This window comes from Vibrio sp. T20 (genome assembly GCF_007858795.1).
GTDB classification, from domain to species: Bacteria; Pseudomonadota; Gammaproteobacteria; order Enterobacterales; family Vibrionaceae; genus Vibrio; species Vibrio satsumensis.
Map to the genome: position 1 here is coordinate 1 of NZ_VFEB01000057.1, position 48,675 is coordinate 48,675.

A 48,675-nucleotide genomic window follows, 5' to 3' on the forward strand; every position below is an offset into this window, starting at 1 on the left:
CAACTATTGGGGGTCAGTTCACTCATGTGTTGGCTCTTTTTTTGCTCTTGCTCTTGCTCTTGCTCTTGCTCTTAGCTCTTCGATACTCGCTTACCCGCATCTCGATACTGCTCTCAATACACTTAAAACCATTCAACTAGGTTGATAATAAACACAATTTGTGGATAATGTTTACGGATTAAAATGACCGGATGCAAACATCGTTTTTGCTGCGTTTTGGGATACAAAACTCCTAACTGAATTTGGTTATTCAATAAAGGGGGATATTAACTTACGCAGTGTGGTGTCGCGGACTATCAAGGGGCGGTAGCGTCCTAATTTTTCGATGATAAATGAGAGTTAGATCTTATTATTTTTCCACGTCAGCGTTATTTAAAGCCGCTTAGCTGATAAAATTACGCGCTTAACTTCCTTTGGGTGTCCTTTTGGGTATCACAACACATTCCATTTCTATTACTTGGTTAACATGAAGATCAATAAAACTCGTCTCCTTTTCGCGCTTATACCTGCATTGCTTGTAGGATGTACGACTCCAGGTACTCACCTGTCTACAGGTGGTAAGAATGTGATTCAGCCTTCTGAGGAACAGCAAGAGTCTGATATTTCTGAAGTGGTGAATGTGTATCCGCTGACGGCGCAGCTAGTATCGACTTACCAAATGGGTACATTGTCGGTGTCACAAGCTAACCCAGAACTGGATGTAGACATCGCAAAGTATGAATACAAAGTTGGCGTCGGTGATATCTTAAATATCACAATCTGGGATCACCCTGAACTGACGATTCCTGCGGGCTCTTACCGTAGTAGCACCGAAGCGGGTAACTGGGTTCATGCAGACGGCACCATCTTCTACCCTTACATTGGTACCGTAGAAGTCGCAGGAAAAACCGTTCGTGAAATTCGTTCTGATATAGCAGCACGTTTGGCGAAATACATCGAAAGCCCTCAAGTCGATGTGAACGTAGCGGCTTTCCGTTCTAAGAAAACCTACATTACTGGCGAAGTGTCTAACCCTGGCCAACAGCCAATCACCAATATCCCATTAACATTACTGGATGCTGTGAACCGCTCTGGCGGTTTGTCTGAAGATGCCGATTGGCGTAATGTTTCATTAACCCGCAATGGCGTGGAAGAAAACCTTTCGCTTTATGGTTTGATGCAGCGTGGTGACCTAACCCAAAACCGCTTACTGCAAGCGGGTGATATTGTTCACGTACCTCGTAACGACAATCAGAAAGTGTTCGTGATGGGTGAGGTGAACGATCCTCAACTACTCAAGATTGATCGCGTTGGGATGAGCATAACCGAAGCACTCAGCAACGTAGGTGGTATTAACCAGCTGACTGCAGATGCAACGGGTGTGTTTGTGATCCGAACTTCTGATGATAAATCAGAACGGATGGCAGACATCTACCAACTGAATATGGAAGATGCATCAGCTTTAGTGATTGGTACCGAATTTGATCTAAAGCCTTACGACATTGTTTACGTTACGGCAGCACCAATCAGCCGTTGGAACCGTGTAATTGGTCAGCTTGTACCAACCATTTCAGGCTTCAACGACCTAACCGAAGGTATGTTGCGCGTTCGTAATTGGTAATAAATGAATATTAATCATCAGGTTGCATTTGGCGTGTAACCTGATTTTTTATGCTTATGAGCCCAATACAATTAGAGAGCATTATGTTTAATAAAATTTTAGTCGTATGCGTGGGCAATATTTGTCGTTCCCCGACTGGAGAGCGAGTTTTACAAAACTTGCTGCCCAACAAAGAAGTGGCCTCTGCCGGTATTGCGGCCGAGAAAAGCCGTTTAATTGGTATGCCTGCAGACGATACTGCAATTTTAATTGCCGCTGAAAATGGGGTCGATGTTAAAAATCATCAGTCTCAGCAAGTCACGCCACAGCTTTGTGCGCAGTATGACTTGATATTGGTGATGGAGAAGGGCCATATGGAGGCACTCACTCAAATATCACCTGAAGCGCGTGGTAAAACCATGTTGTTTGGTCAGTGGATTGGCCAAAAAGATATTCCCGATCCGCACCGTCAAAGCCGTGAAGCGTTTGAATATGCTTATAAGTTGATTGACGAAGCAGCGCAAGCTTGGGCGAAAAAGCTGTAGTTAATCTATAGAAAAATATTCAGTTAAGCTATGACACATAGCGATTAACAGAATCATACAACCGTATTTAACTTCTCTTCAAAATACTAGTTTAGGAAGTAGCAATCTGATGACAACTCAACCATCTCAAGCCTCACAATCTGATAACCCCGATGTGATAGATTTAGGAAAATTGCTCGGTATATTATTAGATTCAAAATGGTTGATTATAATGACCACATTCGCTTTTACTGTGTTTGGTATTGCGTTTGCTCTGCTTTCAACACCAATATACAAAGCCGATGCGCTGATTCAAATTGAAGAGAAGAGTTCTGGCGGTATCTCATCAATGGTTGGTGACATGGGGGATATGTTCTCTCAAGAATCTTCTGCGACGACAGAAGTGGAGATCATCAAATCACGTATGATCTTGGGTGAAACGGTCGATAAGTTTAACCTCACTACTGTGACATCACCAAACTATACGCCAATCGTAGGTAAGGGCTTTGCTCGTTTAACCGGTGACATCAACCACATTGTGGTGAGCCGTTTTACCTTGCCAAGCTATGCGAGCGAATATGCTCACACGATTCAGATCGTTGATGCCGAACAAGGCACTTACCAACTGGTTCGTGACGATGAGCGCGTTATCCTGCAAGGCAAAGTGGGTGAGCTAGCAACTTCTGATGACTACAGCATGTTTGTGGCCGGTTTTGAATCGCATAACGGTTTTGAATTCTCGATTGGTCAACGTAGCCGATTACAAGCGATCGAATGGTTGAAATCTTCTTTGTCTCTTTCTGAGCAAGGCAAGCAAACCGGTATTTTGAAGCTGAGCTTTGAAGGTGAAAACAAGCAGCAGATTTCTGAGCTTCTTAACCACATTAGTCAAATTTACTTCTTACAAAACGTGAAGCGTAACTCAGCAGAAGCAGAAAAGAGCCTAGAGTTTTTAGAGAGCCACCTTCCGGGCATCAAATCTGAGCTAACTGGCTATGAAGACGTACTAAACAATTACCGTCAAAAGAACGAATCGATCGATTTGGGTTTAGAAGCGCAATCAACCTTGAAGGTAATGGTAGAGCTTGAAGCGCAATTGAATGAACTAACATTTAAAGAGAGTGAAATCAGCCAGCGCTTCACTAAAGATCACCCAGCATACAAAGCACTGCTTGATAAACGTAAGACATTACTAGGCGAGAAAGAACGCCTAAATAAGCAAGTACAAAAGCTACCTAAAACACAACGTGAAGTACTGCGTATGACACGTGATGTTGAAGTAAACCAACAAATCTACATTCAGCTATTAAACAAGGTTCAAGAGCTGAGCATCATCAAAGCCGGTACTGTCGGTAATGTTCGTATCTTAGATGACGCTCAAGCCTATGCTCGCGCTGTAAAACCTAAGAAGCCGCTGATTGTTGTATTAGCAACGCTACTGGGTGGCATGCTAAGTGTCGCATTTGTATTAGCGAAAGCGGCATTCCACCGTGGTGTGGAAAGCCCAGATCAAATTGAACAAATCGGCCTTCCGGTTTACGCAGCGGTACCAAAGTCTGATTTACAAATTGAGCTAACCAACCGCTTTAAATCGAAGAAAGCACAAACAAAAGGCGTTCAAGCACTGCTTGCTGAATCGAACCCTGCGGACCTTTCGGTTGAAGCACTGCGTGGCCTTCGCACCAGCTTGCACTTTGCAATGCTAGAAGCGAAAAACAATATCTTGATGATTTCTGGCCCTGCGCCAGGCATTGGTAAGTCATTCATCTCGACCAACTTTGCTGCAGTAGCCGCAAAAACAGGCCAAAAGGTGCTATTGATTGATGCGGATATGCGTAAAGGCTACCTACAACAAAGCTTCGGTGTGAAATGGGACAACGGCCTTTCTGATGTATTAAGCAGTAAGCAAGAGTTTGCTCAATCCATTAAAACTACCCCAGTAGAAAACCTACATATTATTACTCGCGGTCAAGTACCACCCAACCCATCTGAGTTGCTGATGCACCCGCGCTTTGCAGAGCTAATGGAGTGGGTATCAAAAGAGTATGACCTAGTGATTGTCGATACCCCACCCGTACTGGCAGTAACCGACCCAAGCATTGTCGGCGCCTTCGCAGGCACCACATTAATGGTCGCGCGTTACGGTCAAAACACCATTAAAGAGATAGATGTTGCTCGTAACCGTTTCGAACAATCAGGCATCGAAGTGAAAGGCGTTATCTTCAACGCCATCGAGAAGAAAGCATCAAGCTCGTATGGCTACGGCTATTACAACTATGCTTATTCGAGTGACAAAAAATAAAGCATGTACGGGATCCGAGTTAACAAGTTGCTAGAAGATTAAAGAGTTAGTGAGTCACTCGTAACAAATATCGATTATTCTAGATTGCATAATCACTCTGCAATATTGTTGGCTGAATGCGGAAAGTAGAGAGCCATACTTACAAAGTAAAGTTTTCGTGTGGTAAATGAGTGGTCAGAGCTTCATTAGATGGGGCATATTTCAAACTGGTTACTGTACACCTACTTTGCTAGAATACACCGATACTTTGAACTGTATTAAGCCTATTGCCTTTAGGAGTGAAACCTAAGGGCGGTAGCGTGCATTGAGGCCGATGAGTACTGGTCCTCAAAGTTATATTAGGCCAATTTTGCGACTCGTTAGGATGATTTGTACAAAGTAAGTAGAGTTATATTTTATAAGGAATAACCCCAAAAATATGTATTGATTTTAATCAAAAATGCCTCAATCCTTTCTTCATGCTTGAAGCTCTAGAACAGAGAAATTTAATACATTTTCACGCTCGTGAATTTGGTCGAAAATAAGACAAGAGAAAACTATGAAAATCCTCGTCACTGGCGGTGCTGGCTTTATAGGCTCAGCAGTCATTCGTCACATTATCAATAATACTTCTGACAGCGTTGTTAACGTTGATAAACTTACTTATGCTGGTAACTTGGAATCGCTAGTTGAAGTTGATTCAAGCGAACGTTATTCATTTGAAAGAGTGGATATATGTAATCGCTCTGAGCTTGGTCGTGTATTTTTTCAGCACAAACCTGATGCAATTATGCATTTAGCGGCGGAATCACATGTTGATCGTTCTATCACAGGACCTGCAGCATTCATTGAGACTAATATTATCGGTACCTATACCTTGTTGGAGGCAGCCCGTGAATACTGGAATTCTTTAGATGATAATACGAAAGAAGTATTTCGTTTCCATCATATTTCTACGGATGAAGTTTACGGTGATCTACCACATCCTGATGATGCAGGGGGGGGGGTGGAGCTTTCAGACAAGGAAAAGTTGCCAATGTTTTTAGAGACAACATCGTATGAGCCATCAAGCCCATACTCAGCGTCAAAAGCATCGAGTGATCACCTTGTCCGAGCATGGTTACGCACTTATGGCCTTCCCACTATCGTAACCAACTGTTCGAACAACTATGGGCCTTATCACTTTCCTGAAAAGCTAATCCCATTAGTAATCTTAAATGCACTGGAAGGTAAAGATCTTCCTATCTACGGTAAAGGTGACCAGATTCGTGACTGGTTGTTTGTTGAAGATCATGCGAGAGCGCTCTACAAAGTCGTGACGGAAGGTAAAGTAGGCGAGACCTATAATATCGGAGGCCACAACGAGAAAAAAAACCTCGAAGTCGTGAACATGATTTGTGACATCCTAGATGCGTTAGTACCGAAAGAATCAGCATATGCAGAACAGATTTCGTATGTTCTAGACCGCCCTGGTCATGACCGCCGCTACGCCATTGACTCAACAAAAATGCAGCGTGAGCTGGATTGGGTTCCTAAGGAAACGTTTGAAACCGGGCTGCGTAAGACGGTACAGTGGTATTTAGACAACTTGGTATGGTGTCAAAATGTACAAGATGGTAGCTATCAGCGAGAGCGTTTAGGTGTAGAAAAAATTGAGACAAAGGGAGGTAGTATATAATGAAAGGGATTGTATTAGCGGGTGGTTCAGGTACACGCCTGTACCCATTAACTCGCGGGGTATCCAAACAATTGTTACCTTTATACGATAAACCTATGGTTTATTATCCAATATCGACCCTAATGTTAGCGGGAATTAAAGAAATATTAATCATCACAACCCCTGAAGACCAGCAAGGCTTTAAGCGAATTTTAGGTGATGGCTCTGATTTTGGTATCAAACTTGAATATGCAATTCAACCGAGCCCAGATGGTTTAGCACAAGCCTTTCTGATTGGGGAGGAGTTTATTGGTGATAGCTCAGTTTGCCTCGTGCTTGGTGATAATATTTTTTATGGTCAGGGCTTTCCTGAAATCCTAGCGAACGCCAATAACCGTGAAAGTGGCGCAACAGTATTTGGTTATCATGTCAAAGATCCTGAGCGCTTTGGTGTTGTCGAGTTTGATAAACAACAAAGAGCGATAACAATTGAAGAAAAACCAGAGAGCCCAAAATCCAATTTCGCTGTCACGGGTCTTTATTTTTATGATAATACGGTGGTTGAAAAAGCCAAAAATGTTAGACCTTCACATCGTGGAGAGCTAGAGATCACCAGTATTAACCAGATGTATCTAGATGAAGGAAGCTTACACGTAGAGCTACTGGGGCGAGGTTTCGCTTGGTTAGATACAGGAACTCACGAAAGTTTGCATGAAGCCTCAAATTTTGTACAAACAGTACAGCATATACAAGGCTTGAAAATAGCCTGTCTAGAAGAGATTGCATGGCGTAATAAATGGCTAACCAGCAATGAAATCTTAGCTATTGCTAAACCAATGCTGAAGAATGAATATGGTAAATATTTAAGCCAATTAATTAGTATGAAGAACTGATGCACGACAAAAAGAAAATAAAAAGTGGTTTTATTTGGAGTGCATTTGATAGTTTAGGTACGCAAGCCATAGGTTTAGTTATTAACTTAACCTTGGGCAATATTCTTGGACCAAGTGTTTTCGGTCTGGTGGCTATGTTAACGATATTTACTGCTATTGCTAATGTGTTTGTAAACGGTGGATTTAGTCAGGCTTTAATTCGAAAACTAGATAGAAGTGAAACAGATTATGCCACTACTTTTTATTTTAGTTTAGCTGTTTCGATAGTCTGTTATTTTATTCTGTATTTCTTAGCTACATATATTGCTGAGTTTTATCAGCAGCCACAATTAGAACTATTAACTAAAGTTATTGCATTGGTAATTGTTATCAATACTTTTTCGATAATCTCAAGAGTAAAATTAAGTGTTAACTTAGATTTTAAGACGCAAGCTAAATGCAACTTATTTTCTCTTGTGATAAGTGGATCGTTAGCGTTATGGCTAGCGTTTAATGGTTATGGCGTATGGGCATTAGTAGTACATCAATTAACCTTAGCACTCGTTAACGTTTTAATGCTTAATTTATCTGTTCCATGGTGGCCAAAGAATACGTTTTCAAAGGCTTCTTTTCAGGAATTGTTTGGATTTGGTTCTAAACTACTTTTGTCTGGACTACTGGATACGATATACAAAAATATTTACGGCTTAATTATCGGTAAGCAATTTAGTGCGACACAACTAGGGCTATTCAACCAAGCTGATAAACTATCAAGCCTCCCTGCAATGACACTGACTGGAATCATTCAAAAAGTCACTTATCCGCTATTAAGTAATATGCAGAATGATACAAAGAGGCTAGATAAATCTTATCTCGTAACATTACAGTTTGCAGCATTTATTATTTTTCCGGTCATGCTTGGAATTAGCATCATTGCAGTTCCATTAATAGATGTCCTTTTAGGGCAAGAGTGGAAAGGAAGTGCTGAGTACATTAGCATTATTAGTATTGCATTTGCGCTGTACCCTATCCATGCAATCAATCTAAATATGTTGCAAGTGAAAGGACGATCAGATCTTTTTTTAAAATTAGAGATAATTAAAAAAATCAATCTAACTATCATGTTGTTTATCACTGTACCTATCAGTATCAAGGCAATGTGTATTGGAATGGTAATTACTTCATTTCTGGCATTGCTAATTAATACTTATTATACAGGTAAATTATCTAGTTTAACGGTAGCTAAACAGTTAATCGCACTACTTCCTATTGGTACAATTGCTGCAGTCTCTGCTACCGTGGGGTATTTTTTAGGGATTAATATTAATAATAATATATTCCAGATCATCAGCATGCTTGCTGTAGCATTAACTAGCTATCTAGCATTGATGTTGCTGTTACAACGTCCGTTAGTAGTCATGTTGAAAAATACATTAAGAGCTTAAGGCTTAAAATTTTTATTGGAGTCATAGTTTATGATCGCTTTAAATAGCCCTGTTAAACCTAACTTGAAAAAGCTCTATAAATTATTAGAACAAGTAAATAATAGTGGTTGGTTTACCAATTTTGGGCCGATGCATAAAGAGTTAACTGAAAGATTAGAAGACTATTTAGGTGTGCAAAACCTTCTGTTAATGAATAATGGTACATCTGCACTACAAGTAGCCGGTAGGGCAATTGGCAGTAAGTCCATCATTGCTACACCTTTTAGCTTTGTTGCAACTGTAAGTGCATTTAAGTGGCAACAAGATGAAGTAGCCTTTGTTGATATCGATTCACAGAGCCTAAACCTTAGCCCAGGCGCAGTGGAATCTGCTTATCGTAAAGGCTGTAAAGCAGACACCTTGCTTGCAACCCACGTTTATGGAAATCCATGTGATGTAGACGCTATAGATGAATTAAGTGAGAAGAATAATTTTCAAATTATCTATGATGCAGCGCATGCATTTGGTGTTAATGTCAATGGTCAATCGGTATTGAACTACGGCGATGCTAGCACTTTAAGTTTTCATGCAACTAAAATTTTTCATACTGTAGAAGGTGGTGCAATCGTATTTAAAGATCGTGCCAATTATGAAAAAGCTGAAGAGATCATAAACTTTGGTATTCGAACAGGAGAAGGAATACGGAATATTGGCATCAACGCTAAAATGAATGAATATCAAGCAGCAGTAGGTTTAGTTAATTTAGATGAAATTGACAACATACTCGACCACCGTGCAGAGTTGTTCCACGCTTACCGACAAGGCCTAAAAAACATAGTGGAACTTCCTACATGGCACCCCGCATCAAATGCTAATGGTGCCTACATGCCTATTTTGCTAAAAAATAGACAGCATTTAGACATTGTCACAAAAAAACTCAATGATGATAATATTCAAAGTAGACACTATTTTACACCGTCTTTAGACAGGGTTTTTGTTGATTGTCATAGCTTTGGGACTCAAATTAGTCTTAATAAGTCTGAGTGTATATTGTGCTTACCTATGCATGCTCATCTTAGTTTAAATGATGTAAAACAAGTGACAGCAAGTATCCAAAAGGCTATTTTATGAAATTATTTTTAATCGGTGCTGGCGGATTTGCAAGAGAAGTATATAGTTATTTAGAATCCACAGATCTTAAATATGGTGGATATGAGTTTGCTGGCTTTTTGACTGACTTTGATGGTGATTTGAACGATTTTAATTATAGTCAAGGTATTGTAGGGCCGTTATTAAATGAAAACTTACCTTATGATTCGAAGCTAATTATGGCTGTAAGTGACCCTTGTTTAAAAGATATTATTTATAGTTTTTATGAAAAAAAAGGCATCGAATTTCTTAGCTACATCCACCCAACAGCGACAGTAGGAACAAGAGTAACTTTAGGCCAAGGTACTGTTATTTGTCCTAATGCTACGTTAACTACTGATATTATCATTGGTAAATGTGTAACTATTAATGCACATTCGTCAATTGGTCATGATGCTTCTATTGGTGATTTTAGTACTCTAAGTGGTCACTGTGATGTAACTGGTTTTGTTTCGTTAGGTAAAAAAGCTTTTATGGGGTCACATGCTTTAGTTATTCCAAATACTAAAGTTGGTGATAGTGCTATAATAGGTGCTGGTAGTGTTGTTATCAGTAAAGTAAAGCAAGGTGTTACTGTATTTGGTAACCCGGCAAAAAAAATAAAATAGAGGTATATAGTATGAGTAAAGAAAAAAAAATATTAGAAATAATTGCAGAAATTATTGAAGTGGAGTTAGATGAGTTATCATTATCAATGGAGCTTGATGAAGATAATTGGGATTCTTTAGCTGTAGTATCATTTATTTCGGAAATCGATTCTGAATTTGAACAAGTATTATCACCATCAGAAGTTAATTCAGTTAAAAGCGTTTCTGATTTAATCCAATTAATTAAGTAATACTAGGTTTTTTCATGCTCACCATTAATGATGTATCAATTGCTGGGGTGGCTGCTACAGTACCACCTAAGAAAATAAACAATAGCGATCTTTCAGCCATTTATGGTGAGAAAGAAACAAGTAAGCTTATTTCAAGTGTTGGTGTTAAGCAAAGGTATATTGCAGATGATGGTATAACTAGTTCAGATTTATGTCTAGATGCTGCAATTAACCTCTTAGGTAATACGGGCCTATCTGTAAATAATATTCAAGCATTGATTTTTGTATCTCAAACATCTGATTATCAACTACCTGCAACTGCTTGTATTTTACAGCATAAACTCGGATTACCAAATAATACTATATCATTTGATATTAATTTAGGTTGTTCTGGTTATGTTTATGGCTTACAAGTTGCCTCTAGCTTGATTAACTCTGGTATCAATAATGTACTTTTGTTGGTCGGTGACACTATTAGTAAAATTGTACAATCAGGAGATCGAAGTACGGAACTGTTATTTGGTGATGCAGGGACCGCGACACTTTTACAGAAAAAAATCGGTGAGCAATTACATTTTGATTTGGGTAGTGATGGGTCAGGATTTCAACATATTATTGCTAAAACACCGATCGAATCTGATAGTAATGACATGAGAGGAAAACATTACTCGCATTTAGAAATGGACGGTGGTGAGGTGTTTGCATTCACCTTAAAAAGAGTGCCTAAATTAGTGAATAACTTTTTAAAAGAATTATCTGTAAAACCTGAAGATGTTGATATTTGTGTTTATCATCAAGCAAATCATTTTATGCTTAAGCATCTATCAAAAAAATCAAAATTCACAGCGGAACAGATGCCTATCAGCATTGACCAATATGGTAATACGAGTAGTGCTTCAATACCCGTTACTCTTTGTTCTACATCGAGTGAATCATATGTAAAAACCTTATTTGTTGGGTTTGGCGTTGGTTTATCATGGGGTGCTGTTTTCTGCGATTTATCTCAAACTTTAATTTTACCAATTAGAGAGCTAGTTAATGGCGAATAATATATTAAAAAACAAAACGGTACTCATCACTGGTGCTTCTTCGGGTATTGGTAGGACTATTGCTCAAGTGTTTAGTATACAAGGTGCTCGTATTATTGCTGTAGGTAGAAATACAAGCCGATTAGCTCAAACTATTGATACACTTCTTGGGGATAATAATCTTGCGATAGAGTGTGATATTGCCGAACCTTCTGCGGTAGAAAACTTGTTTAAAGAAACTTGTGGGATTGTTGGTGAGATCGATGCTGTTGTGCATTGTGCAGGTATACAAAAAACATTACCACTACAAGCGATTAAGGAAACTGATTTTGATGAAGTTTTTAACACAAATGTAAAGTCAGCACAGTTTATAGCAAAATCTTATCGGAAAAAATCGAGATTTAACAAAAATGGCAGTTCACTAATTTACTTAAGTTCTGTAGCGGCAGTTTGTGGTGAGCCAGCGATCTCAACTTACTCTGCCTCTAAGGCAGCACTACAAGGCTTAAGTAATTCAGTTGCTGCAGAATTAGCGAGAAATAATATCCGAGTTAATTGTATTGCACCAGGGCATGTAGAAACAGAAATGGCGATTGAATTCTCTAAGACACTGACTGAAGACCAAAAAAAGCGTATTGATGATAAACACCCCTTAGGCCTAGGGACACCCGAAGATGTTGCCAATGCTGCATTATTTCTTGCTAGCGATCTAGCTAGGTGGGTAACAGGCACAACATTGTATGTTGATGGAGGCTATAGTGCACAATAGAGCTAAAATTGTAGGTGTTGCTTCTTATATCCCAGAGAATAAATTAACAAATGAAGATCTTGCTTTAGAGTTTCCTGAGTGGAGTGTTGATAAGATTTTCGAAAAAACAGGTATTAAGAATAGACCAATAGCTGATGATAGTGAAACCTGCTCTGGAATGGCAGTGAAAGCTGCCAATGCACTATTTAATAGGCTAAATATTGTAGCTGAAGAAATAGATTATATACTTTTATGTACTCAAAGCCCTGATTACCAATTACCTACTACAGCATGCATTATACAACATGAGTTAGGCATTCCAGTTACAGCCGGTGCATTAGACTTTAACCTTGGTTGCTCTGGTTATGTTTATGGATTAAGCCTTGCCAAAGGGCTCATTGAAAGCGGGCAATCTAATAAAGTTTTGCTTTTAACCTCTGAAATATATTCTCGCTACATCAACAAGAAAGATAAAAGTGTAAGAACTCTTTTTGGAGATGCTGCTACAGCAACACTCATTGAAGGCAATTATAGTACGTCTGAGAATATTGGTTCATTTGTTTTTGGTTCTGACGGTAGCGGTGCTTCTAATTTAATAGTCCCACACGGTGGATCTAAAACACCAATTACAGAGCTTTCATATTTAGAGTCTATTGATACTAGTGCTAATCACCGAGCTCCTTGCAACCTCTATATGAATGGTGCTGAAATTCTTATATTTACACTAAAGTCAATACCTCAAGTGATAAATGAAATTTTAACTAAGGCCAATCTCGAACGAGAAAATATTGATAAAGTCATTTTCCATCAAGCAAATAAATTTATGCTTGATAAGCTAAGAAGAAAGTCTAAGTTCACGACAGAGCAGTTTCTTTTATCATATGAAGATTATGGAAACACTGTTTCTTCAACAATTCCACTTGGTTTAGAAAAAGCCGCTGATGAAGGTTTGTTACATAAGGGGGAAAAAGTACTTTTATGTGGTTTCGGAGTTGGGTATTCATGGGCTGGTGCCATTATTAATTGGTGACCTCTGATACGAGTACTTCAGGTTAATCATTGATTGTTTTCTCAGGCTATATTTATATTGTTCAATAAGAATTAGTGGAATTTGTTAACTATTAAAGGTTTATCTTTCTCCGAAAATTATTTTCGCTACAAAAAATATAATCTCACAGAGTTTCTATCACGATATGTGAGAGACTCTGTTTATCAGAGTAATTTACACAAACATTAATACAGAATGATTTCTATACGTTAAATTATTGGTTTCATCTTGATTAAGGTGTATTGATAGTCAAGTAATAATATTTATATTGAGGAAAAGAGTGATATTACATATTGCACCAGATGAGAAATTTATTGACATTGCTTTCAGGCTTTTTGAGGAAGTTAATCCAGGGGGTAATAAATTAGTAGTTATAACAAAATCAGAGGAATTGCGTTATATAAAGAAATCTGAATTCATCAGATTAAGTCCAGAAGAGTTAGAACGTAAAGATTTTAATATATACTTTAAGGGTGTCATAGCTGTTGTATTTCATTCATTAGCCCACCACAATGTTAAGGTACCTGCAGGTATAAAAACGCTATGGATTGGTTTTGGTTATGACTATTATGACTTGATTTATTCTGATTCAGATGAATTACTTCTTAATCAAACACGGAAGCTTAAATGGTCATTAAACAAAATTGGTTTTTTAAAGAATAAGTTGAAAAAAGTACCTTTATTGAAAGTGACTAATAATATATTTAAAGGTGTTACTTCAAAAATTAATACGGTTAATAAAATGGATTATTTTTCCCCCGTATTAAATTCAGAGTATCAACTAGTTAAGCAATCTGTCTCTAAATTTGCACCAGGTTTTATAGATTGGAATTATGGAACATTAGAAGACGATCTTCTGAGAGGTTTTAAAGATCGGAAAGTGTTTGGTAATAACATATTGATTGGAAACAGTGCATCATTTACTAATAATCATTTAGAAGCCTTTGACTTGTTAACTACACTAGATATAAAAAACAGAGATCTGGTATGTCCATTAAGTTATGGTGATTTACATTATAGAAATTCGATTAGTGCAATTGGTGAAAAGCTATTCACTGATAGATTTAACTCTCTAACGGATTTTATGCCTATTGAAGATTATATAAATATTTTAGCGTCTTGCTCGGTTGTAATAATGAATCATACACGGCAACAGGCGTTAGGCAATATTATTATTATGTTGTATTTAGGGGCCAAAGTGTTTCTGAGGAAAAAAAATCCGGTTTATGATTTTTTTAAAGATGAAGGGGCTGTAATATTTAGTATCGAAGACTTAGAACTAAACCCTAATTTACTACACTATGAAATAACTGATAAAGATCTAGCAGTTAACCGGCAGGTGCTTCGTAAACATTGGTCTAGAGAAAATATAAAATTTAAAACTAAAGAGTTAATACGTATAATTACAACAAAGTAAGGCTTAGAACTAAGAATCTCTACCAATTTAGACATAAATTACTTCATAAAACTGATCTGTAAATCTAAGTATCTCCATCTGGTGTTTTATTAAAAATGAGGCGTTTTGACGTTTTTTTTAGATTTGGGCTAAAATATCTAATGTAGAACTTGAATGCTCAGAGAGAAACGATGGGTATCGCTGTTTCTTTACTATAAAAAGAAGAGTTCGCGAAAGAGTCAGGATTTACGGTTAGATAGTATATAAGCTCAGAGAAATTAACTGCTAAAGAAATGTTAGATTCTGTTTGCTTGAACAGATGCACTGCTTGTTAGATACGATTTTTAGTGAAGATACCAGCCAAAAACGAGTAGAGGGGTTTACAGAAAACTTTAAAAGGGCCAGGCAGACGTGATCAAACATGCTGTAAGAGTGAAATGACACTTAAAGCGGGTATTAAGGATGTGTGCGATGAATTTTTAGTATTTTTTTAAAGTTTAGAACAGGTAACTGAAATATTAAGTTTGAATAATTTGGTTAGTAAGTAGTAAAGGAATTTATTAGCAATGATTGGTTACAGTGTAGTTATACCATGTTTTCAAAGTACAGGACATATTAAAAGAACTCTAGATTCGATATTGAGTCAGAGTGTATTACCCTCAGAGATAATTATAGTTGATGATAAATCAGATGATCTTGATGATCTGATTTTTATTAGTGATCGTTACTCTGAGATTCTCCACATTGAAGTTATAAGTAAAGAGATAAAGTCCAATGCCGCAGATTCAAGAAATATCGGTTGGTCGCGTGCTAAATCTGATATCATTTTTTTTATAGACTCCGATGATCAATGGCTACCCAAACATGCAGAAGTGATATTAAAGACATACGAATCGGATGAACACATCGATGCTATATACACGGCATTTAATACAATAGATTCCAATAGTAGCTCCATTCGAGGTGGTATTAATATAAACTTCAGCCAAACAGTTAGCTCTTTTTTGTTTAACGAACACGGTGATTTTAGAACAAGCACGGTGTCTGTTAAAAGTAAGGTTTTAGAAACCGTTAGCTTTGATAGTATATTATCCAAGCATCAAGATTGGGACTTGTTATTCAGTTTAAATGACAAAAAAATCAGAATAGAACATATAGCTATTCCAAATGTTAACATTTATATAGATCTAGATAATAGGATGAGTGCTAAAAATAACTTGTCCGCGACAAAATATTTTTTGAATAAATGGAGTCAAGAATTTGATAATGCAGCGATGTTTAATTTCTTCAAAATGGTATTAAAGAAGGATCTGTTATCTAAAGGCGGTCAAGTCGATGAGATTTTTGATTTATTCTGGAAGCATCTAAAAGGGTTAAATAAATTCAGATTGTTGTCAGTTTTTAAATATATACCCCCATATTTTTTGTATAAATCAGTAGAATTTTTAAAATGACAATATATTTTTTCATTATAATTCTAGCAATAATATTCGGTATTATTTATGAACGATCTGTAGAATATCGAAAATTTCTTATTATATCATTCTCTGTTTTTTTCGTCGCAGTTTTCGGTTTCCGTTACAGAGTGGGTGTTGATTGGTCAAATTATTTTAAAGTTTATGAACGCTTGACGGAATTCCCTTTTCGTATTGATACGATTGAAATCGGTTATAAGTACATTAATGTTCTAGCGTACCAATCTGATATTGGCATGCCACTTGTCATTTTTCTTTGTACTGTTTTATTTATTTACTTCACCATAAACGCTCCGTCACTTATAGGAGTTAACCCATTTTATTTCTTTGCTATTGTTGCGCCCTATCACTTGGTTATGTCTGGAGTTAATTACACTAGACAAGGAGTAGCACTAAGTATTTTTATTTATGCTTTTTCCTATTTATTGAACGGAAATAAAAATAAGTTTGTTTTTTTTATTCTTTTGGCTAGTAGTTTTCATTATTCTAGTTTGCTTTTTTTAGTTCTTTATTTCTCGGAGATTCGAAAGGTTTTCCTTATTCCCCTGTCTGTGACTTTCATTGTTGGGTTAGCACTTGCAACCTTTGTTGAGTTTCAACAATATCTTTCTACTGATATGGATAATGCTGGAATATACTTACGAGTTGGTTATATTTTAGTACCATGCTTCTTTCTTCTTGTGCATAATTTATTGATGCCAAGATTATATAATTATAAACGAATGAATATTTTTATATATATATCAGTTCCAGCGATGATAATCATATCTTTAGTTTCTACTACAATGGCTGATAGGATAAGTTATTTTATCATCCTAGCTAGCACATTATACTGGATGTGGATTAAGAAAAATAATTATAATATTAATTACAAGGCTTTACACACATATGGTGATTTAGTCTGTTTTTCTGCATCATTTACTGCCTTTACTATATGGTGTTTATATTCTAGTTATATTCCATATTATCGTTTCGACTCTTTAATATATTACTGGTTTGATTGATGAAAGTTTTACACATTATAAATAGGATGGAAGTTGGGGGCGTAGAAGTCGGCGCAATTAATTTGTTACAGAATGTAAATGGCTTTGAATATACACTGTTGGCTGTAAGAGGAGGAGAACAACAGTTAGTTGATAGTATTGAAAATGCATCAAATGGAAAATTGGTTGTATGCAATGGTTTTTTTGATTCATACAAAGCCATAAAGAGAGAATCACCGGATATCATCGTTTCATCACTTTGGCGGTCGCATATAGTCTCTATTTTTTACAAGATATTAAATTGGAGTGTTGAAAGAATTCACTTCGTCCATAATACTAGATTTGCACACAGTGTAGATAAAATCGTAACTAAACTGTCCGTTAGATTCGCAAATGATTTGTTTTGTGATTCTGATATTTCTCTTTGTTGGGCTAAGGAGAACTTGACTATTCGTAAAGGGGTGAGAGGAAACGTGCTTCCGATGTGTATCTCATTTTCTAAGGGGAAAAGAGAGTTTAGCGCTAACGAATTTACTTTTGTTTATGTAGGTAGGTATTGTACGCAAAAAAATCTGAAATTGGCATTGGAATTTATTTCTAAGTTAAGAGAACGGGGTGTTTTAGCCACATTTGATTTGTTCGGTCGAGATGACGGCGAACTAGAAAACTTGATTGATGAAGCGCGTTATCTAGGAATTGAGCAATATGTTAGTTTTTATGAGTCTGTTAATCCTTTTGAAGTCGAAGACACCTTAAGGAAATATAATTACTATTTACAAACTAGTACTTATGAGGGTATGGCCATTTCTGTTTATCAGTCTATTATAAATGGCTTACTCCCAGTAATCACACCTGTTGGAGAAACAAAAAATTATACTAAAGATAGGCATAATTCATTTCACTTGGATAAAAACTTACTTGATGATTGTAATGAATTCATTTACTTTATTAGTAATGACGTGGAACGTGAAAAAATCGGGAAATTGATTAATAGTGATAAGTACGAACTATTTTCTTGCTCTTTTAATTCCTATTTTATCGATAAAATAAAAAGTGAAAAAAATAGGAGTTGATGTTATGTGTCTCTAGTTTTATTCTCTAATATACTTTTCTATCTCATGATGGTATATGAAGAGGAACTTTTTTGGGTTAAACAGCTATATCTATAAATAGCCAAGATGTCATGTTGGAAGATAAACTTATACTTCTTCTGCCCAGTATTATTTTAAATTGATTATTTCAATTAACCTAGAGACTGAAGAATTGTGAAAAAGATAATTATTACATCAAATACTAGCTGGTATTTGTATAATTTCCGGAAAAATACAATGTTGGCGCTGATTGATGCTGGCTATCGAGTGGTCGCTATCGCTCCAGAAGATGACTATTCGGCGAAACTTCAAGATCTTGGCGTTGAGTATCACCATATAGAAATTGATCAAGGTGGTACAAATCCTATTAAAGACATGGGCACTTTTTTTAGCTTTGTGAAATTGTATCGAGAAACTCGACCAACTGCTGTTTTAAACTTCACTCCCAAGAATAATATATACAGTACATTAGCGGCCAGCCTATTTGGTGCTAAGTCTATCAATAATATTGCCGGGCTTGGTATGGTGTTTATCAATGAAAACCTAACGGCAAAGTTAGCTCGTTTTCTTTATAAAATCAGCCAACCCAAAGCGCATACCATCTTTTTTCAAAACGAAGATGATAGAGCACTGTTTGCGAAGCATAGACTTGCGCCTCTAGATATTACCGGCCGAGTGCCCGGTTCTGGTGCTGATTTATCCCGCTTTTCAGTTTCACCAAGTAAAGACGATGGGGTCGTGCGCTTTCTGTTGATAGCTCGAATGCTTTACGATAAAGGTATCGGTCACTATGTTGAAGCAGCTCGTGATCTAAAAGCAAAGTATGGTGATGCGGTTGAGTTTCGCCTTCTCGGTTTCCTTGATGTCAATAACCCGTCTGCAGTGTCGAAAAAAGATATGCAATCTTGGGTCGACGAAGGTATTGTCAATTACTTGGGAACGTCTGATTCGGTTGAGAAAGAAATCGCTAAAGTAGATTGCATGGTATTACCTTCGTTTTATCGAGAAGGCGTGCCAAAATCTTTACTCGAAGCGTGTGCAATGGGTAAGCCTATAGTGACTACCGATAACGTAGGTTGTCGAGAGACAGTTGATGACGGCATTAATGGTTATTTGTGCGAACCTCGCAGTACATCAAGCCTTATTGATAAACTTGAATTGATGATTAACCAATCTCATGAACAGCGTCTACAGATGGGCTTAGAAAGCCGAACTAAAGTCGAGAAGGAATTTGATGAAAGGATTGTCATCAATAAGTATCTAGAAGCAGTTAAATCCGCGCTGAATTAATTTCTGATAATAATTATGTACTGAGGTGTCAGCCTTGGGTATTAAAAACAACAAGTTGGTTAAAATGAAAATTGCAATTGCCGGTACAGGCTACGTAGGCTTATCAAATGCGATGCTGTTGTCACAGCATCATGACGTTATCGCGGTCGATATTATCGAAGAGAAAGTAAAATTACTGAACGATAAATTATCTCCAATTGTTGATGCTGAAATTGAAGATTTCTTGGCAAACAAGTCATTAAATTTCACCGCGACACTCGATAAAGAATTGGCTTATTCCAATACCGATTATGTGGTTATTGCTACCCCTACTGATTATGACGTAGAAACAAACTACTTTAATACCTCTTCCGTTGAAGCGGTGATTAAAGACGTGATGGCGATTAACCCCAATGCAGTGATGGTGATCAAATCTACCGTGCCTGTAGGTTACACCGCGCGCATCAAAGAGGAACTTGAATGTGAAAACCTGATGTTTTCTCCTGAGTTTTTACGTGAAGGTAAAGCTTTATACGACAACTTGCATCCATCACGTATTGTGGTGGGTGAACGCTCTGAGCGCGCGACAGTATTTGCGAACTTGTTGTTAGAAGGCGCGGTTAAAAAAGACGTTGAAATCCTCTATACCGATTCAACCGAAGCCGAAGCGGTAAAGCTGTTCTCTAACACTTACTTGGCGCTTCGTGTTGCTTACTTTAATGAGCTAGACACCTATGCTGAGTCGCACGGGTTAGATACGCGTCAAATTATCGATGGGGTAAGTTTAGACCCTCGCATTGGCTCGCACTACAACAACCCTTCATTCGGTTACGGTGGTTACTGCTTACCAAAAGATACCAAGCAACTGCGTGCTAACTACTCGGATGTGCCAAATAATATTATCGGTGCCATTGTCGACTCGAACACCACACGTAAAGATTTTATTGCCGACTCGATTATTAAAAGAAACCCAAGACGCGTCGGTATTTACCGATTAGTGATGAAGTCTGGCTCAGACAATTTCCGTGCTTCGAGTATTCAAGGCATTATGAAACGCCTTAAAGCTAAAGGCATTGAAGTGGTGGTGTTTGAACCAGAGCTGAAAGAGAAAGAGTTCTTCCACTCATTAGTATTAACGGATTTCGAACAATTTAAGTCAGGCTGTGATGTGATTGTCTCAAACCGCATGGCTCAAGAGTTGGCGGATGTAAAAGACAAAGTGTACACGCGCGATCTATTCGGTTCAGATTAAGGGATTAAAGAATGAAGTATTTGGTAACGGGGGCGGCGGGTTTCATCGGCAGCGCGGTAGTGGAACAGCTAACCACGAAAGGCCATCATGTTGTCGGTGTCGATAACTTAAATGATTACTACGATGTCGCTTTGAAAGAAGCACGCTTGAATCGCATCCAGCATGACGACTTCAAATTGGTTCATTTGGATATCGCCGATCGTGATGGCGTAGCTAGCTTGTTTGAAGCTGAGCAATTTGATCAAGTGATTCACTTGGCCGCACAAGCGGGTGTTCGCTATTCCATTGAAAACCCACATGCCTACGCTGATTCCAACCTTGTTGGTCACTTAAACATTCTTGAAGGTTGTCGTCACAATAAAGTGAAGCACTTGGTGTATGCCTCTTCTAGTTCTGTTTATGGGTTGAATGCTAAAACACCGTTTGCAACGTCCGATTCGGTGGAGCACCCCGTTTCATTGTATGCCGCGACCAAGAAGTCGAATGAACTGATGGCGCACAGCTATTCGCACTTATACGACATTCCAACTACAGGTCTGCGCTTCTTTACCGTGTATGGTTCGTGGGGCCGTCCAGATATGGCACCGTTTATCTTCACGAAGAAGATTCTGGATGGCGACATCATTGATATCAACAATAATGGCGATATGTGGCGTGATTTCACTCACGTAAACGATATTGTTGAAGGTGTGGTGCGCATCGCTGATGTGGTACCAACACGTGATAATGATTGGACGGTAGAAACTGGTTCCCCTGCGACCAGTTCTGCGCCTTATGCCGTTTATAATATTGGCCACGGTTCGCCAATCAGCTTGATGGATTTTGTAAAGGCGATTGAAGACGAACTAGGCATTGAAGCGAAGAAAAACTTTCGTGAGATGCAGCCTGGTGATGTATACCAAACTTATGCAGACACACAAGACTTGTTTGCAGCAACGGGTTACACGCCAAAAGTTACCGTTAAAGAAGGTGTTGCTGAGTTTATTCAGTGGTACCGCGAGTTCTACAACAAGTAGAGTTCCAATAGGGTGTTTTAAAGTCCCCATATAGAAAACGACTCGGTTTGTTAAGTAATCCCCTGTTTATTAATAACACTCTCTAATACCTAAAATGCCTCATACCATACTGGTTTGAGGCATTTTTCTTTGGGTGAGCACCTCAATCTCATCCGCAATATTTTTATATATACGTCAGTTAATAACACATAAGAATTTAAATAATGATCAAACACTGCTTATTCCCCGCAGCCGGTTATGGCACGCGCTTTTTACCTGCGACTAAATCCATGCCAAAAGAAATGATGCCCATCGTTAACAAGCCGCTTATTGAATATGGCGTTGACGAGGCGATCCAAGCGGGCATGACCAGCATGGCCGTTGTTACTGGCCGTGGCAAAAGCTCATTAATGGATCACTTTGATAAGAATTATGAGCTTGAGCACCAAATCCAAGGCACCAATAAAGAGCCTTTACTCGATGATATTCGCTCTTTGATTGATTCAGCTCAGTATACGTTTATTCGCCAACGTGAAATGAAAGGGCTAGGGCACGCAATATTAACCGGTAAAGAGTTAGTGGGTGATAACCCATTTGCGGTTGTTCTGGCTGATGACCTTTGCATTAATGATGACCAAGGCGTGCTAGCACAAATGGTCGCGCTGTACCGTCAGTTCCGCTGCTCTATTGTTGCGGTGGAAGAAGTACCAGAATCGGAAACCCACAAGTACGGTGTGATTGCCGGTGAGCACTTAAGTGATGATCTGATTCGCATTACCGATATGGTTGAAAAGCCTGAGCAAGGTACAGCGCCAAGTAACCTCGCGATCATTGGTCGCTACATCTTAACCCCAGACATCTTCGATATTTTGGAAGACACTCAACCGGGTAAAGGCGGCGAAATCCAAATTACGGATGCGTTGTTAGAGCAAGCCCAAAAGGGTTGTGTGATTGCGTATAAGTTTAAAGGTAAGCGTTTTGACTGTGGAAGCGTCGATGGTTATATCGAAGCGACAAACTACTGTTATAAGAATGTTTACTTGAAAGGCAACAAAGCTGAAATAGATCAAACTGCAACTGAAAAGGTGTAGTTGTTGGATTTACAACATTGATACTTTAGACATAAAAATGGCCAAGTTCATATTCTGAATTTGGCCATTTTTGTTTCTGCTGTTCACGATAAATCTTTTGTTACGCTAACGAAATTTCACATCGAAAATTAGCTTTCTAGTGAGAATTAATACACTTTCTCAGGGAGGTTACGCCAACTTCTAATCCAGCTTGTGATACGCCAAACATAGCTCATGGCTACAGTGTATGAAGCAAAACACATCATAAACAGGATGAACATGGTCGATTCAGCAATCTCTAGGAACTCTCCGTAGATACCGAACCCTGCAAAGCTACTTGCGATCAAACAAATGATGGCCAGAGTTTGTCGTGACGTAAAACCAAGGCGCTGGAAAATGTGGTGTAAATGCTCTCTGTCGGGTTTGAATGGAGAATCACCGCGGCGTACACGTCTGAACATGATTGCGGCCATATCCATCAGCGGCACCGCAATTAGCCACAATGCCGTAATCGGTCGCATCATGGTTTCTAATGGGTCTTGGCTGGCACCTAACAGTAACCAAATCACGGTAAAGCCAATCATCATGCTGCCAGCATCGCCCATAAAGACTTTACGCTCTCGCCCAAGAATACCAAGATTCATCATGATATAAGGAACGGTTGCGACAATGAACACCACGCACAAATACGCTAAGCCGTGTTGGCTGTCGACTTGAAGTAAAATGGCGATACCGCCAAAGGTCACAATAGCAAGCCCACCTAATAAGCCATCAATACCATCGACCATATTGAACGCGTTAATCGCGCCAATCACCGCGAGTATCGTTACTGCTGGGCTAAGAAACCCTAAATGCAGGTCGCCAGTACCAAATAGGTTGCCAATGTTTTCTAATCGAATATCGGCGAAATACATCATGCAGATTGAGAGAATCGCTTGCACCACCAGTCGTATTTTGAAGCTAATGTCGAACTTGTCATCAAGCGCCCCGATAATAATCAGCGCAATGACAGAAGCTAAAAAGAGTGGGCTATGCGGGATGACGTCTGGGTGGGTAACGATGAACTGGCTAATGGTTAAGCTGATCGCTATCCCTCCCACCAATGGGATCGCGCCACTGTGCAGTTTTCTTTCATTTGGTTTATCCACTAAGCCAATGGATTTTGCCACTTTTCTCATCAAAAAGAGTGAGGAAAAGGAAAAGAAACCAACAAATGATAGCTCTAATAACATGATTAACTCTAGCCAATGTTTTGTATGAATTTTAATTGCGTGCATCTTACGTTAAAATTATCAATATGTACACTCAGTTGAGTATGTTTTGTTCGTCATGTTTTGAGTGTGACATCGGTTTTCAGTATGTAAAATTGTGTTAATTAAGAATGATTACTGCGATGTGTTTTCTTGGATGATTTCTAACTCTTCATAGATGACTTAAACACAGAATTAGATGCCATAAACACAAAATGACATTTTTTTTCACATCCGATCCGCCTACCTGCGACGTTTCTTGATCTTCCGCTACAGTTTTGACTGTAAACTGTAGTAAAATTACGCTAATTTGTTTTTATACCGATTTATTTTGAATTGAACGAGGTCAGTCCTATGTCAGCTAAGAAGCCAATGGCTCTAGTGATCCTTGACGGTTACGGTTACCGTGAAGACAACCAAGACAACGCTATCGCGAACGCTAATACACCTGTATTAGACGGTCTTATTGCTAACCAACCTAACACGCTAATCTCGGCTTCTGGCTTAGATGTAGGCCTACCAGATGGCCAAATGGGTAACTCTGAAGTGGGTCACACCAATATCGGTGCGGGTCGCGTGGTATATCAAGATTTAACGCGTATCACTAAATCAATCGCAGACGGTGAATTCGGTCAAACTGAAACACTAGTGAATGCTATCGATAAAGCAGTAAAAGCGGAGAAAGCGGTTCACATCATGGGCCTTATGTCTCCAGGTGGCGTTCACTCTCATGAAGATCACATCTACGCGGCCGTTGAAATGGCAGCAGAGCGTGGCGCAGAAAAAATCTACCTACACGCTTTCCTAGACGGTCGTGATACACCGCCACGTAGCGCAGAAAACACATTAGCTCGTTTCCAAGAGTTGTTCGCTAAACTAGGCAAAGGCCGTGTGGCTTCGCTTATTGGTCGTTACTACGCAATGGACCGTGATAACAACTGGGATCGCGTTCAAGAATCTTACGACCTGCTTACTCAAGCGAAAGGTGACTTCACGTTTGATACAGCGGTTGCTGGCCTAGAAGCGGCTTACGCTCGTGACGAAAACGATGAGTTCGTGAAAGCGACTGAAATCAAAGCGGAAGGCGAAGAGTCTGCCGCTATCGTTGATGGCGATGCGGTTATCTTCATGAACTACCGTGCTGACCGTGCTCGTGAAATCACACGTGCGTTTGTGCCTAGCTTCGACGGTTTTGAGCGTAACGTATTCCCAGCGATCGATTTCGTGATGCTGACTCAATACGCTGCAGACATCCCACTTCTTTGTGCATTCCCACCGGCTTCTCTAGAGAACACCTACGGTGAATGGCTATCGAAAGAAGGCAAAACGCAGCTACGTATCTCTGAAACAGAGAAATACGCGCACGTGACGTTCTTCTTCAACGGCGGTAAAGAAGACGAGTTTGAAGGCGAAGAGCGTCAGCTTGTTGCTTCTCCAAAAGTAGCAACTTACGATCTACAGCCAGAAATGAGCGCACCAGAGCTAACTGAAAAGCTTGTTGCAGCAATCAAAGGCGGCAAATACGACGCTATCGTGTGTAACTTCCCTAACTGTGACATGGTTGGCCACACGGGCGTTTACGATGCAGCGGTTAAAGCGGTAGAGTCTTTAGACGAATGTCTGGGTAAAGTAGTTGAAGCAATCAAAGAAGCCGATGGCCAACTACTTATCACTGCTGACCACGGTAACGCGGAAATGATGGTAAACCCAGAAACGGGCGGCATCCACACGGCGCACACTAACCTACCAGTGCCACTTATCTACGTAGGTAGCAAAGACGTTGAGTTCAAAGAAGGCGGCAAGCTGTCTGACCTTGCACCAACGATGCTTTCTCTGTCTGGTATCGCAATCCCGGCTGAAATGTCAGGTGACGTGATCGTTAAGTAATTACTGTTTTAGATAAATAGTTTTAACTTTCATCGAATACTAGAACGGCTGCACGCGAGTGTGGCCGTTTTTTTGTATCTGGAATTTGAGTATAGATACGGGATGCGAGTAAACGAGATGCGAAGAGCTTAAGAGCTTACTCGCATCTCTCATCTGCTTTCCTCCTCACACGAAGCGCAAAGCAATATCCTGAAATTCCACCCATGATGTTCCCTAAGGCTAGGCCTATAAACAGCCCTTCGACGCCATCAATCTGGCTACCTATCCAAGCGAATGGAAGAGTAAATACAAACAGGCGCATGAAGCTCCACTGAAAGGCTTTGAGTGGTTGATGCATCGCATTCATCGCACTAATCAGCATCATTACAATACCTTGGAAGCCATAGCTAAATGGGACAACTAACAGGTAATGCCACAAGATGCCTCGCACGGATTCTTCTTGAGAAAATAGGGCGGCTAATGGGATGCTCAATGGCACCATCATTAAGAAAATCAAACCTTGGAACATCACAGCAAAGCGCATACTGAGAAATAGTGCCTTAAAGCTTCGTTGAGGGTTGTTTGCGCCAAAGTTCTGCGCCATAAAAGGCGTAAGGGCAGAGGTCAGAGACATCAACACGATGATCAAAATCGATTCAATACGCTGGGCAGCTCCGTAAGCCGCCACGGCTTCGGTTCCTTGTTTGGCAAGCATCATCATTATAATGGCGCCAGCAAGTGGATTGAGGGCATTGGAAAGGGCTGCGGGTGTGCCAATGGTTAAGATCTGTTTCCAGTCATCGATGAGGTTTTTTAGTTTGGGCGGAGCAAGCAGTTTTTCTCGTATGGTTAACACATACAGTGAGCCACACAACGCACCAAACCAACTGAATCCGCTAGCAATGGCTGCGCCTTGAATTCCTAACTCCGGGAAAGGCCCGTAACCGAAGATCAGCAGCGGATCGAGAATGCCGTTAATCAGGCCGGCCAGCATCATGATCTTCGCGGGTGTTTTGGTATCGCCACTGGCTCGTATCGCGCTGTTGCCCGCCATAGGAATAACAAGTAATGGAATGGCTAAATACCAGACTGTCATGTATTCAGATATTAGTGGCAGTAACTCTGGTTCTGCCCCCAATAAGGCAAACATGGGTTCAAGTGTTACAAGCCCCAGAGTTGATGCAAAACCGACAAGAAGCACCGCAAGTAATAAACCGTGACAAGTAAAGCGAGCCGCATTTTGCGCGCAACCTTGGCCAAGTAACCGCCCGATGCACGTTGATAAGCCAATGCCTATTCCCATGGTAATGCAGTTGATGGCAAAGGTGATAGGGAAGGTGAAGCTCACCGCTGCAAGGGCTTGTGTGCCCAGTAATGAGATAAAGAAGGTATCGACGAGGTTAAACATCAAGATCGCCACCATACCGAATATGGTCGGTATGGTCATGGTACGCAATGTACTCTCAATAGGAGCGGTTAATAGCCCGTGCTTATCTTGCATGCAAAACGCCGATAGAATCTAAAAGCGTAGGATAAACAGATGTGGGCGGGAAGGGAAGAAAAGCAGATGCGAGTAAACGAGATTCGGGATGCGAAGAGCGGGAAGAGCTGGAAGAGCAGATACAAATAATTAGATGAGGGTAACGGGATGCGAGATACGAAAAGCAAAAACAAAGAAGGTGATTCTTCTCTTTCTCCGCTTTAAGCTCTTCGCTACTCATTTACTCGCATCTCGTATCTGCCTTTAAGTTCTTCGTTACTCGTTCACTCGCATCCCGAATCTGCTCTTTCGATCACAATTTTTCTCTTTCACCCCTTGGGATCTTCCGCATCGCCCCAACATACTCTTTAACCCCATGCCAATCGTGGCAACTATCAAATTAAATGGAAATTATCAGGAGATCTGACCGATGAATATCCGTCCTCTACACGACCGAGTTATCGTTGAGCGCCAAGAAGTTGAATCTAAATCTGCTGGTGGCATCGTTCTAACTGGTTCTGCCGCTGAAAAATCAACTCGCGGTGTAATTCTAGCTGTTGGCAAAGGCCGCATTCTAGAAAACGGTTCAGTACAACCATTGGACGTTAAAGTTGGCGACACTGTTATCTTCGCTGAAGGCTACGGCACTAAGTCTGAAAAAATCGACGGCAAAGAAGTTCTGATCATGTCTGAAAACGACATCATGGCGATCGTTGAGTAATCCGACCCATAAACCTGAACTGACTGAATAAAGAATTTAAAGGAAATAAAGATGGCTGCTAAAGACGTTAAATTTGGTAACGACGCACGTATTAAAATGCTAGAAGGTGTAAACGTTCTGGCTGACGCGGTAAAAGTAACGCTAGGTCCTAAAGGCCGTAACGTTGTTCTAGATAAATCATTTGGCGCACCAACGATCACTAAAGATGGTGTTTCTGTTGCACGTGAAATCGAACTTGAAGACAAGTTCCAAAACATGGGCGCACAAATGGTTAAAGAAGTGGCCTCGCAAGCGAATGACGCAGCGGGCGACGGTACAACAACAGCAACCGTTCTTGCTCAAGCAATCATCACTGAAGGCCTAAAAGCCGTTGCTGCTGGCATGAACCCAATGGATCTTAAGCGTGGTATCGACAAAGCGGTTATCGCAGCAGTTGAAGAGCTAAAAGGCCTTTCTGTTCCATGTGCAGATACTAAAGCTATCGCGCAAGTAGGTACTATCTCTGCAAACTCTGACGCGACAGTAGGTAACATCATTGCTGAAGCGATGGAAAAAGTAGGCCGTGATGGCGTTATCACAGTCGAAGAAGGTCAGGCTCTGCAAGACGAACTAGACGTAGTAGAAGGTATGCAGTTCGACCGCGGTTACCTATCTCCTTACTTCATCAACAACCAAGAAGCAGGTTCTGTTGATCTAGAAAGCCCATTCATCCTTCTTATCGACAAGAAAGTATCAAACATCCGTGAACTTCTTCCGACTCTAGAAGCGGTTGCTAAAGCATCTCGTCCACTTCTAATCATCGCTGAAGATGTAGAAGGCGAAGCGCTAGCGACTCTAGTTGTGAACAACATGCGCGGCATCGTGAAAGTGGCGGCTGTTAAAGCCCCTGGTTTCGGTGACCGTCGTAAAGCAATGCTTCAAGATATCGCTATCCTAACGGGCGGTACGGTTATCTCTGAAGAGATCGGTCTAGACCTTGAGAAAGTAACGCTAGAAGATCTAGGTCAAGCTAAGCGTATTACTATTACTAAAGAAAACTCAACCATCATCGATGGTGCGGGCGAAGAAATGATGATCCAAGGTCGTGTTTCTCAAATTCGTCAACAAATCGAAGATGCAACGTCTGACTACGACAAAGAGAAACTTCAAGAGCGCGTAGCGAAACTAGCTGGCGGTGTTGCAGTAATCAAAGTGGGCGCTGCGACTGAAGTTGAGATGAAAGAGAAGAAAGACCGCGTTGAAGATGCACTTCACGCAACTCGCGCTGCTGTTGAAGAAGGTGTGGTTGCTGGTGGTGGTGTTGCACTTATCCGCGCTGCATCTAAAGTTGCTGGCCTTGAAGGTGACAACGAAGAGCAAAACGTAGGTATCCGTGTTGCACTACGTGCAATGGAAGCGCCAATCCGTCAAATCACTAAGAACGCGGGTGATGAAGAATCAGTGGTTGCTAACAACGTTCGTGCTGGCGAAGGTAACTACGGTTACAACGCGGCTACTGGCGAATACGGTGACATGATTGCAATGGGTATCCTAGATCCAACTAAGGTAACTCGCAGCGCACTTCAGTTCGCAGCATCAGTTGCTGGTCTTATGATCACAACAGAAGCGATGATCACTGATAAGCCACAAGATTCTGGCCCTGCAATGCCTGATATGGGTGGCATGGGCGGTATGGGTGGCATGGGCGGTATGATGTAATCATCCCCCTTTCTCGTAACAGAGAAAGCCATACATAGGCTTTGAAAGATATAAGCTTTAAAGCGGAGACTTCGGTCTCCGTTTTTTTTTGCTCTTCGCATCTCGTTTACCCGCATCTCGTATCTCTCATTTTTTCTTCCCTTATCCGCTCTTTGCCTTTCGCATCTGGTTTACTCGAATCCCGCATCTGCTCTTAACCATTGCTCTTTATGGTTTAGCGGCTTATATTCAACAGTACAGTTATGACATTGATCTAACATGGATAGCTGTTGAATAAAGGATAATAAATGCTTGATTGAAAATGGATTAATCAAGTCAACAATAAGTCAGTGGAGACTCCCCCAATGAAAAAACTACTTTCAGTATTAGCTGTGTCGGCAGCGGTAATGGCACCAGCGGCATTTGCTTCATCGCCAGTTATGTTTTCAACGATCAACGGCTTCAACGCACCGGATTCAGATGCGGTTGGCGGTGTACGTTTAGCTCTGCTTCACGGACAAGTAAACGACCTTAAAGGTGTCGATCTTGCGGTTGTTGGTATGTCTGAGACGCAAACAACAACAGGTGTGAACTTGGGTATCTTCGGTGCATCAAAAGTGAACCAAGAAATGACCGGCGCATCTCTAGGTTTCTTCAACTGGAACACGGGTAAAACAACCGGTGTTAACCTTGGTGCAGTGAACATTACCAATGATGTAAAAGGCGCGAACGTGAGTTTCGTCAACTACTCAGAAGGTAACACTATGGTTGATGTTGGTGCAGCGAACCTTTCAGAAGTGTCCACGGTTCAGGTTGGTATTTTCAACAAAACCAACAAAATCGAAGGCGTGCAGATTGGCCTGATCAACTGTGCTGATAACGGTTTCTTCCCGTGCTTCCCGATTGTAAACTTTGCTAAATAACGCTGCCGTTTAGCCTTTGGTTTTACTATTGGCGACTTTTAGTTAGCGCATTAGCTTTTAGTTACGAATTAGCTTTTAAGGCTAAGTTTCTCAACGCCTAAACCCTTGTTTAGGCGTTATTACATTCAATGCCACTTCCTCGATAAACTTCTTCAAATTACCCAATAAGCATGTTGTTTTATATTTGTTGTTGCGATGTTTTAATTTATAAGTACAATGTGCGATAAATTTCCAATGATGATTTATATGCTTTGATTAACCACCATACCGTCGATTTTAAAAAGGCTTTCTTAGGCCTGACCGCCAGTTTTTTAGTAGTTTTGAGCTTGTTGCTCGTTGATTCAGCGGAAGAATCAGATAAACAGTATGGAATGGAAAACCAAGGCGTGACACGCTCTTTAGTGGAGCTCACACAGATCATAAATGCGCTTGAGTACAACATCACGGCTCTTTATCCACTGCATGGGGATACCTATGTATTCTCGCATGACAAAAAGATCGAAGGTGAGACGTGCTACTTTACCAGTGAGGAGCAACATGCCCCTCGTTTTGATTTTATGTTCTCTGGCCCTCGCGAGATGTGCAACCCGAAATCGGACCTTTATGCCGAAGCGGGTAAGCGCTTGTTCATCGCACCGACCATGGCTTATTTTGCCAATACCATTGATACCATCTCTGCGATTTACTTCATTTCAAAAGAGAAGTTCATCATATCTTCACCTTCTGACTTTGCCAGTTACATCAAGGGCGACACCTTTGATTCGGTTGTGAATAGCAGGCCTTATTGGGTGAATACGATTCGTTTTGGCTTAGCTCAAGGTCAAGACCAGGTGGTGTATACCGGCCAGTACGATGACTACCTGACAGGTCAGAAAGTGGTGACCTTAACCAAAGGGATCTACGTTAATGGCGAATTCAAAGGGGTGTTGGGTGTGGATGGGTATGTCTCTAATCTCGTATCGAACCCTACCCATGGCTATCAAGTGACGAGTACGCGAGGCGCAAACAAATACGGGTTTATGGATTTTACCTATTCCAAGCCTCTGTATGTTGGTGACATTAACACTCAGTTGTATCTGAGTATTGAAGAAGATAAGAGCGAGCACTTTCTGCATGTATTGGAGATGGAGAAGATTCAACTTTCGATACTCTTGATTTTGTATCTGCTCTCAGTTTTATGGTTATGGCGCTTCTATACAAGACAAGAACACCAGCGTTTAAATGACCTAGCAATGCGCGACCCATTAACTGGCTTGTTGAATCGACGTGGTTTTGAAGCTCGATTACTGGCTCAGGATGAAGAGCCTATTATTGGTGTTGGCGTGTTTGATATCGATGATTTCAAAGTCGTTAATGATCAATATGGCCATAAAGTGGGGGACGAGGTGATTTGCCATGTTGCTCAGTTGATGCTGAACAGCGTTAGACAGCAAGATATCGTGGCTCGATTTGGTGGTGAAGAGTTTGTTGTTGCGATTACGGGGGAATCATCAGAGTTGCTTTCGTCGATCTTTGAGCGAATTCAAAACGACATTAGCCTACAGAGTTATCGATGCCCTACGGGTGACAAGATTAGTGTTTCAGTATCTGGTGGCGCGACGCTCTACTCTCTGTATAAGTTCGACAGTGTTGGGCATCTATGGAAAAACCAGAGTATTCGTTCGTCTGATGAGCAGCTCTATAAGGCAAAGGCAGCGGGTAAGAATCAGGTGTGTATTCAGGTGTATTAAGCGCTTTTGTACAAACTCAAAGCCTAGTCATTTGACTAGGCTTCTTTTTTTGTCTCTAAGGAATTGTCTCTAAGTAATTGTGTCTAAGCAATTGTCTCTAAGAAATTGCACCTAAGATTAGAGATTATTTTTTCACGCGACCTTTTCGCATCCACTTCTGATGAACACCACGACGCAGGCTTTGGAAGCTGTTTTCCACCTTATCGACACCAAGCAGAATTACTAGCGCCATTAGCGTGATAATGACCGATTGGGAAAGGTGACCAAGTGCGATCATCATACCTAATGCAGCGAGTACCCAGATAATCGCGGCTGAAGTGACACCATGAATCTTTCCATCCAGTGTCATCATTACTCCAGCGCCAAGGAAACCAACCCCAGTAATGATCTGACCAAGCACACGAGCTTGATCGAGCGTGTTAGGGGAAAGGCTAATCGCCATGGTGAGGAAGAAATAGGTACCGCTGATGATCAGAATCGATGTCCTGATTCCGACCGGTTTGCCGCGTGTTTGCCTTTCGATGCCGATTAACGAACCACACAGCATGCATACTGCAAGGCCTGCCCAGCTAAAGGGGGCAAGGTTGAGAGTTTGTTCTATAAATTGTGTCATATCACCCCTCCTAAAAATTTAGAATAGAGCTGAGTATGCTAATAATAGACCGGACGATCGAACAAAAACTTTTTGTCTTAACGATTGATAAAGATGACGTAAAATCTAACAGCCGTCTGTTGTTAAGGTGAAGACAGGTGTCGTGGTCTCAGTCGCTTCTTGATATTCAAGGTAACAGTTATCAGCCTGCTTTTTTCGGCTCGAAGGTGCATAAAGAATAATGCCATCGTGCGCGTCTGTGTTGGTAAAGAACCAGTCAGCTCTACCTGTATCCCAAACCGCATCTAAGAAAGTGGATTCGATAAGGTGTGCCCAGGCTTGATCATTCATCGCCGCAGGATAACCGTAAGCCACCAATATATCGTCGCCCTCAACATTTACTGACGCACTCGCTGCTTTATCTAAGCCTAATGCTGATGTCTTACCATAAAGCATAGCACTTGCACCCTCCATTCCGCCTTTAAGGCCGTTTAATGTCGAAATACGAGCATCGGTTTGAAGGTTGAGGAACTTCGAAGCGGCCGTTACAGACACAATACCCAGAATCACGATCACCACGACCAACTCGATGATGGTGAAACCTTTTGAGTTGAACTTAAGCGCTTGACGGGATGTGGTTGCTGGGGGAGCAACTGAAGTATTGTGTTTCATTGATACAACTTCTCTATTCAATGTGGAGGTCGAGTGGCGTCTTGCTGCTGCGTCCACCAATCTCACGAGTTAACTTAGGCACCAAGTAGCCAGAAACCTCAGAGATTAGCCCTTTAAAATGATGCTTCGCTTCTTCATCAGAAATATAAAAATGAGCAGCGCCCTGAACTTTATCAAGTACATGCATATAGTAAGGTAAAACGCCGGCATCGAATAGTTTTTCGCTTAATTCTTTCAAGGAGTTAGCGCTGTTGTTCACCCCTTTAAGCATCACGCCTTGGTTAAGCAGAGTCACACCACTTTGCTTCAGCTTATGAAAGGCTTTTTTGAGCTCTAAGTTAATTTCGTTGGCATGATTAATATGGCTCACCATGACCACATTGAGGTGAGTTTGCGCTAACAATTGGCACAGTTCATCCGTCACTCGAGCGGGGATCACAACCGGTAATCGGCTATGAATTCGAACGGTTTTGACATGTGGGATTTGTTCGATAGCACTGATAAGCCATTCTAGTTCGCTGTCTTTTGCCATCAGTGGATCGCCACCCGATAAGATAACCTCGTTGATCTCTGAGTGAGCAGCCACATAGTCGAGGCTGGTTTGCCACACCGACTTTGAGCCCTTGTTATCTTGATAAGGAAAATGACGACGGAAGCAGTAGCGGCAGTTAATTGCACAGCCACCTTTCACAATCATCAATGCGCGATTTTTGTATTTGTGCAGTAAGCCTGGAATCGCGTTGTCTTGCTCTTCTAAGGGATCAGCGGAATAGCCTTGGTGCACCTCAAACTCTTCACTTAGCGGTAAAACCTGTCTTAGCAATGGATCGTGTGGGTTGCCTTTTTCCATTCGTTCGACAAAGCTAAGGGGTACCCGAAGTGCAAATAACTCACGAGCAGCGAAGCCTGCTTGCCACGGTGTTGGGTCTATTTCCAATGCCTCAAGCAGTTTTGTCGGGTCAGAGATCGCATTCGATAGTTGTTTGAGCCAGTTTTGCTCAACAGATTCGACTTTTCGGGTTATGATATGCGGCATTGAAATTAACTCAAAGATGTGGAAGAGAAAATCATGGCGTCAGTAAGCACCAATGAATTCAAAGGCGGTTTAAAATTCATGTTAGATAACGAGCCTTGCTCAATTATCGACAATGAATACGTTAAGCCAGGTAAAGGCCAAGCGTTTAACCGTGTAAAACTTCGTAAACTGCTGTCAGGCAAAGTGTTAGAGAAAACATTCAAATCAGGCGAAAGCTTTGAGCTTGCAGATGTTGTTGACGTTGAACTAGGCTACCTATACAACGATGGCGAATTCTACCACTTCATGAACAACGAAACATTTGAGCAAATCGCAGCAGACGTAAAAGCAGTCGCTGACTCAGCAAAATGGTTAGTTGAAAATGACGTTTGTACTCTAACGTTGTGGAATGATAACCCTATCACTGTTACTCCGCCAAACTTTGTTGAGATCGAAGTAACTGAAACCGATCCTGGCCTTAAAGGCGACACACAAGGTACTGGCGGTAAGCCTGCAACTCTAGCAACAGGCGCGGTAGTTCGCGTACCTCTATTCATCGCTATCGGTGAAGTTGTTAAAGTTGATACTCGTACTGGCGAATACGTTGGTCGTGTGAAGTAATTTGATTGTGCCCATCCTATTTTGGGATGGTTCAGTGAAATAGAAAAGGTCGCTCATGAGCGACCTTTTTTGTATCTGGAGATCGGGGAAGAGCGGAAGAGGAAGATACGCGTAAACGAGATGCGGGATACGAAGAGCTTGAAGAGCAAGAGCGAGTTAGAGGATAAGAGATTCGACAAGCAATAAAAAAGCAGAACAAGATAACCCTGCTCTGCTTCTAGTATTTTCGCTCTTAAGCTCTTCGATACTCGATTACTCGATTACTCGATTACTCGATTACTCGATTACTCGAATCCCGAATCTGCTTTTAAGCTCTTCGCATCTCGATTACTCGAATCCCGTATCTGCTCTTAGCTGTTAAATCATAAAGATGAAAATAACAGACAATGCGCTGATTAGGCCTGCAACGAAGTAGCAGCCCACTTTACCCGCAACGCCGACATGGAACTTAAGGTCGTGCATGCCGTGGTGAAGACGGTGCATTGCGTGCCACATTGGCAGTGCTAGCGTACCGATGATGAATAGTGCACCGATAATGCTGGTGGCAAATTCAGACACACGTTCGTAGCTCATTGCGTCCGCATCGATGATGCCCATTGGCACTAAGATACCGAGTACTAAGATCGTGATTGGTGTGATCATCGCGAACCAAGTACCGCCAGCGCCAAATAGGCCCCACCAGATTGGCTCATCAGAGCGTTGTGGGTTGTGGTTAACAGGTTTTACTTTGTAATTTGTGTTCATAACGAAAGCTCCTTACACCACAACAAGAACGATTAAAGAAATAAAAGCCACCGCTGCCCACTGAGTCAGTACGATGATTCTTTTATCTACCAATTTGCCTTTAAGGCGGATTGGCATTACTTGAGGCATCATGCTGAAGAAGGTCTGAGCGTGCAGTAAGCTGCCAAGCAGTGCCACGATGTTGATACCAACAATGATAGGGTTAGCCATAAAGCTCAACCAACCAGCCCAAGCTTCAGGGCCTTTCACTAGTGCACCCAAACCGAAGGTTAGGAACAGAGTGAACAGAATCAAAGGCAGTACAGTCGCTTCACGTAGCATGTAGAAGCGGTAGAACGGATGGTTGCTCCACCATGTTCTCTTCATCTCACGAACATAAGGCTTACGATTGCTCATATTATGCCTCCTCTGCTGTTTTTACTTGCGATCCATCAGGCTTGAACATCGAAATAACGAAGTCCATTGAAGACTCAACTTTGCCTTGGTTTACTGCCGCTGCTGGGTCTACTTTCTTCGGACATACGTCAGAACAGTAACCTACAAACGTACAGCCCCAAGCGCCGTTGTCACCATTGATAAGCTTCATGCGTTCAGCTTTACCATTGTCACGGCTATCTAGGTTGTAGCGGTGAGCAAGAGCAAGTGCCGCAGGGCCGATGAACTCAGGGTTTAGACCAAACTGAGGACACGCTGCGTAACACAAACCACAGTTGATGCAGCCAGCGAACTGTTTGTACTTCGCCATTTGCTCTGGAGTTTGGATGTTAGTGCCGTCTTCTGGCTTGCGGTCGTTACCAATGATGTATGGCTTGATTGCTTCAAGGCGTTCGATGAACGGCGTCATGTCGACAATCAAATCTTTCTCGATTGGGAAGTTAGCCAAAGGCTCAATCTTGAAGCCGTTCGGGTAATCACGTAAGAAGCTCTTACACGCCAGTTTTGGCACGCCATCAACCATGATGCCGCAAGAACCACAAATCGCCATACGACAAGACCAACGGTAAGACAGGTCTTTATCTAGGTTGTCTTTGATGTAACCGATCGCATCAAGTACTGACATGGTTTCATCAAACGGCACTTCAAAGGTTTGAAAGTGAGGTTCTGCGTCGTGCTCTGGATCATAACGCAGGATTTCAATTTTTTGGATTCGATTCGCTGACATTATGCTTGCTCCTCTTCGCTCTTCTTAGCATTCTCTTCTGCTGCTTTTTCAGCGGCAGCGGCTTTCTCTGCAGCTTCACCGTACAGACGAGCTTTAGGTTGAGATTTGGTGATCTTAACGCCGCTGTAGTCGATGGTTGGTGCTGCATCTTCGTTGTAGAAAGATAGAGAGTGTTTCAGGAAGTTCACGTCATCACGTTCTGTGCAGTTGTCGTCTAGACGTTGGTGTGCACCGCGAGACTCTTTACGAAGGATCGCTGAGTGAACCATCGCTTCTGCAACTTCAAGGCCGTAACCCACTTCGATAGCGTAAAGTAGGTCAGTGTTGAACACTTTGCCTTTGTCTTTAATGCTGATCTTCTTGTAGCGAGCTTTCAGTTCAGTGATTTTGTCGATGGTCTTTTGCATCAAGTCTTCTTGACGGTAGATACCACAACCCGCTTCCATGGTGTGACCCATTTCAGTGCGGATGTCAGCCCAGTTCTCATCACCTTCTTGGTTTAGTAGACCTGCGATGCGATCTTCAACCGCTTTAACTTGCTTAGCGATAGATTCTTCATTCCAGCCTTTGAATTCAGCTGCACGTTTCACTGCTTGTTCACCGGCTACGCGACCAAATACTACAAACTCAGCCAGCGAGTTAGAACCTAGGCGGTTTGCACCGTGTAGGCCAACTGAAGCACATTCACCAACGGCGAATAGGCCTTTAATGCGAGTTTCACAGGTACCGTTAGTTTCAATACCACCCATGGTGTAGTGAACGGTCGGACGAATTGGGATTGGCTCTTTTGCTGGGTCTACGTTTACGTACGCTTTTGCCAGTTCACAGATGAACGGTAGACGCTCTTGCAGGTACTCTTCACCCAGGTGGCGAAGGTCAAGGTGTACGACATCACCAAGTGGGTGCTTGATGGTGTTACCTTTCTGCTGCTCGTGCCAGAATGCTTGAGAAACTTTGTCACGAGGACCCAGTTCCATGTATTTGTTCTTCGGCTCGCCCACTGGGGTTTCAGGGCCCATGCCGTAATCTTGTAGGTAACGGTAGCCGTTCTTGTTGACGATGATACCGCCTTCACCACGACAACCTTCGGTCATCAAGATGCCAGTGCCCGGTAGGCCTGTTGGGTGGTATTGAACGAACTCCATATCACGCAGTGGTACACCGTGGCGATAAGCCATTGCCATACCGTCGCCCGTTACGATGCCGCCGTTGGTATTACAGTGGTAAACACGACCTGCGCCACCGGTTGCTAATACAACAGATTTTGCTTTAATCGTAACAAGCTCACCTTCAGACATATGAATCGCGATTAGGCCTTGTACTTCGCCATCTTCAACGATCAAATCCACCACAAAGTACTCATCAAATCGTTTGATTGTGTCGTACTTCATCGAAGTCTGGAACAGAGTATGAAGCATGTGGAAGCCGGTTTTATCCGCTGCGAACCACGTTCTCTCTACCTTCATACCGCCGAATCGGCGTACGTTTACTTCACCGTTTTCTTTACGACTCCATGGGCAGCCCCATTGTTCCATTTGGATCATTTCGCGAGTCGAGTTTTCAACAAAGTATTCAACAACATCCTGTTCACATAGCCAGTCGCCACCGCCAACAGTATCGTTGAAGTGGTTATCTAGGCTATCTTCGTCTTTAATTACCGCTGCTGAACCGCCTTCTGCTGCTACCGTGTGCGAACGCATTGGGTAAACTTTAGAAATCAGTGCTACTTCCAATTCAGGATTAGCTTCAGCTGCTGCAATTGCTGTACGAAGACCAGCGCCGCCTGCGCCGATGACTGCGATATCTGTGGTAATTGTCTTCACAGTTATTCTCCAGTGTGATGCGGAGTATTCCGCTTGTTATTATAAAAAGCTTATTTAGAGAGCAGTAAACGGCATCAACCGTTCATCACCCCTAAGCCTTAAGTGGTAGGTTCAGTGTAAGAGAGGAAGGTATTCGAAAAGTTGATGCATTTGGGTTTTTAGGTCGGTAGTGCATATGGAGGCATAGAATTTATAGGTTATGTGACTGCAATCACGGCAATGAATTGTTGATAACGATTAGCCCACAGGGCTTGTGTTAACGGCTTGTTGAGTATGATTTTTGTTATCAATGTGGATGTGAAAGCTGTATTGATAATTGTATTGTAGAACGTAATTTTCTGGCTTCATTAAAGCAACATTTTGCTTTCATCTATAGAAAGATAGAAGCTTACAAAAGAGGCGAAAGGTGGTAATTTCCGTCGCCTAGAATTCAGTAATATGGAACTTAATAATGCACTCAACATGGCAACCAGCCGCAACCATTAAGCAGTTAAAGCAACGTGCTGATATCCTTAATCAAATCCGTCAGTTCTTTGCTGAACGAAACGTGATGGAAGTGGATACGCCTGCGATGAGCCACGCCACGGTAACGGACGTGCATTTACATACTTTCAAAACTGAATTCGTAGGGCCGGGTTATGCGCACGGTCAGCCCTTGTTCTTTATGACTAGCCCTGAGTTTCATATGAAACGTCTATTAGCGGCGGGCAGTGGCTGTATTTATCAAATTTGTAAGTCTTTCCGGAATGAAGAAAATGGCCGTTACCACAACCCTGAGTTCACCATGTTGGAGTGGTATCGCGTCGGTTTTGATCACCATGACTTAATGGATGAAATGGATTTTCTGCTACAGCAGGTACTTAAATCGAGCTCAGCAGAGCGAATGACTTATCAACAAGCCTTTATCGACGTGTTAGGTGTATGTCCGCTTGAAGATTCGATGGATACGCTAAAACAAGCCGCAGCAAAACTTGGGCTCAGCGACATAGCTGACCCTGAACAAGATCGCGATACCTTGCTGCAGTTGCTGTTTAGCATCGGGGTTGAAGCAAAGATTGGCCAACAGGTGCCAGCCTTTGTTTATGACTTCCCAGCCTCACAAGCGGCATTAGCTAAGATTAACCCCGAGGATTCACGAGTGGCGGATCGCTTTGAGGTGTATTTCAAAGGCATCGAATTAGCTAACGGTTTCCATGAGTTGGATAAACCACAAGAGCAACTCAAGCGTTTTGAAGACGACAATGCCAAACGTATTGAGATGGGCTTATCACCTCAACCGATTGACCATCACTTGATTGAGGCATTAAAAGCGGGTTTACCAGATTGTGCGGGTGTTGCTTTAGGTATCGATAGGCTGATTATGCTGGCTTTGGGTTACGACCACATCGATGATGTGACCGCTTTCCCGTTCCCACGTTCTTAGCTTTTTGCTTTTGTTTTTACTGAGAGTTAATTAACTATTAATTCTCAGCTTCTAATCAGCTTTACTCGCTGACCAGAATACCGGTGCTCTATCTGACCAAAATACCTGTACCCACTAGCTGACCAGAATACCAGTACCCACTACGGCAACAATGGCACCGATCCAAGCGTAGGCATTTGGTCTCTGTTTGGTGTACAGCCAAAGTATTGGTAACAACATGATAGGTGTGGTTGAAGATAACAGAGCGACCATGCCGACATTGCCTTCCTGTAGTGCATACAAGATCAGCGTCATTCCCACCGCCATCGCTAAAAAGCCGTTAACTGCCGTAATCGCAAATATCTGACCATTCATCGGGTTGATTGCGCGTGATAGCTTGGCACCCGTTAAACGAAATGCGGAGTGGGCGACAAAGGCGGTGATCATCCGAATCGCAGAAGCGGCAACCGGGTCGATATTGGTTTGCATCACGGGTTTGGCGATGATGCCACCCAGTGCTTGACAAATCGCAGCTGTAATTCCCAGTGCAACACCAATCCACACGGTGCCTTTAATGGTTTCAAGTTGATTGTTAGTCTGTCCTCGACGACCAAAGAATATCGCGGTTAAGACGCCACTGAACACCAAAGCCGAGCCAATCAGCTCAACAGAAGTCATGCTTTCGCTAAATAGGAAGTAACCGAGAATGGCTGAGAACACGGCGTGACAAGAGAACAGCAAACCCGCTTGGCGCGGTCCCATTCGGTTTAAGCAGGCAAATAGGGCGGTATCACCAATGAATATACCAATCAGGCCAGACAGCATCATCGGCGTGACTAGATTGGCTTCGACAGTTGACCAACCTCCGGTAAACCAAGCCATACTCGATAAGATGATTGCGGTACAACCCATTCGCCAGCGGCTATAGGCGAAAGAACCCAAGTGCTGAGCAGGCTTTACTGACATTAGGCTCGCAATGGCCCAAAGAAAGGCAGCGGCGAGAGCTAACCATTCGAATCCCATCTGAATAACATCCTTGTGTCTGGGATAAATTAGCTCATCAATATGCATCAAACCGAACTGAGAACAAAGTGATTCTTAGCAAAAGCACCACTTTGCTGCTCAATTACCGCCTTGCTCTTCAGTTACTGTTTTGTTCCGGTTATCCGTTTCGCTTGTCTGACTAGCGAAGCTTTATACCTTAAAGCGCTCCACATCTCGGCGCATCGACTCGGCAGCGCTGCTCATCTCATTTGAGCTGTTGCGGCTGCTTTCCGCTTGTTGTGCAAGATCATCAGAGGCATCTTTAATCCCTTGTGTATTACGACTGATGTCTTCGCTCACGGCACGTTGTTCTTCGGCTGCACTCGCTATTTGTAGCGCCATATCGTTGATTTCGGTGATGGCTTGAGTGATTTTAGATAGGCTGCCATGAGCTTGCTCTGCGAAGCCAACACTGTTCTCTGCCAGTTGAGTGCTGGTGGTCATGCTTTCGACAGCATGTTCAGTATTCTTCTGTAACGTATCAATCATCACGCGGATTTCTTCCGTTGAGCCATGCGTTCTTTGGCTTAGTACTCGAACCTCGTCTGCGACAACAGCAAATCCGCGACCTTGCTCACCCGCTCGAGCGGCTTCAATTGCCGCATTCAAGGCCAACAGGTTGGTTTGTTCAGCAATACCTTGAATGGTGGATAGGATCTTGTTGATGCTTTGAGCATTACTCTCTAATTCACGAATCACATTGGCCGCGTCTTCAACTTGAGTCGCGAGGCCAGTAATCGCATCGCGGTTTTGTTGAATAACCTCCTGACCTTCATTACAAGCAGTGGCTGAAGCTTGAGAAGCAGATGCAGTGAGTTCAGCATGGCTAGCTACTTCAGCTGCGGTGGCGGACATCTCATGAATCGCGGTCGCTATTTGATTGATATCGTTTTGCTGATTTTCAACTCGAATGGAGGATTGGGTCGCCAGTTGGTTGGCCTTTTCGGCATGATTGTTGAGATCGTGGCTGTGTTCTATGACGCCTTTCAACATGCTTTGCATCTGGCTTAAGAACTGGTTTACAAGCTCGGCCAGTTTGCCTATCTCATCCATACGCGTGATATCAATACGTTGAGTGAGATCACCTCTACCTTGAGCAAGCTGAGTCAGTGCTTCTGATAAGGTTTGTAATGGAGAAAGCAGGCGGTTGATCACCATTGTGCTCGCAATCGAAATGACGATGTACAAAACCAAAGAGGTTAGGGAGATGAATTGAATCGCGTCAGAGACCGCAGAGAACGCCATTTTCTTATCGATAACAATACCTAACGACCAATCAGTATTCGGGACATTGGCAATGTAGACCAGTTTATCCCCTTGGCCTGGCCAAGTTAGCGTGGTGATCATTTGATCTTGGATCAATTGCGACACTTTGTTTGCAGTGAGTCCTGGGTTCAAACTGGTCAGTGGTTTCTGACTTAGCTCTTCATCAGTGTAGGCAACGATGTTGTTGTTACCATCCACTAAAAACGCAAAGCCATCGTTATCCAGTTTTACATTGAGAACCGTATCAATAATGCTGGTGACGGTTAAGTCTGCTGCGAGGACACCTTGTCTTTCACCGTTGAATGCTTTCGCAAAGCTGATGACAATGCTGCCGTCAAAGTCTTGATAAGGTTCAGTAATGACGAGGTCTGATGTTGCGTTAGCATCTTTATACCAAGGGCGGGTGCGTGGGTCATAGCCTGCTGGCCAATCTTCACCTTTATCGCCATACGCGATAGTGCCATCGCTGAATCCCGCATAAACAGACAAGAATTGCCCAGCTTGTTTGGTGATTAGCAACTCGCGGTCAGAGTTACTACTGCTTGAAATGGTCGGCTCATTAGCAAGCATCATATCGCTGCGAGTAGAGAGCCAATCGGCAATATAATTGGTAGTGCCGACACTGACATTTTTCATTTCTTGGTTGATCGCGACTTCAGTCTCTTGAGTCAGCTGATTAACCGAGATCCATGCCTGAGCGCCACTCACGACGGCAATAATGACCGCAATGGCGATCTGAATTTTAAATTTAATAGTATGTCTCAAGGTCCATTCCTCTCTGATTAGACAATAACCTAACTACAACGACGTACTTGATGGTGAATTGACGTGTCTTTGATGCGTGTATATTGCCGCTGTCTTGATGTTGTTAAATGTGTTTAAAATCAAAAATTTAAAATAAATCATCGTTATTTTTAATAATCCGTGAAGTAGAATCACAATTATCTATCGATCAAAATCGAATAAACCCACCAGGTAGCGAAATCACGATTGCTATCTGGTGGGTTGTAGTGAGGGATTAACGTGCTAGGTGATAATAAGCTAACGTGCTAGGTGATGATAAACAGCGCGAGGTAGACCATTGACAAGCCGACAATTCCTAAGATGATGCCCATCTTCGCCATGTCTTTGCTTTCGATAAGTCCGGTCGAGTAAGCCAGTGAGTTTGGTGGTGTCGATACTGGTAAAATCATACCAAGTGATGCTGAGAAGGCGACCACAACCAGTAAGCCCTGTAGGCCACCAATCGCAACTAGGCTTTCCATCGATGCACCAATCGCAGCGGCTATTGGCATCAGTAAGTTGGCAGTCGCGGTGTTCGACATGAAGTTCGCCATTAACCAACACACGATAGATAACGTCAGTACCACAGCAGCAGGCGAGAGTGATTCATAGTCAATCGCGTGTGCGAGTGCAGCGGCTAAGCCTGTTTTATCCAAGCCAATCCCAATCGCAATACCACCCGCAACCAGCCACAATACATCCCAGTTAATCAGCTTGAGCTCTTCTTTGCCCATGATGCCAGTGAGAGTAAAGACAGCCAGTGGAATGATAGACACTACATAAGTGTTCATGCCATGCAGTTTGGTGGTCATCCACAATAAGATCGTCGCAGCGAAGGTGATGTAAACCACAATCGCTCGCCAGCTCTTTCTGAATTGTCCATCGAGTTTGAGCACCATGTTTTTCTGCTTGGAAGGAAAGATTTTCTGAAGAAGGAACCAAGCTATGGTGAGTTGGATGATCACAAAGGGCAAGCCCATCATCATCCAGCTGAGGAAGTCGATGGTGTTTTCACCCGTTAGGTATTGTAATGCGATGGCATTGGGAGGCGTGCCGATTGGTGTCGCGATACCACCGGTGTTGGCAGCAATTGGAATACACAACACGAGCGCTTTGATCCCCATGTCGCCTCTTGGTGCCGACGCCACGATAGGACCGAGTAGCGCCAGCATCATTACCGTAGTTGCGGTATTTGACATGAACATCGAGAACACGGCGGTGATCAGCATTAAACCCAGCATGATGAAGCGCGGCTCTGTGCCAAATGGCTTGAGTAGCACTCGAGCTAAGTTGTTATCGAGTTCGTACTTGGATGCGGATATTGCAAGAGCAAAACCACCCATGAATAGGATGATTATCGGTGACGAAAATGCACCGAATATGTCGGTATATTTGATTAACTCACCTAGATCGTGTCCTGCGGGTGGATTTCTAAACAGGTGTAAACCTTTATCAGAAATCATTACCAGCTCAAGTGCAATGATCAAAATGGAAGTGGCGAATACCGGAACAGGTTCAAGTACCCACAGTAGAGCTGCCAACAAGAATATCGCCAACAAGCGGTGTTGAATCAGCGTGAGATCATCGATTGGTATTGAATCTATCGGCATGAATAACACGCCTAAGGGAATCGCAAAACAAATCAACAGCTTGACCAGAACGCCAACATTGGGTTTAGGCATGTACAAAGACCCTATGAATAAAATATCTTCAAATAGAGTAAGTTATCTGGATTTTTGGTACTTGGAGACGGATTGTAAAATCGAAAAGTTGTTTAAGGTTTCGACAGTTGTTTTGTTTTTGGTCAATCTTTTATCTGAGCAATTAGAGGCAAGAGTGAGAAGCAACAGCTGGCTGGGCAGGGGTTGAGGATTGAAAGCTTGGATTGTTAGGGCTTGAGTAGGAGACGAATTGGTAGAGTTAAGAAAAAGGCGCGTTCTTCTCTGATATAGAAATAGAAAAAGTAACGCGCCTTTAAAACTAAATGAGTTAACTCAAGCCGTTAAGCTTGGTCAGTGTTCTCTGTTGAATCAACAGCTTCAGTCTCAACTTCTTTACCAGCAATATGCGCGAAAGGGGTACCAAGAACGGTTTTCTCACCATTTTGCATCGTGTCGTCAAATTTGATCGCACCTTTAGCGAACAGGTTGATAACGGTTGAACCAAGCTTAAAGCGGCCCATCTCTTCGCCTTTCTTCAAGATGATTGCGTTATTGCCTTGTGCTGGGTAATCCCATTTGTAAACCGAATTACCGCGAGGTGGCGTGATGGTGCCAGCCCATACTTGCTCAATGCTGCCTACGATCGTTGCGCCAACCAACACCTGTGCCATTGGGCCAAATTCCGTATCGAAGATACAAACGACACGTTCATTACGTGCGAATAGGTTTGGAACGTTCTCTGCCGTTAACGGGTTAACTGAGAAAAGATCACCGGGAACGTAGATCATCTGGCGTAGTGTGCCGTCGCATGGCATATGCACGCGGTGGTAATCACTTGGAGACAGGTAAAGCGTTGCGAATTCGCCGTCTTTAAACTCATCCGCTAGCGCTGCATCACCACCCAATAGCTCGCGAGCTGAGTAGTCATGGCCTTTAGCTTGAATCAGTTGACCGTCAGTAATTGGGCCAAATTGGCTTACACGTGCATCGGCAGGGTGAACAATAACTGACTCACCTTCAGCGATAGGGCGCATGCCATCTTTCAATTCACGCACGAAGAATTCATTGAATGTTTTAAAGTGTTTTGGATCGCTATGCAGAGCTTCATCCATGTTCACTTTGTATTGCTTGATGAACCAGTTGATGATCGCTGTCGTTAAGCCGCCCGCTTTAGCAGACGCAAGTTTGCCGACTAGGCGAGTCAGTCCATGTTGTGGAATCCAGTACTGCAATCCAACTTTAATCTTATCCATTGTATTAATTTTCCAATGCTAATTGTTTTTCAATTAAATCTGTTGATGACGGTTTAGGGCGCGAGATGTTACTTAAATTCGCGCCAATTGTCAGTAAATGCACACATTTGTTCACAAAAACGCGATTAGAGATCGGCTTTTTTGTTGCGTGAATACTGACGGTTATCTTTGTTACTCGCCATGCTTTCAATGATACGGTGGTAGTTGTCGAAACGTAATCGACTGATCTTGCCGTTTTCTACTGCTTCGCGCAGGATACAACCAGGGTCATCGTTGTGTTTACAGTCGCGGAATTTACAACCGCCAAGGTAAGGCTTGAACTCGATGAAGGCTTCAGTGATTTCATCGGCTTCTAAGTGCCATAGGCCGAATTCACGAACTCCTGGTGAATCAATCAGATCACCACCAGAAGGGAAGTGGTATAAACGAGCTGCCGTGGTGGTATGCTGGCCAAGACCTGAGTTCTCAGAGACTTCGCCTTCTTCAATGTCTAGCGTTGGCATTAATGCATTCACTAGGCTTGACTTACCCACACCCGATTGACCAACAAAGATGTTGATACGGTCTTTAAGTTCAGCTTCCAGCTCTTTGATGCCGTAGCCAGACTCTTTACTCACGAACATCACTTTGTAGCCGATCTTCTCGTACTCTTTCAGTGTTTCACGGTATTCAGCAATCTGCTCATCAGTCAGCAGGTCGACCTTATTCAGCACAACAAGTGGCGCGATGTTCACTGTTTCTGAAGCGATCAAATAGCGGTCGATAATATTAAGTGATAGCTCTGGTAGCACTGCCGATACGATAACCATTTGGTCAACGTTCGCAGCAACCGGCTTTAGGCCATCGTAGTAATCAGGGCGAGTCAGCATTGAAGTTCTCGGTTCAACCGCTTCCACAACGCCAGAAATGCCGGCCATGGATTCTAAGCCTGCGCGCCAAGTCACTCGGTCACCAGAAACTAAAGTCTCGATACTACGGCGTAAGTTACAACGATGAACTTCGTTAGTTTCAAGATCTTCGATATCGGCATGTTGGCCAAAGCGCGTAATCACGAGTCCGCTTTTGGTTCCGCCAAGCATGTTCTCATCCCACTGGATAGAATCTTCTTTCTTGAGTCGCTTGTTCTGGTTGCTACGTACACGACGCACTTGACCTTTGGTTAACTTCTTTTTTTTAGCCACAATTTTTCACTTAACACATCTAACTTGATGATTGGGAACTCAAACAGGATGTTGCTGGTACCACGTGATTTCGATGGTCCTAAAGCTAGTTTGAGTATAGTTATTTGGGTATAGTACCTCTTTTACACATAAACAAATAGGCGACGCCTTATGTCCTTTAGCGATCAGAACCTTATTTGGGTTGATCTAGAGATGACAGGACTTGATCCTGAAACTCATAAAATCATTGAAATTGCTACTATCGTTACTGATAGTGAGCTTAACATCCTGGCTGAAGGACCTGTTTTGGCTATTCACCAACCTCAGAGTGAATTGGACAAGATGGACGAGTGGTGTACAACGACGCACACTGGCAGCGGCCTCGTGAAGCGAATTCAAGAAAGCACGGTTTCAGAGCAAGATGCCATCCAACAAACGATTGAGTTTCTTGAAAAATGGGTACCAAAAGGTAAGTCACCGATTTGTGGCAACAGCATTGGTCAAGATCGCCGTTTCCTATACAAGCACATGCCAGAGTTAGAAGAGTACTTCCACTACCGCTATGTTGACGTAAGCACGCTGAAAGAGCTTGCTCGTCGTTGGAAACCTGAAGTGCTAGATGGTTTTTCTAAGTCAGGAAGTCACCTTGCACTTGATGATATTCGAGAGTCGATCGCCGAGCTGCAGTACTACCGAAAAACGATTATTAACATCTAGTCGGATAAAATGATCACGTTTATCTAACTTTTCAGGGACATAAGAGCTAATTTTTTTGCAAATCTGTGTGCTTTTACAGCAGTTGAGTAAAAAGTTTCGTAATTTTGCATTAAGGACTTGCATCACAAAAAAATGCTCTTATAATTCGCAGCCCTGAACGGCGAAAGACGTTTTCAGATTGCGATACTAGCTCAGTTGGTAGAGCGCAACCTTGCCAAGGTTGAGGTCATCGGTTCGAACCCGATGTATCGCTCCAATTTGTAGGTTATGGCGAAAGCGGTAATCGAAAGGTGAAAGACCTTTTATAATGCGATACTAGCTCAGTTGGTAGAGCGCAACCTTGCCAAGGTTGAGGTCATCGGTTCGAACCCGATGTATCGCTCCAAATTAGCCTTTTTAAGGCAAGATTCATTGACTTAAACAATGCATCCGGACGCGGGATGGAGCAGTTTGGT

General features: G+C 42.2%; 42 protein-coding genes and 2 tRNA genes. 30 read left to right on the top strand and 14 right to left on the bottom strand.

What is annotated here, in order from left to right:
• Positions 1 to 466 precede the first annotated feature (466 nt).
• The 20 genes from FTW16_RS03060 to galU all read left to right on the top strand — a co-directional run bounded on the left by FTW16_RS03060 (position 467) and on the right by galU (position 22,679).
• Positions 467 to 1,600, top strand: a complete 1,134-nt coding sequence (locus FTW16_RS03060; protein WP_146490008.1) for a polysaccharide export protein — start codon at positions 467 to 469, stop codon at positions 1,598 to 1,600.
• 83 nt (positions 1,601 to 1,683) lie between these two features.
• Positions 1,684 to 2,124, top strand: coding sequence for a low molecular weight protein-tyrosine-phosphatase (locus FTW16_RS03065; protein WP_146490009.1), 441 nt, complete (start codon positions 1,684 to 1,686; stop codon positions 2,122 to 2,124).
• Between the two features lie 109 nt (positions 2,125 to 2,233).
• Positions 2,234 to 4,405 (top strand): polysaccharide biosynthesis tyrosine autokinase, encoded by a 2,172-nt coding sequence (locus tag FTW16_RS03070; protein WP_146490010.1) that lies wholly within the window; start codon positions 2,234 to 2,236, stop codon positions 4,403 to 4,405.
• A 538-nt stretch (positions 4,406 to 4,943) separates the two neighbouring features.
• Positions 4,944 to 6,062 carry a dTDP-glucose 4,6-dehydratase gene (rfbB, locus tag FTW16_RS03075; protein ID WP_146490011.1) on the top strand — a complete coding sequence of 373 codons (1,119 nt, stop codon included), beginning with the start codon at positions 4,944 to 4,946 and terminating at the stop codon, positions 6,060 to 6,062.
• The gene (gene rfbA, locus FTW16_RS03080) at positions 6,062 to 6,934 is read left to right on the top strand and encodes a glucose-1-phosphate thymidylyltransferase RfbA (protein WP_146490012.1); all 873 of its coding nucleotides are present in this window, start codon (positions 6,062 to 6,064) and stop codon (positions 6,932 to 6,934) included. The genes rfbB and rfbA overlap by 1 nt, the downstream gene beginning before the upstream one ends.
• The gene (locus tag FTW16_RS03085; protein WP_261383404.1) at positions 6,934 to 8,358 is read left to right on the top strand and encodes a lipopolysaccharide biosynthesis protein; all 1,425 of its coding nucleotides are present in this window, start codon (positions 6,934 to 6,936) and stop codon (positions 8,356 to 8,358) included. Before rfbA ends, FTW16_RS03085 begins: the two co-directional genes overlap by 1 nt.
• Before the next feature lie 30 nt (positions 8,359 to 8,388).
• Positions 8,389 to 9,468, top strand: coding sequence for a DegT/DnrJ/EryC1/StrS family aminotransferase (locus FTW16_RS03090; protein WP_146490014.1), 1,080 nt, complete (start codon positions 8,389 to 8,391; stop codon positions 9,466 to 9,468).
• The gene (locus FTW16_RS03095) at positions 9,465 to 10,094 is read left to right on the top strand and encodes an acetyltransferase (RefSeq protein ID WP_146490015.1); all 630 of its coding nucleotides are present in this window, start codon (positions 9,465 to 9,467) and stop codon (positions 10,092 to 10,094) included. Before FTW16_RS03090 ends, FTW16_RS03095 begins: the two co-directional genes overlap by 4 nt.
• Positions 10,095 to 10,105: 11 nt before the next feature.
• On the top strand, positions 10,106 to 10,324 hold the full coding sequence (locus FTW16_RS03100; RefSeq protein WP_146490016.1) for a phosphopantetheine-binding protein: 219 nt from the start codon (positions 10,106 to 10,108) through the stop codon (positions 10,322 to 10,324).
• A gap of 14 nt (positions 10,325 to 10,338) precedes the next feature.
• On the top strand, positions 10,339 to 11,352 hold the full coding sequence (locus FTW16_RS03105; protein ID WP_146490017.1) for a ketoacyl-ACP synthase III: 1,014 nt from the start codon (positions 10,339 to 10,341) through the stop codon (positions 11,350 to 11,352).
• On the top strand, positions 11,342 to 12,100 hold the full coding sequence (locus FTW16_RS03110; RefSeq protein ID WP_146490018.1) for an SDR family NAD(P)-dependent oxidoreductase: 759 nt from the start codon (positions 11,342 to 11,344) through the stop codon (positions 12,098 to 12,100). Before FTW16_RS03105 ends, FTW16_RS03110 begins: the two co-directional genes overlap by 11 nt.
• Positions 12,090 to 13,109 carry a 3-oxoacyl-ACP synthase III family protein gene (locus FTW16_RS03115; RefSeq protein ID WP_261383405.1) on the top strand — a complete coding sequence of 340 codons (1,020 nt, stop codon included), beginning with the start codon at positions 12,090 to 12,092 and terminating at the stop codon, positions 13,107 to 13,109. The genes FTW16_RS03110 and FTW16_RS03115 overlap by 11 nt, the downstream gene beginning before the upstream one ends.
• A 298-nt stretch (positions 13,110 to 13,407) precedes the next feature.
• Positions 13,408 to 14,544: a TDP-N-acetylfucosamine:lipid II N-acetylfucosaminyltransferase gene (locus FTW16_RS03120; RefSeq protein ID WP_146490019.1), complete on the top strand. Its 1,137-nt coding sequence runs from the start codon at positions 13,408 to 13,410 to the stop codon at positions 14,542 to 14,544.
• Positions 14,545 to 15,089: 545 nt separating this feature from the next.
• Positions 15,090 to 15,977: a glycosyltransferase family 2 protein gene (locus FTW16_RS03125; protein WP_146490020.1), complete on the top strand. Its 888-nt coding sequence runs from the start codon at positions 15,090 to 15,092 to the stop codon at positions 15,975 to 15,977.
• Positions 15,974 to 17,002 carry an EpsG family protein gene (locus FTW16_RS03130; protein WP_146490021.1) on the top strand — a complete coding sequence of 343 codons (1,029 nt, stop codon included), beginning with the start codon at positions 15,974 to 15,976 and terminating at the stop codon, positions 17,000 to 17,002. The genes FTW16_RS03125 and FTW16_RS03130 overlap by 4 nt, the downstream gene beginning before the upstream one ends.
• Entirely contained in the window at positions 17,002 to 18,054 is a 1,053-nt protein-coding gene (locus FTW16_RS03135) for a glycosyltransferase family 4 protein (protein WP_146490022.1), read from the top strand. The genes FTW16_RS03130 and FTW16_RS03135 overlap by 1 nt, the downstream gene beginning before the upstream one ends.
• A gap of 192 nt (positions 18,055 to 18,246) precedes the next feature.
• Positions 18,247 to 19,362, top strand: coding sequence for a glycosyltransferase family 4 protein (locus FTW16_RS03140; protein ID WP_146490023.1), 1,116 nt, complete (start codon positions 18,247 to 18,249; stop codon positions 19,360 to 19,362).
• A gap of 64 nt (positions 19,363 to 19,426) precedes the next feature.
• A complete protein-coding gene (locus tag FTW16_RS03145; protein WP_146490024.1) occupies positions 19,427 to 20,593 on the top strand; it encodes a nucleotide sugar dehydrogenase in 1,167 nt (388 codons plus the stop codon).
• Positions 20,594 to 20,604: 11 nt separating this feature from the next.
• Complete coding sequence (locus FTW16_RS03150) at positions 20,605 to 21,609, top strand: NAD-dependent epimerase (protein WP_146490025.1); 1,005 nt, start codon at positions 20,605 to 20,607, stop codon at positions 21,607 to 21,609.
• Positions 21,610 to 21,812: 203 nt separating this feature from the next.
• A complete protein-coding gene (gene galU / locus FTW16_RS03155) occupies positions 21,813 to 22,679 on the top strand; it encodes a UTP--glucose-1-phosphate uridylyltransferase GalU (RefSeq protein WP_146490026.1) in 867 nt (288 codons plus the stop codon).
• Between the two features lie 146 nt (positions 22,680 to 22,825).
• Here the strand turns inward: galU and wecA are convergent, their stop codons facing one another.
• Positions 22,826 to 23,890, bottom strand: coding sequence for a UDP-N-acetylglucosamine--undecaprenyl-phosphate N-acetylglucosaminephosphotransferase (gene wecA / locus FTW16_RS03160; protein WP_146490027.1), 1,065 nt, complete (start codon positions 23,888 to 23,890; stop codon positions 22,826 to 22,828).
• A gap of 372 nt (positions 23,891 to 24,262) precedes the next feature.
• Here wecA and gpmM point away from each other — a divergent pair, with 372 nt between their 5' ends.
• On the top strand, positions 24,263 to 25,795 hold the full coding sequence (gene gpmM, locus FTW16_RS03165; protein WP_146490028.1) for a 2,3-bisphosphoglycerate-independent phosphoglycerate mutase: 1,533 nt from the start codon (positions 24,263 to 24,265) through the stop codon (positions 25,793 to 25,795).
• 136 nt (positions 25,796 to 25,931) lie between these two features.
• On the opposite strand, the gene FTW16_RS03170 is transcribed toward gpmM, so the two are convergent.
• The gene (locus FTW16_RS03170) at positions 25,932 to 27,275 is read right to left on the bottom strand and encodes an MATE family efflux transporter (RefSeq protein WP_146490029.1); all 1,344 of its coding nucleotides are present in this window, start codon (positions 27,273 to 27,275) and stop codon (positions 25,932 to 25,934) included.
• Positions 27,276 to 27,684: 409 nt separating this feature from the next.
• On the opposite strand from FTW16_RS03170, the gene FTW16_RS03175 reads away from it, so the two are divergent.
• The 4 genes from FTW16_RS03175 to FTW16_RS03190 all read left to right on the top strand — a co-directional run bounded on the left by FTW16_RS03175 (position 27,685) and on the right by FTW16_RS03190 (position 32,305).
• Complete coding sequence (locus FTW16_RS03175; RefSeq protein WP_004741353.1) at positions 27,685 to 27,975, top strand: co-chaperone GroES; 291 nt, start codon at positions 27,685 to 27,687, stop codon at positions 27,973 to 27,975.
• A 51-nt stretch (positions 27,976 to 28,026) separates the two neighbouring features.
• Positions 28,027 to 29,673, top strand: coding sequence for a chaperonin GroEL (gene groL, locus FTW16_RS03180; RefSeq protein WP_081230126.1), 1,647 nt, complete (start codon positions 28,027 to 28,029; stop codon positions 29,671 to 29,673).
• Between the two features lie 344 nt (positions 29,674 to 30,017).
• Positions 30,018 to 30,575, top strand: a complete 558-nt coding sequence (locus FTW16_RS03185; RefSeq protein ID WP_009847923.1) for a VC2662 family protein — start codon at positions 30,018 to 30,020, stop codon at positions 30,573 to 30,575.
• Between the two features lie 251 nt (positions 30,576 to 30,826).
• The gene (locus FTW16_RS03190) at positions 30,827 to 32,305 is read left to right on the top strand and encodes a sensor domain-containing diguanylate cyclase (RefSeq protein ID WP_081230125.1); all 1,479 of its coding nucleotides are present in this window, start codon (positions 30,827 to 30,829) and stop codon (positions 32,303 to 32,305) included.
• A gap of 124 nt (positions 32,306 to 32,429) precedes the next feature.
• Here the strand turns inward: FTW16_RS03190 and FTW16_RS03195 are convergent, their stop codons facing one another.
• From FTW16_RS03195 to epmB, 3 genes are all read right to left on the bottom strand, one after another.
• Positions 32,430 to 32,918 carry an MgtC/SapB family protein gene (locus FTW16_RS03195; protein WP_048607785.1) on the bottom strand — a complete coding sequence of 163 codons (489 nt, stop codon included), beginning with the start codon at positions 32,916 to 32,918 and terminating at the stop codon, positions 32,430 to 32,432.
• A gap of 105 nt (positions 32,919 to 33,023) precedes the next feature.
• Positions 33,024 to 33,569, bottom strand: coding sequence for a prepilin-type N-terminal cleavage/methylation domain-containing protein (locus tag FTW16_RS03200; RefSeq protein WP_146490030.1), 546 nt, complete (start codon positions 33,567 to 33,569; stop codon positions 33,024 to 33,026).
• Positions 33,570 to 33,582: 13 nt separating this feature from the next.
• Positions 33,583 to 34,605 carry an EF-P beta-lysylation protein EpmB gene (gene epmB / locus FTW16_RS03205; protein WP_146490031.1) on the bottom strand — a complete coding sequence of 341 codons (1,023 nt, stop codon included), beginning with the start codon at positions 34,603 to 34,605 and terminating at the stop codon, positions 33,583 to 33,585.
• A 33-nt stretch (positions 34,606 to 34,638) separates the two neighbouring features.
• Here epmB and efp point away from each other — a divergent pair, with 33 nt between their 5' ends.
• On the top strand, positions 34,639 to 35,205 hold the full coding sequence (gene efp / locus FTW16_RS03210; protein ID WP_019822013.1) for an elongation factor P: 567 nt from the start codon (positions 34,639 to 34,641) through the stop codon (positions 35,203 to 35,205).
• A gap of 357 nt (positions 35,206 to 35,562) precedes the next feature.
• Here efp and frdD read toward each other — a convergent pair whose 3' ends face one another.
• From frdD to frdA, 4 genes are read right to left on the bottom strand one after another with little or no spacing between them, the layout of a single operon-like run.
• Positions 35,563 to 35,949 carry a fumarate reductase subunit FrdD gene (frdD, locus tag FTW16_RS03215; RefSeq protein WP_017067166.1) on the bottom strand — a complete coding sequence of 129 codons (387 nt, stop codon included), beginning with the start codon at positions 35,947 to 35,949 and terminating at the stop codon, positions 35,563 to 35,565.
• 12 nt (positions 35,950 to 35,961) lie between these two features.
• The gene (gene frdC, locus FTW16_RS03220) at positions 35,962 to 36,345 is read right to left on the bottom strand and encodes a fumarate reductase subunit FrdC (protein ID WP_135385105.1); all 384 of its coding nucleotides are present in this window, start codon (positions 36,343 to 36,345) and stop codon (positions 35,962 to 35,964) included.
• Position 36,346: 1 nt separating this feature from the next.
• The gene (locus FTW16_RS03225; RefSeq protein ID WP_009847917.1) at positions 36,347 to 37,111 is read right to left on the bottom strand and encodes a succinate dehydrogenase/fumarate reductase iron-sulfur subunit; all 765 of its coding nucleotides are present in this window, start codon (positions 37,109 to 37,111) and stop codon (positions 36,347 to 36,349) included.
• Complete coding sequence (frdA, locus tag FTW16_RS03230; RefSeq protein WP_081230121.1) at positions 37,111 to 38,934, bottom strand: fumarate reductase (quinol) flavoprotein subunit; 1,824 nt, start codon at positions 38,932 to 38,934, stop codon at positions 37,111 to 37,113. Before frdA ends, FTW16_RS03225 begins: the two co-directional genes overlap by 1 nt.
• Before the next feature lie 451 nt (positions 38,935 to 39,385).
• Between frdA and epmA the strand changes: the two genes are divergently transcribed.
• On the top strand, positions 39,386 to 40,357 hold the full coding sequence (epmA, locus tag FTW16_RS03235; protein WP_081230120.1) for an elongation factor P--(R)-beta-lysine ligase: 972 nt from the start codon (positions 39,386 to 39,388) through the stop codon (positions 40,355 to 40,357).
• A gap of 114 nt (positions 40,358 to 40,471) precedes the next feature.
• Here epmA and FTW16_RS03240 read toward each other — a convergent pair whose 3' ends face one another.
• The 5 genes from FTW16_RS03240 to rsgA all read right to left on the bottom strand — a co-directional run bounded on the left by FTW16_RS03240 (position 40,472) and on the right by rsgA (position 47,524).
• Positions 40,472 to 41,359, bottom strand: coding sequence for a DMT family transporter (locus FTW16_RS03240; RefSeq protein WP_146490032.1), 888 nt, complete (start codon positions 41,357 to 41,359; stop codon positions 40,472 to 40,474).
• A 171-nt stretch (positions 41,360 to 41,530) separates the two neighbouring features.
• The gene (locus FTW16_RS03245; RefSeq protein WP_146490033.1) at positions 41,531 to 43,411 is read right to left on the bottom strand and encodes a methyl-accepting chemotaxis protein; all 1,881 of its coding nucleotides are present in this window, start codon (positions 43,409 to 43,411) and stop codon (positions 41,531 to 41,533) included.
• 284 nt (positions 43,412 to 43,695) lie between these two features.
• Entirely contained in the window at positions 43,696 to 45,111 is a 1,416-nt protein-coding gene (locus tag FTW16_RS03250; RefSeq protein ID WP_146490034.1) for an SLC13 family permease, read from the bottom strand.
• 320 nt (positions 45,112 to 45,431) lie between these two features.
• Positions 45,432 to 46,343, bottom strand: a complete 912-nt coding sequence (gene asd, locus FTW16_RS03260; RefSeq protein WP_081230115.1) for an archaetidylserine decarboxylase — start codon at positions 46,341 to 46,343, stop codon at positions 45,432 to 45,434.
• Between the two features lie 125 nt (positions 46,344 to 46,468).
• The gene (rsgA, locus tag FTW16_RS03265) at positions 46,469 to 47,524 is read right to left on the bottom strand and encodes a small ribosomal subunit biogenesis GTPase RsgA (protein ID WP_048663217.1); all 1,056 of its coding nucleotides are present in this window, start codon (positions 47,522 to 47,524) and stop codon (positions 46,469 to 46,471) included.
• A 150-nt stretch (positions 47,525 to 47,674) separates the two neighbouring features.
• On the opposite strand from rsgA, the gene orn reads away from it, so the two are divergent.
• From orn to FTW16_RS03280, 3 genes are all read left to right on the top strand, one after another.
• Positions 47,675 to 48,220, top strand: coding sequence for an oligoribonuclease (orn, locus tag FTW16_RS03270; protein ID WP_017055371.1), 546 nt, complete (start codon positions 47,675 to 47,677; stop codon positions 48,218 to 48,220).
• Between the two features lie 180 nt (positions 48,221 to 48,400).
• A tRNA-Gly gene (locus FTW16_RS03275) sits at positions 48,401 to 48,476 on the top strand.
• A gap of 53 nt (positions 48,477 to 48,529) precedes the next feature.
• Positions 48,530 to 48,605, top strand: a tRNA-Gly gene (locus tag FTW16_RS03280).
• The last annotated feature ends 70 nt before the right edge of the window (positions 48,606 to 48,675 follow it).

Excerpts from the sequence above, each read along its gene's own strand:
- epmA (WP_081230120.1), top strand. The coding sequence starts at position 39,386 with ATGCACTCAACATGGCAACCAGCCGCAACCATTAAGCAGTTAAAGCAA.
- FTW16_RS03250 (WP_146490034.1), bottom strand. The coding sequence starts at position 45,111 with ATGCCTAAACCCAATGTTGGCGTTCTGGTCAAGCTGTTGATTTGTTTT.
- FTW16_RS03130 (WP_146490021.1), top strand. The coding sequence starts at position 15,974 with ATGACAATATATTTTTTCATTATAATTCTAGCAATAATATTCGGTATT.
- FTW16_RS03240 (WP_146490032.1), bottom strand. The coding sequence starts at position 41,359 with ATGGGATTCGAATGGTTAGCTCTCGCCGCTGCCTTTCTTTGGGCCATT.
- FTW16_RS03090 (WP_146490014.1), top strand. The coding sequence starts at position 8,389 with ATGATCGCTTTAAATAGCCCTGTTAAACCTAACTTGAAAAAGCTCTAT.
- FTW16_RS03170 (WP_146490029.1), bottom strand. The coding sequence starts at position 27,275 with ATGCAAGATAAGCACGGGCTATTAACCGCTCCTATTGAGAGTACATTG.
- FTW16_RS03135 (WP_146490022.1), top strand. The coding sequence starts at position 17,002 with ATGAAAGTTTTACACATTATAAATAGGATGGAAGTTGGGGGCGTAGAA.
- epmB (WP_146490031.1), bottom strand. The coding sequence starts at position 34,605 with ATGCCGCATATCATAACCCGAAAAGTCGAATCTGTTGAGCAAAACTGG.
- FTW16_RS03175 (WP_004741353.1), top strand. The coding sequence starts at position 27,685 with ATGAATATCCGTCCTCTACACGACCGAGTTATCGTTGAGCGCCAAGAA.
- galU (WP_146490026.1), top strand. The coding sequence starts at position 21,813 with ATGATCAAACACTGCTTATTCCCCGCAGCCGGTTATGGCACGCGCTTT.
- groL (WP_081230126.1), top strand. The coding sequence starts at position 28,027 with ATGGCTGCTAAAGACGTTAAATTTGGTAACGACGCACGTATTAAAATG.
- FTW16_RS03125 (WP_146490020.1), top strand. The coding sequence starts at position 15,090 with ATGATTGGTTACAGTGTAGTTATACCATGTTTTCAAAGTACAGGACAT.
- FTW16_RS03100 (WP_146490016.1), top strand. The coding sequence starts at position 10,106 with ATGAGTAAAGAAAAAAAAATATTAGAAATAATTGCAGAAATTATTGAA.
- FTW16_RS03085 (WP_261383404.1), top strand. The coding sequence starts at position 6,934 with ATGCACGACAAAAAGAAAATAAAAAGTGGTTTTATTTGGAGTGCATTT.
- FTW16_RS03200 (WP_146490030.1), bottom strand. The coding sequence starts at position 33,569 with ATGAAACACAATACTTCAGTTGCTCCCCCAGCAACCACATCCCGTCAA.
- wecA (WP_146490027.1), bottom strand. The coding sequence starts at position 23,890 with ATGTTATTAGAGCTATCATTTGTTGGTTTCTTTTCCTTTTCCTCACTC.
- FTW16_RS03070 (WP_146490010.1), top strand. The coding sequence starts at position 2,234 with ATGACAACTCAACCATCTCAAGCCTCACAATCTGATAACCCCGATGTG.
- FTW16_RS03105 (WP_146490017.1), top strand. The coding sequence starts at position 10,339 with ATGCTCACCATTAATGATGTATCAATTGCTGGGGTGGCTGCTACAGTA.
- FTW16_RS03110 (WP_146490018.1), top strand. The coding sequence starts at position 11,342 with ATGGCGAATAATATATTAAAAAACAAAACGGTACTCATCACTGGTGCT.
- FTW16_RS03060 (WP_146490008.1), top strand. The coding sequence starts at position 467 with ATGAAGATCAATAAAACTCGTCTCCTTTTCGCGCTTATACCTGCATTG.
- rfbB (WP_146490011.1), top strand. The coding sequence starts at position 4,944 with ATGAAAATCCTCGTCACTGGCGGTGCTGGCTTTATAGGCTCAGCAGTC.
- efp (WP_019822013.1), top strand. The coding sequence starts at position 34,639 with ATGGCGTCAGTAAGCACCAATGAATTCAAAGGCGGTTTAAAATTCATG.
- FTW16_RS03145 (WP_146490024.1), top strand. The coding sequence starts at position 19,427 with ATGAAAATTGCAATTGCCGGTACAGGCTACGTAGGCTTATCAAATGCG.
- FTW16_RS03065 (WP_146490009.1), top strand. The coding sequence starts at position 1,684 with ATGTTTAATAAAATTTTAGTCGTATGCGTGGGCAATATTTGTCGTTCC.
- gpmM (WP_146490028.1), top strand. The coding sequence starts at position 24,263 with ATGTCAGCTAAGAAGCCAATGGCTCTAGTGATCCTTGACGGTTACGGT.
- FTW16_RS03195 (WP_048607785.1), bottom strand. The coding sequence starts at position 32,918 with ATGACACAATTTATAGAACAAACTCTCAACCTTGCCCCCTTTAGCTGG.
- frdC (WP_135385105.1), bottom strand. The coding sequence starts at position 36,345 with ATGAGCAATCGTAAGCCTTATGTTCGTGAGATGAAGAGAACATGGTGG.
- frdD (WP_017067166.1), bottom strand. The coding sequence starts at position 35,949 with ATGAACACAAATTACAAAGTAAAACCTGTTAACCACAACCCACAACGC.
- FTW16_RS03150 (WP_146490025.1), top strand. The coding sequence starts at position 20,605 with ATGAAGTATTTGGTAACGGGGGCGGCGGGTTTCATCGGCAGCGCGGTA.
- FTW16_RS03225 (WP_009847917.1), bottom strand. The coding sequence starts at position 37,111 with ATGTCAGCGAATCGAATCCAAAAAATTGAAATCCTGCGTTATGATCCA.
- orn (WP_017055371.1), top strand. The coding sequence starts at position 47,675 with ATGTCCTTTAGCGATCAGAACCTTATTTGGGTTGATCTAGAGATGACA.
- FTW16_RS03185 (WP_009847923.1), top strand. The coding sequence starts at position 30,018 with ATGAAAAAACTACTTTCAGTATTAGCTGTGTCGGCAGCGGTAATGGCA.
- asd (WP_081230115.1), bottom strand. The coding sequence starts at position 46,343 with ATGGATAAGATTAAAGTTGGATTGCAGTACTGGATTCCACAACATGGA.
- FTW16_RS03095 (WP_146490015.1), top strand. The coding sequence starts at position 9,465 with ATGAAATTATTTTTAATCGGTGCTGGCGGATTTGCAAGAGAAGTATAT.
- rfbA (WP_146490012.1), top strand. The coding sequence starts at position 6,062 with ATGAAAGGGATTGTATTAGCGGGTGGTTCAGGTACACGCCTGTACCCA.